54 protein-coding genes and 6 pseudogenes (1 of these 60 cut by a window edge) are annotated in these 56,708 nt (G+C 59.8%); 43 read left to right on the top strand and 17 right to left on the bottom strand.

Features of this window, described 5'->3' with window-relative positions; translation table 11 throughout:
• The first annotated feature begins 353 nt into the window (after positions 1-353).
• From LDP01_RS01425 to LDP01_RS01475, 10 genes are all read left to right on the top strand, one after another.
• A complete protein-coding gene (locus tag LDP01_RS01425) occupies positions 354-578 on the top strand; it encodes a hypothetical protein (protein WP_224089764.1) in 225 nt (74 codons plus the stop codon).
• Positions 575-1,039: a hypothetical protein gene (locus LDP01_RS01430; RefSeq protein ID WP_224089766.1), complete on the top strand. Its 465-nt coding sequence runs from the start codon at positions 575-577 to the stop codon at positions 1,037-1,039. The genes LDP01_RS01425 and LDP01_RS01430 overlap by 4 nt, the downstream gene beginning before the upstream one ends.
• The gene (locus LDP01_RS01435) at positions 1,036-1,320 is read left to right on the top strand and encodes a hypothetical protein (protein ID WP_224089767.1); all 285 of its coding nucleotides are present in this window, start codon (positions 1,036-1,038) and stop codon (positions 1,318-1,320) included. The genes LDP01_RS01430 and LDP01_RS01435 overlap by 4 nt, the downstream gene beginning before the upstream one ends.
• On the top strand, positions 1,317-1,565 hold the full coding sequence (locus LDP01_RS01440; protein ID WP_224089768.1) for a hypothetical protein: 249 nt from the start codon (positions 1,317-1,319) through the stop codon (positions 1,563-1,565). The genes LDP01_RS01435 and LDP01_RS01440 overlap by 4 nt, the downstream gene beginning before the upstream one ends.
• A 79-nt stretch (positions 1,566-1,644) precedes the next feature.
• Complete coding sequence (locus LDP01_RS01445; protein WP_224089769.1) at positions 1,645-1,932, top strand: hypothetical protein; 288 nt, start codon at positions 1,645-1,647, stop codon at positions 1,930-1,932.
• Positions 1,929-2,072, top strand: a complete 144-nt coding sequence (locus LDP01_RS01450) for a hypothetical protein (RefSeq protein ID WP_224089770.1) — start codon at positions 1,929-1,931, stop codon at positions 2,070-2,072. The genes LDP01_RS01445 and LDP01_RS01450 overlap by 4 nt, the downstream gene beginning before the upstream one ends.
• Entirely contained in the window at positions 2,069-2,347 is a 279-nt protein-coding gene (locus LDP01_RS01455) for a hypothetical protein (RefSeq protein ID WP_224089771.1), read from the top strand. Before LDP01_RS01450 ends, LDP01_RS01455 begins: the two co-directional genes overlap by 4 nt.
• Positions 2,348-2,459: 112 nt before the next feature.
• Positions 2,460-2,681, top strand: coding sequence for a hypothetical protein (locus LDP01_RS01460; RefSeq protein WP_224089772.1), 222 nt, complete (start codon positions 2,460-2,462; stop codon positions 2,679-2,681).
• Between the two features lie 55 nt (positions 2,682-2,736).
• Positions 2,737-3,282, top strand: coding sequence for a DUF6221 family protein (locus LDP01_RS23255; protein WP_263433727.1), 546 nt, complete (start codon positions 2,737-2,739; stop codon positions 3,280-3,282).
• A gap of 306 nt (positions 3,283-3,588) precedes the next feature.
• Positions 3,589-4,719, top strand: coding sequence for a tyrosine-type recombinase/integrase (locus LDP01_RS01475; RefSeq protein ID WP_224089774.1), 1,131 nt, complete (start codon positions 3,589-3,591; stop codon positions 4,717-4,719).
• 15 nt (positions 4,720-4,734) lie between these two features.
• Here the strand turns inward: LDP01_RS01475 and LDP01_RS01480 are convergent, their stop codons facing one another.
• A complete protein-coding gene (locus LDP01_RS01480; RefSeq protein WP_224089776.1) occupies positions 4,735-4,875 on the bottom strand; it encodes a hypothetical protein in 141 nt (46 codons plus the stop codon).
• Between the two features lie 445 nt (positions 4,876-5,320).
• Between LDP01_RS01480 and istA (LDP01_RS23575) the strand changes: the two are divergent.
• The 8 genes and pseudogenes from istA (LDP01_RS23575) to LDP01_RS01530 all read left to right on the top strand — a co-directional run bounded on the left by istA (LDP01_RS23575) (position 5,321) and on the right by LDP01_RS01530 (position 15,339).
• Positions 5,321-6,851 (top strand): annotated as a pseudogene (gene istA / locus LDP01_RS23575) (IS21 family transposase).
• Complete coding sequence (istB, locus tag LDP01_RS01500; RefSeq protein WP_224089782.1) at positions 6,848-7,636, top strand: IS21-like element helper ATPase IstB; 789 nt, start codon at positions 6,848-6,850, stop codon at positions 7,634-7,636. Before istA (LDP01_RS23575) ends, istB (LDP01_RS01500) begins: the two are co-directional and overlap by 4 nt.
• Before the next feature lie 759 nt (positions 7,637-8,395).
• Complete coding sequence (locus LDP01_RS23850) at positions 8,396-8,572, top strand: AAA family ATPase (protein WP_224089783.1); 177 nt, start codon at positions 8,396-8,398, stop codon at positions 8,570-8,572.
• 403 nt (positions 8,573-8,975) lie between these two features.
• Positions 8,976-11,375 (top strand): AAA family ATPase, encoded by a 2,400-nt coding sequence (locus LDP01_RS01510; RefSeq protein ID WP_224089784.1) that lies wholly within the window; start codon positions 8,976-8,978, stop codon positions 11,373-11,375.
• A gap of 817 nt (positions 11,376-12,192) precedes the next feature.
• Positions 12,193-12,684, top strand: coding sequence for a hypothetical protein (locus LDP01_RS01515; RefSeq protein WP_224089785.1), 492 nt, complete (start codon positions 12,193-12,195; stop codon positions 12,682-12,684).
• The gene (locus LDP01_RS01520) at positions 12,681-13,532 is read left to right on the top strand and encodes a hypothetical protein (protein WP_224089786.1); all 852 of its coding nucleotides are present in this window, start codon (positions 12,681-12,683) and stop codon (positions 13,530-13,532) included. Before LDP01_RS01515 ends, LDP01_RS01520 begins: the two co-directional genes overlap by 4 nt.
• 159 nt (positions 13,533-13,691) lie before the next feature.
• Positions 13,692-14,147 (top strand): hypothetical protein, encoded by a 456-nt coding sequence (locus LDP01_RS01525; protein WP_224089787.1) that lies wholly within the window; start codon positions 13,692-13,694, stop codon positions 14,145-14,147.
• A gap of 28 nt (positions 14,148-14,175) precedes the next feature.
• Complete coding sequence (locus LDP01_RS01530) at positions 14,176-15,339, top strand: alpha/beta hydrolase family protein (RefSeq protein ID WP_527249048.1); 1,164 nt, start codon at positions 14,176-14,178, stop codon at positions 15,337-15,339.
• Here the strand turns inward: LDP01_RS01530 and LDP01_RS23855 are convergent.
• Entirely contained in the window at positions 15,311-15,592 is a 282-nt protein-coding gene (locus tag LDP01_RS23855) for a winged helix-turn-helix domain-containing protein (protein WP_224089791.1), read from the bottom strand. The genes LDP01_RS01530 and LDP01_RS23855 overlap by 29 nt on opposite strands.
• 361 nt (positions 15,593-15,953) lie before the next feature.
• Between LDP01_RS23855 and LDP01_RS01540 the strand changes: the two genes are divergently transcribed.
• Positions 15,954-16,280: a hypothetical protein gene (locus LDP01_RS01540; RefSeq protein ID WP_224089793.1), complete on the top strand. Its 327-nt coding sequence runs from the start codon at positions 15,954-15,956 to the stop codon at positions 16,278-16,280.
• Here the strand turns inward: LDP01_RS01540 and LDP01_RS01545 are convergent.
• On the bottom strand, positions 16,234-16,557 hold the full coding sequence (locus tag LDP01_RS01545; protein WP_128397298.1) for an ArsR/SmtB family transcription factor: 324 nt from the start codon (positions 16,555-16,557) through the stop codon (positions 16,234-16,236). The two genes, LDP01_RS01540 and LDP01_RS01545, sit on opposite strands and share 47 nt — an antisense overlap.
• Positions 16,558-16,737: 180 nt before the next feature.
• Here LDP01_RS01545 and LDP01_RS01550 point away from each other — a divergent pair, with 180 nt between their 5' ends.
• The 15 genes from LDP01_RS01550 (at position 16,738) to LDP01_RS01620 (ending at position 31,418) form a co-directional block, all read left to right on the top strand.
• Complete coding sequence (locus tag LDP01_RS01550) at positions 16,738-17,634, top strand: RNA polymerase sigma factor (RefSeq protein ID WP_224089795.1); 897 nt, start codon at positions 16,738-16,740, stop codon at positions 17,632-17,634.
• Between the two features lie 767 nt (positions 17,635-18,401).
• Positions 18,402-19,508 (top strand): C40 family peptidase, encoded by a 1,107-nt coding sequence (locus LDP01_RS01555; protein WP_224089797.1) that lies wholly within the window; start codon positions 18,402-18,404, stop codon positions 19,506-19,508.
• A 509-nt stretch (positions 19,509-20,017) separates the two neighbouring features.
• Positions 20,018-20,632 (top strand): LOTUS domain-containing protein, encoded by a 615-nt coding sequence (locus tag LDP01_RS01560; RefSeq protein ID WP_224089798.1) that lies wholly within the window; start codon positions 20,018-20,020, stop codon positions 20,630-20,632.
• Between the two features lie 318 nt (positions 20,633-20,950).
• Positions 20,951-21,283, top strand: coding sequence for a hypothetical protein (locus LDP01_RS01565; RefSeq protein ID WP_224089799.1), 333 nt, complete (start codon positions 20,951-20,953; stop codon positions 21,281-21,283).
• Positions 21,284-21,296: 13 nt separating this feature from the next.
• The gene (locus tag LDP01_RS01570) at positions 21,297-22,091 is read left to right on the top strand and encodes a hypothetical protein (RefSeq protein WP_224089800.1); all 795 of its coding nucleotides are present in this window, start codon (positions 21,297-21,299) and stop codon (positions 22,089-22,091) included.
• 231 nt (positions 22,092-22,322) lie between these two features.
• The gene (locus LDP01_RS01575) at positions 22,323-22,610 is read left to right on the top strand and encodes a hypothetical protein (RefSeq protein ID WP_157372120.1); all 288 of its coding nucleotides are present in this window, start codon (positions 22,323-22,325) and stop codon (positions 22,608-22,610) included.
• A gap of 6 nt (positions 22,611-22,616) precedes the next feature.
• Positions 22,617-24,026, top strand: a complete 1,410-nt coding sequence (locus LDP01_RS01580; protein WP_224089801.1) for a type IV secretion system protein — start codon at positions 22,617-22,619, stop codon at positions 24,024-24,026.
• The gene (locus LDP01_RS01585; protein ID WP_224089802.1) at positions 24,019-25,497 is read left to right on the top strand and encodes an SCO6880 family protein; all 1,479 of its coding nucleotides are present in this window, start codon (positions 24,019-24,021) and stop codon (positions 25,495-25,497) included. The genes LDP01_RS01580 and LDP01_RS01585 overlap by 8 nt, the downstream gene beginning before the upstream one ends.
• A complete protein-coding gene (locus LDP01_RS01590) occupies positions 25,494-25,790 on the top strand; it encodes a hypothetical protein (protein WP_224089803.1) in 297 nt (98 codons plus the stop codon). The genes LDP01_RS01585 and LDP01_RS01590 overlap by 4 nt, the downstream gene beginning before the upstream one ends.
• A 130-nt stretch (positions 25,791-25,920) precedes the next feature.
• Positions 25,921-26,955, top strand: a complete 1,035-nt coding sequence (locus LDP01_RS01595; protein ID WP_224089804.1) for a putative type IV secretion/conjugal transfer ATPase — start codon at positions 25,921-25,923, stop codon at positions 26,953-26,955.
• Positions 26,952-28,745 (top strand): type IV secretory system conjugative DNA transfer family protein, encoded by a 1,794-nt coding sequence (locus LDP01_RS01600; protein WP_224089805.1) that lies wholly within the window; start codon positions 26,952-26,954, stop codon positions 28,743-28,745. The genes LDP01_RS01595 and LDP01_RS01600 overlap by 4 nt, the downstream gene beginning before the upstream one ends.
• On the top strand, positions 28,742-29,242 hold the full coding sequence (locus LDP01_RS01605; RefSeq protein WP_224089807.1) for a hypothetical protein: 501 nt from the start codon (positions 28,742-28,744) through the stop codon (positions 29,240-29,242). The genes LDP01_RS01600 and LDP01_RS01605 overlap by 4 nt, the downstream gene beginning before the upstream one ends.
• An 85-nt stretch (positions 29,243-29,327) precedes the next feature.
• On the top strand, positions 29,328-30,473 hold the full coding sequence (locus tag LDP01_RS01610) for an ArdC-like ssDNA-binding domain-containing protein (protein WP_224089809.1): 1,146 nt from the start codon (positions 29,328-29,330) through the stop codon (positions 30,471-30,473).
• 53 nt (positions 30,474-30,526) lie between these two features.
• Complete coding sequence (locus tag LDP01_RS01615; protein WP_224089811.1) at positions 30,527-31,033, top strand: single-stranded DNA-binding protein; 507 nt, start codon at positions 30,527-30,529, stop codon at positions 31,031-31,033.
• Between the two features lie 103 nt (positions 31,034-31,136).
• Positions 31,137-31,418, top strand: coding sequence for a hypothetical protein (locus tag LDP01_RS01620; RefSeq protein ID WP_223948729.1), 282 nt, complete (start codon positions 31,137-31,139; stop codon positions 31,416-31,418).
• Positions 31,419-31,487: 69 nt separating this feature from the next.
• On the opposite strand, the gene LDP01_RS01625 is transcribed toward LDP01_RS01620, so the two are convergent.
• The 4 genes from LDP01_RS01625 to LDP01_RS01640 all read right to left on the bottom strand — a co-directional run bounded on the left by LDP01_RS01625 (position 31,488) and on the right by LDP01_RS01640 (position 35,910).
• The gene (locus LDP01_RS01625; RefSeq protein WP_224089813.1) at positions 31,488-31,994 is read right to left on the bottom strand and encodes a hypothetical protein; all 507 of its coding nucleotides are present in this window, start codon (positions 31,992-31,994) and stop codon (positions 31,488-31,490) included.
• A 19-nt stretch (positions 31,995-32,013) separates the two neighbouring features.
• Positions 32,014-32,532 (bottom strand): hypothetical protein, encoded by a 519-nt coding sequence (locus LDP01_RS01630; protein WP_224089815.1) that lies wholly within the window; start codon positions 32,530-32,532, stop codon positions 32,014-32,016.
• A 325-nt stretch (positions 32,533-32,857) separates the two neighbouring features.
• Positions 32,858-35,575, bottom strand: coding sequence for a MobF family relaxase (mobF, locus tag LDP01_RS01635; protein ID WP_224089816.1), 2,718 nt, complete (start codon positions 35,573-35,575; stop codon positions 32,858-32,860).
• A complete protein-coding gene (locus tag LDP01_RS01640) occupies positions 35,572-35,910 on the bottom strand; it encodes a hypothetical protein (protein WP_224089817.1) in 339 nt (112 codons plus the stop codon). The genes mobF and LDP01_RS01640 overlap by 4 nt, the downstream gene beginning before the upstream one ends.
• A 676-nt stretch (positions 35,911-36,586) precedes the next feature.
• Between LDP01_RS01640 and LDP01_RS23860 the strand changes: the two are divergent.
• Positions 36,587-36,871: pseudogene (locus tag LDP01_RS23860) on the top strand (hypothetical protein); the annotation flags it as partial.
• A 317-nt stretch (positions 36,872-37,188) separates the two neighbouring features.
• Here the strand turns inward: LDP01_RS23860 and LDP01_RS01650 are convergent.
• The 3 genes from LDP01_RS01650 to LDP01_RS01660 are packed head-to-tail and all read right to left on the bottom strand — an operon-like array spanning position 37,189 to position 38,538.
• Complete coding sequence (locus LDP01_RS01650) at positions 37,189-37,515, bottom strand: DMT family transporter (protein ID WP_224089818.1); 327 nt, start codon at positions 37,513-37,515, stop codon at positions 37,189-37,191.
• Positions 37,478-37,864: a DMT family transporter gene (locus LDP01_RS01655; protein ID WP_224089819.1), complete on the bottom strand. Its 387-nt coding sequence runs from the start codon at positions 37,862-37,864 to the stop codon at positions 37,478-37,480. The genes LDP01_RS01650 and LDP01_RS01655 overlap by 38 nt, the downstream gene beginning before the upstream one ends.
• Entirely contained in the window at positions 37,861-38,538 is a 678-nt protein-coding gene (locus LDP01_RS01660; RefSeq protein WP_346658887.1) for a TetR family transcriptional regulator, read from the bottom strand. Before LDP01_RS01660 ends, LDP01_RS01655 begins: the two co-directional genes overlap by 4 nt.
• On the opposite strand from LDP01_RS01660, the gene LDP01_RS01665 reads away from it, so the two are divergent.
• The 7 genes and pseudogenes from LDP01_RS01665 (at position 38,444) to LDP01_RS01690 (ending at position 47,183) form a co-directional block, all read left to right on the top strand.
• Positions 38,444-40,186, top strand: coding sequence for an ABC transporter substrate-binding protein (locus LDP01_RS01665; RefSeq protein WP_224089821.1), 1,743 nt, complete (start codon positions 38,444-38,446; stop codon positions 40,184-40,186). The two genes, LDP01_RS01660 and LDP01_RS01665, sit on opposite strands and share 95 nt — an antisense overlap.
• A gap of 118 nt (positions 40,187-40,304) precedes the next feature.
• The gene (locus LDP01_RS01670) at positions 40,305-41,246 is read left to right on the top strand and encodes an ABC transporter permease (protein WP_224089822.1); all 942 of its coding nucleotides are present in this window, start codon (positions 40,305-40,307) and stop codon (positions 41,244-41,246) included.
• Between the two features lie 2 nt (positions 41,247-41,248).
• Positions 41,249-41,434, top strand: a pseudogene (locus tag LDP01_RS23865) (hypothetical protein); the annotation flags it as partial.
• 115 nt (positions 41,435-41,549) lie between these two features.
• Positions 41,550-43,193 carry a dipeptide/oligopeptide/nickel ABC transporter permease/ATP-binding protein gene (locus tag LDP01_RS01675; protein ID WP_224089824.1) on the top strand — a complete coding sequence of 548 codons (1,644 nt, stop codon included), beginning with the start codon at positions 41,550-41,552 and terminating at the stop codon, positions 43,191-43,193.
• Positions 43,190-44,461 carry an ATP-binding cassette domain-containing protein gene (locus LDP01_RS01680; RefSeq protein WP_224089825.1) on the top strand — a complete coding sequence of 424 codons (1,272 nt, stop codon included), beginning with the start codon at positions 43,190-43,192 and terminating at the stop codon, positions 44,459-44,461. The genes LDP01_RS01675 and LDP01_RS01680 overlap by 4 nt, the downstream gene beginning before the upstream one ends.
• 35 nt (positions 44,462-44,496) lie before the next feature.
• Positions 44,497-45,450 (top strand): alpha/beta hydrolase, encoded by a 954-nt coding sequence (locus LDP01_RS01685; RefSeq protein WP_224089826.1) that lies wholly within the window; start codon positions 44,497-44,499, stop codon positions 45,448-45,450.
• Between the two features lie 35 nt (positions 45,451-45,485).
• On the top strand, positions 45,486-47,183 hold the full coding sequence (locus LDP01_RS01690; protein WP_224089827.1) for a CocE/NonD family hydrolase: 1,698 nt from the start codon (positions 45,486-45,488) through the stop codon (positions 47,181-47,183).
• Between the two features lie 656 nt (positions 47,184-47,839).
• Here the strand turns inward: LDP01_RS01690 and LDP01_RS01695 are convergent.
• Positions 47,840-48,117, bottom strand: a pseudogene (locus LDP01_RS01695) (GntR family transcriptional regulator); the annotation flags it as partial.
• Between the two features lie 456 nt (positions 48,118-48,573).
• Positions 48,574-49,473 (bottom strand): aldo/keto reductase, encoded by a 900-nt coding sequence (locus LDP01_RS01700; protein WP_346658915.1) that lies wholly within the window; start codon positions 49,471-49,473, stop codon positions 48,574-48,576.
• On the opposite strand from LDP01_RS01700, the pseudogene LDP01_RS01705 reads away from it, so the two are divergent.
• Positions 49,402-50,618, top strand: a pseudogene (locus LDP01_RS01705) (IS3 family transposase). The gene LDP01_RS01700 and the pseudogene LDP01_RS01705 sit on opposite strands and share 72 nt — an antisense overlap.
• A 24-nt stretch (positions 50,619-50,642) precedes the next feature.
• On the opposite strand, the gene LDP01_RS01710 reads toward LDP01_RS01705, so the two are convergent.
• The 5 genes and pseudogenes from LDP01_RS01710 to LDP01_RS01725 form a co-directional block, all read right to left on the bottom strand.
• Positions 50,643-51,992, bottom strand: coding sequence for an MFS transporter (locus LDP01_RS01710; RefSeq protein WP_346658916.1), 1,350 nt, complete (start codon positions 51,990-51,992; stop codon positions 50,643-50,645).
• Positions 51,993-52,980: 988 nt separating this feature from the next.
• Positions 52,981-53,772, bottom strand: a complete 792-nt coding sequence (gene istB, locus LDP01_RS01715) for an IS21-like element helper ATPase IstB (protein WP_224089828.1) — start codon at positions 53,770-53,772, stop codon at positions 52,981-52,983.
• Positions 53,769-54,986 (bottom strand): annotated as a pseudogene (gene istA, locus LDP01_RS01720) (IS21 family transposase). The gene istB (LDP01_RS01715) and the pseudogene istA (LDP01_RS01720) overlap by 4 nt, the downstream one beginning before the upstream one ends.
• 460 nt (positions 54,987-55,446) lie before the next feature.
• Positions 55,447-56,037: a CocE/NonD family hydrolase gene (locus LDP01_RS23260; RefSeq protein WP_263433759.1), complete on the bottom strand. Its 591-nt coding sequence runs from the start codon at positions 56,035-56,037 to the stop codon at positions 55,447-55,449.
• Positions 55,979-56,708 carry the 3' portion of a CocE/NonD family hydrolase gene (locus LDP01_RS01725; RefSeq protein ID WP_263433731.1) on the bottom strand. Its footprint extends 446 nt past the window's final position, so 730 of the gene's 1,176 nt are visible here — the last part of the coding sequence; its start codon lies beyond the right edge, outside the window — the gene reads right to left on this strand; it ends in the stop codon at positions 55,979-55,981. Before LDP01_RS01725 ends, LDP01_RS23260 begins: the two co-directional genes overlap by 59 nt.

Below are 56,708 nucleotides of genomic sequence, written 5' to 3' on the forward strand. Positions count from 1 at the left end.
GGGGTGACTAAGCAGGTACTCATGGACCGTGCCGCGACCCTGACTGATGAGCAGGCCAGGATCGCTGGCTGTTTGTCGTGTCGGTTGTGTCCTGTGATTCAGGCCCGCTACTCAGGTCACCCGTCAGGTATGCGCATGTCCGCTATGATCGCCGCCTAAGTATCTAACCCCCGAAAACCCGCTAACCTACTTGAAAACGCCCCCTATCTACTTACAAATCAAGTAGATAGGGGGTATTCTAGGTTAATGAGCACACAAACCTTCACCATCCGCGCCACCCATGATGACGAGCTGTGCAACGAAACTGCTCTCTGTCACGACTGCATCAGCACCGCAGCAGAAGACGGTGAAGCATGAGCGCCAAACGCGCCCTAGCGACCCTCGCAGCCGCTAGTCTTCTCACCCTCAGCCTCGCAGCCACCCAACCGGCGCAACCCGCCGAAGCCGCCATGTACACGTCCTGCTACACCGCCATGAACGGGTCACGCTGGTGTTACCGGTACGCGTGCACGGCACGTGAAGAAATGTCCGGCTGCTACGAGGGCTGGGTACGCATGAACGGTGTGTGGTACGCATGAGCACCGAACGTGACGAACTGGCGGATATGGTTGGCGGCCCCAGTCGAGAGAACGGGCTGGAAGTTGCTGATGCGATCCTTGCTGCTGGGTACCGGAAGATCTTCGACGGTGACTGCGGACTCAGCAACGCGGCCCCGGACGAGCGGGACGCAGCCGAGGCGTGGATGCGTTGGGCGAACATCCTGACCATCGGCCCTGACGAAGAACGAAATGGCATCGCTGCCATGAAGCAGATGCTCACAGAGTTTGGTTACCGGAAACCGCGCACGATCACCACCGTGGAAGAACTCGACGCGCTGCCACGCGGGTCAGTGATCCTTGACCGGAGTGGCCTGTCACTCCACAAGAACGAGTTCACTGGCTGGCGGGCATCCAACGGCGCCAAAGACATCAGCCCCGAAATGCTCGCACAAGAAGCCTTCCCCGCGACCGTCCTGCACGAATCAGAGGTGGCAGTATGAGCAACCGACTAGAAGCAGCTGTAAAAGCATGGGACCACCACTGGGGCGACCGCTACGGCAACGAAGCCCTCGAAGAAATGGGCGAAGAAGTACAAGTAGCCCTCAACGCCGCCGACAAGGTGATGTTCTCGGACGAGGCGAGGGCGTTGGCTAGGGTCCGCCTTGAGTCCGTGTTCCACATTGACGAGAAGGTTGGCGAGTACGATGCAAACGCTGTCTGGGGAACGCCTGACGAAATAATCGCCGAAGTCATCTCAGTGCTTCGAGGACACGCATCATGACCGCCACGATCCCGTCCTTGTTGCAGCCCATGAAAGACCGACTCGCCAAGTTACGCACGTCCCCCACGGATCAGGCCAAGCTCATCGCAGCCATAGAAGCCGTGGTTGCTCTGCATAAACCTGGCGGCGGCTACTTCGCCTCGGACGTGGCATGTCACTACTGCTCCAACAGCATCGGCTACGTGCTTTACCCCTGCTCCACGGTTGCCGCCCTCGTCCAGGCGTTGGGTGGTGACACGGCATGATCCGTTGCCCGAAATGCTTGAAGCCGTTCCAAACACTGAAGGGCGTCAAAGCTCATACGAAGAAATGCGGGGCCTCCAAATGAGCGCACGTAAGAAGGTTGCGCGTGAGGCAGTGTTTGACGCCATGATCGAACATGGCCCGGACGGGCACACGGACGGTCACGACAAGATCACCGACGCCGCACTCGCCGCCGCCGATTCGGTGATGTTTAGTGAGGCCGCGATAGAACGAGCGGCGAAACTGCTTTGCGCGGCCAATAACCTCGGTCTCGATTACTGGGAGAGCTACCACAAGGACAGCCTGATCAAGGAGAAGTTCCGCACCCAAGCCCGTGCTGTTGTTGCGGCGTTGCGGGAGGGGGCATGACCACCCACCCAGAACACCACAACCTCACCCATTTGTTTGAACTCATCGACGGCCTTGACGAAGGCACCCAGTGGGCGCTCGTCCGGGAACTCAAACTCACCGCACACACCATCGCAGAAGACCAGGAGCAAGCAATATGAGCATCGTCACCTTCGCCCAGTATGACCGGGCCCAAAGGGTGCGACTGGCAAAGAAGTACGGCGTTTCGAGCGCCGAGGTTAATCGCCTATATGGGGCGGATCATTTTCGCGGGGATTGGGAATCCCACGTAGTAGCCCTCTATGAATCTGGAGCCAGCTTCACGACGCAGCAATGGAACAAGCTGCCGAATTACCTTCAACGCCGAGTACTTCGCACGAGTCGCGCACTGAAGATGCCGGGGAACGCAATGGATCCTTGGAAGATCGCGTCATGACTACCCCATCCCCCAACCCGCTCCCGGACGCCCCTGTTTTGGCCCGGAAGCTCGCCAACCTCGCCCACACCAACCCCCAACTGTTCACCCAACTCACCGGAGAAAAGAAACCATGAGCGCAGACCTACAGGCAGAGAACGAGCAACTCAGGGCCTCGAATGACAACCTCGCAAGGCAACTCGCAGGCATGAGCGCGACAAAGGTTGCGGTGCAGGCATCGCCGGGAGTCTGGGAATGTGGGTGCTGCGACTACCCAATCACTTGGGACGGCGGGTTTGAACAATGGGTTCACTGGTGGAACGGTTCGACCATGTGCAAGAAGGAGGAAGCATGAGCGTGTCTGACGAAGCGGTAGAAGCTGCGGCGCGGGGCGCAGATAGGATCAGCGCATGACCATCACCGAGTTTCTGGAAGCCAGGATCGCTGAGGACGAGGAACATGCTGGTAGCGGTTGGTCGACGCTTGGTAGCACTCGCTGGGAAACGGACAACTACGGGCGGAACATGATGACGCCCGCCGCGATCCTTGCTGAGTGCGCGGCGAAACGGGCAATCATCGGGCTAGCGCAGCAGGCCACCGCGGAGGTCAAAGAGTATGACGATCAAGAGTGGCAAGGCACCGTTCAACTGGATGAGCCATACGCCCGGGGAAGCGATCATTATGGCCCTCGCCGCTGTGTACTCCGACCACCCCGACTACCAGCAAGAATGGGCGCTATGACTAAGACGCCGCAGGAAATCATCATTGCCGCGCTCGTTGCGAAACTAGGCGGCGAAGTGCAAATCAGCATGCGTGAGCACGAGGAAGCGGAAACCCTTGATCTGCGCCAGCTGACTGACCCCGGATTCAACACCGCACTCGCGTTCAAAGTAGTTGCCCCGCCTGTGCTCCTAGAAGGTGAACTCGCGGACCAGTCAGCGCTTACTGATTCGTAGCGTTGCCAGCACCAATATGTAATGAGGGCCCTCGCTTCGGTGGGGGCCTTTTGCGTAACAATCGGGCTTATAGGGGGTGTTGACGGGTGTTGACCGCGTAACCAAAAAATGGCGATGATGCGACGCTGTGCACACCGTTGACACATCACAGCCCTTGAGTTCTAGCCAAAAACCCCTAGAATAAGCGGATCGGCGGTGGGTTCGAGTCCCACCTCGGGCACGATGTTGTCGCAGGTCAGGGGCCTATATGGCCCCTGACTGTTGACAAAAGCCCCAAATCCGTTGACAAAGATCTAGCATTTTTATGTGGCTAGTATCCGGAAACGCGTCAAAAAGGACGGCTCTTCGTCCTTCATGGTGGTCTGGCGCGACCCCAAGCTCGGCAAGCAGCAGGGCATAACTGTCGACTCCGAGCACGAGGCCGAAACTCTGAAACGGTTGCTCGATGCGAACGGCCAGTCCTTCGAAATCGCACAGAAGGCCGTCCTGGATAACAGGGCCAAGATTCCGACTGTCGCTGATGTCATCCAGGAGCACATCGACCTTCTTATTCGGCCCTCAAGCGGGACTGTGAAGACCTACCAGACCATGCTAGATCTCCATGTGAAGCTGGTCATCGGTCATGTTCCTGTCGACAAGCTGGACTACCGGATGATCGCTTACTGGGTGAAGTCGATGTTGGCCAAGGGCCGCTCGCCGAAGACCATCAAGAACGTGCATGGCTTGATCTCGGCAGCGATGAGCACTGCCGAGATGCTGGGTTACATCACGCGCAATCCGTGCCGGGGTGTGCAGCTGCCCAGCGTGGAGAAGGCCGAGGACGAAATGATGTTTCTCACGCACGCGGAGTTCGGGTTGATCATGGAGGGAATGGGGGAGCGGTACCGGGACTTCACGAACTTCCTGGTGATGACAGGAACCCGTTTTGGGGAAACAACGGCATTAACGGTGGCTGACATCGATTTGTTGGGGAAGCCGGCTACTGCGCGCATCAACAAGGCGTGGAAACGCGACGGGCAGAATCAGTTCTACATCGGGCCGACGAAGACTGGCGCGGGTAAGCGGACGATCGGGCTGAATCCTGCGCTCGTGGATTTGCTGATTCCGTTGGTGGCCGGGCGGCCGAGCAAGGCCCTTCTCTTCTGCACCCCAAAGGGGGAACGCATCGTGCATAAGCTCTACTGGCACCACTACTGGGTGCCGGCGGTTAAGGCCGCACAGCTTCATGGGTTACGGAAGGAACCTCGGATCCACGATCTGCGGCATACACATGCGTCGTGGTTGATCCAGGACGGCGTGCCCATTTTTACGATCTCGCGGCGGCTCGGTCACGCCTCCATCAAGACTACTGAGCAGGTCTACGGTCATCTCATGCCGGAAGCGCTTCAGGTCGGGGCGGATGCTACGGAACGTCAGGTCGCGGCGTTCATGCGGTGATGCTGTTATGTTCTCCTAGGAGACGAGGCGGTTGCGTGCCCGTGTGCCAATGAGGCGCGCGCTGGGATTGGTACTGTTGGCTGTTGGCGACGGATGGGTGGCCGGCAAAATCTCGCTGAGCCTGGCTATCTCCTCGATATGTTCCGATGTGAACACGATCTTTCCCTTCCCCCAGCACGCGTGCGGAAATCGACCGGTGGCAGCGCCATCCCGCAGCCACCCTTCACTGCAGCGCATGAGCGCCGCAGCTTCCGAAGGTTCAAAGAATTCCAAGTTCATCTCAGGCCGCTCCAGGTCGCGTGGTTTTTATTTCATGAGTAATCTCATGCCTAAAAACATGACTAGTCTTTACTGACTCCGGCAGGCGAGCGATGCAAGCTCCGCAGGACTTCCTGCTGTGGTGGGTTGTTAGCGGCCATGAAAAACTGCCCGTAGGCGGCCACGAAAGTGCCCACTGATGGCCAGTAGAACTGCCCATCGGTGGCCATGAGATCTGCCCACTTCCTTACTTGTCCTGCCGCGTCTTAAGCGGCGGGGGCCTCTTCCCGGGATTTGATGACGGTGTCTAGTCGCATCAAATTTCGCCAGGAAGAGGCCCTGTATGAAGTCTGACGGAGAAATCATGGAAATACTCGCTGCTTACGATCTGACCGGGTCGTTGCGCGCAACCGCGGAGCTGACGGGCTGCTCGCACCACACTGTTGCCAGGCATGTCGCAGCCCGGGACGCGGGCCGTCCTATCGCCGAACCCGCCGCCAGGGATCGTGTCACGGACGCGTTTCTGCCCAAGATCGAGGAATGGGTCGAGGCCTCCAAGGGCCGGATCCGTGCTGACAAGGCCCACGAGAAGCTCCTCGCTCTGGGCTATGCGGGTTCGGAGCGGTCCACCCGTCGCGCGGTCGCGCAGGTCAAGGCCGCGTGGCGGTTGGGCCATGTTCGTGTGCATCGGCCGTGGATCACAGAGCCGGGGATGTGGTTGTAGTACGACTTCGGCGACGGTCCCCGCATCGACGGGGTGGAGACCATCTTGTTCGTTGCCTGGCTGGCGTTCTCCAGGTTCCGGATCGTGATCCCGTTGCGGGACCGGACTGCGCCGAGCGTGTTTGCCGCCTTGGACCGGTGCTTTCGCATCGCCGGTGGGGCACCGACGTATGTACTCACGGACAACGAGAAAACGGTCACGACCACCCACGTCGCCGGGGTACCGGTGCGGAACCAGCAGACCTTGGACTTCGCCCGCCATTACGGGGTCACGGTACTGACGTGCCAGCCCGCAGACCCCGCAACGAAAGGCGGCGTCGAAGCGTCCGTGAAGCTGGCCAAAGCCGACTTGGTCCCCACTGCTACGAATCTCCGGGCCGAGTACGCGTCCTTCGGTGAACTCGAAGCAGCATGCGCGGCGTTCATGGACGAGGTCAACAACCGTGAGCACCGGGCGACCCGCCGTAAACCGGCCGCGGTCCTGGCCGAGGAGGCCCCGCGTTTGCACCGGATCCCCGATACCGCGCACACGGTCGCGTTCGGGCTCTCCCGCACCGTCGCGGAGAACACCCCGATGGTGACGTTCGAGAACGCCCAGTACTCCGTCCCGGCGCGCCTGCTCGGGGCGAAGGTGTTCGTCCGCGCCCACGGCACCGGCCCCCGGGGAGCAGGTCATCATCGTCCACCACGGCCCCGCCGGTCCCGTCGAGGTCGCACGCCATCACCGGGCACGGCCCGGCAGCCCCGCCATCAACGATGAGCACTTTCCCGGGACCAGGACCCGGGTCCCGGGTGATTACGCGGTGAAGGCCCGCACCGCGGACGAAGCAGAGTTCCTCGCTATCGGCGAGGGTGCCAGGACCTGGCTGGTGGAGGCCGCAGCGGCCGGCACTGCCCGGATGAACGTGAAAATGGCCGAAGCGGTGACCCTGGCCAAAATCGCCGGCACCGCTGAAGTCGATAAAGCCCTCGGCAACGCAGCCTTCCACGGCCGGTTCGCCCACGGGGATCTGGCCTCGATCCTGAACGCCGGAAAGCCCCGCACCACCACCCACTCGGCGGACGAAACCCGATCCCTGACCCAGGGCACCAGCGCCTGGGCAGGTCTGGGCGTCACCGCCTCCACCACGCAGGAGGAGCAGAACCGATGAGCCCGGTCAGCACCACGAACACCACTGCACCGGCACTGCCGGCCGAGCTCGAAGCGCTGATGCGGCAGCTGAAGATGCCCCACGCCCGGGCGTTGGCACCTGAGCTGATCGCGACCGCCCGCGCCCAGCGCTGGGAACCGGCAGAGATCATCAAAGCACTCTTCGCCGAGGAGGCCGCGGGCCGGGCCCGGTCCATGCTCGCCACCCGACGCACGGCAGCAGGCTTCCCGACCGGGAAAACCTTCGACGCGTGGGACCCGGCCGTCTCCTCCATCCCGGGCCCGACCCAGCAGGCCCTGCGCACCCTGGAATGGATCACTCGACGCGAGAACCTGGTCGTCTGCGGGCCCTCCGGCACCGGGAAAACGTTCTTCCTCGAAGCTCTCGGCCAGCAAGCCGTCGAAGCAGGGATGCGCGTGGCCTGGTTCAGGCTAGAGGACCTCGGAGCCCTCATCCGCGCCCACCGCACTGATGACAGTGTCACCCGCGCCGTGGCCAGAATCCTGCGCGCCGAACTCGTGGTGATCGATGACATCGGGCTCTTGCCGGTGGCTACCGACGCCGCCGAGGGACTCTACAGGGTCGTGGATGCAGCCTATGAGAAGCGCTCGGTCGCGATCTCCTCGAACCTGCACCCGGCCGGCTTTGACGAACTCATGCCCAAAACCCTCGCCACAGCCACAGTGGACCGGCTCCTGCACCACGCCCACGTCTGCCAAACCAGCGGCGATTCCATCCGCCTCACCCAAGCCCTCGCCGGGAAAGGAGTCACCCAACTGAACTAACAAAACTCGCGATGGCCAACCCCGCCGAACCAATCAGTGGGCAGATCTATGGCCATCACCGAGCAGTTTTACTGGCCACCAGCGGGCACATCAGCTGGCCGTCCGTGGGCAGAAACTAATGGCCATTGACAGTGGGTGTCATCTCAGCGCTCTTGCTCCGCCTATTCATTCAGTCGGCAGCCAGTTGACGGGCGCCTCCGTCTTCTCCGGCCTCCTGGTCTCTCTGCTGGTGAACATCTTCAATCTCAGCGTCAAGGTTCGGCGTGATGAGAAGGTGTGACCGGAGGAGAAGCTGGCTCGACCTGTGGATGAGCTACTAACTAGTGCGGCCTGGACAGTTCTCGTAGGGCTAGCGCTCGTCGTGTTGCTAGCCGTAGCGTCAGCGACTCAAGAACCGTCCACATCGCTCAGCAACGTATGGGTGGGTGTGCTGGCTGGCTTTTCCACACATCTGGCTCTCAACATACTTATGGTGCGCAGCCGGATCTGGACGGCAAGCGAGGATATCAAGGACTTGCCACCAAAGCACTAGTCTCGGCTTCATGTATGGGTGATCGAATGGTGCACGATCGAGTGCATGTCTCTATCGGCGGCTATGAAAATGACGCCTTCGCGATCTAATCTTCTCTACAGGCGATCGCCGCAGGCGGCCTCGCCAGCCACACGACGGCCGTCGATGCACGGCTAGCCACTAACCCAGGTGAAATCGACGACGAATCGAAAGCACACGGTCTGCGCAACTTGTTCTTGCGGTCGAAGGTGGCCCTCGTCTATGGCGGGGCCGGGATGGGAAAAACCCGGGTGATCACACACCTCGCCGACTTTTTGATGGCAGTGACAAGCTATTTCTTGCTCAGACCAACACGGCGGTCGAGAAGCTCCTGGTTCGAATCGACGCATCGAACTCGCACTTCAGCACCATCGACCTTCATCTAGGTAGCGGACCGATCGCTTCGCGGCACTACGCTTTGCTGGTGATCGATGAGTGCACCTGTTGAGGTATTCGAGTCCTGTCAGATGTTTTGGCTGCGGTACGTTTCTTGTTGATATCTCGACAACATGGCGACCTCTATTTGATGTACTGCAGGGTTGGCTGTGGCATGGAGGGCGCAGAGATACAGGGCGGGTCCGACCTCCGCCATATTGTCAGTGCCCCGGGCTACGATTGCTGTTGATCCATATCAGCGTCTGATTGCTTATGTGGCTTGAGCAGCGTACTTCTGCTTTGTAGATAAATGCTGCAATGTCATAATGTGAATATTGGTTATAGGGGGAATTTTCCGTACATGTTTTACGTCAAACTCGGAACTGCTTGTGAGCTCATGTCGGGGCGCATCTAGTGATTAGAAAATTTGAATACATTAAATCGTCGGGCATTTTTGATGATTTTCGATGGTCCTCTTCGACTCGTGACTTCGCAAAAATCAATGTGCTCTTCGGGAGCAATGGAAGTGGAAAAACTTCATTGTCCTCTGCCTTCGAGATAGCGCGGCACGACAGTTCGCGACAGCAACTCCTCTCCCTCAGCTTGAGCGAAAACGACTCTGTCCGTTCGACTGAGGGAAAGCCGGATCCCATCTTCGAACGTATCTACGTGTTCAACGAAGAGTACGTAAAGAAGGCACACAGGTTTTCTGATGGCAATCCCACGATGGCCGCCGTGCTAACAGTTGGCGAGCGGTCGGTCGAAGCGGAAGCCGAGCTGGAAGTGCTGCGTGCCGAGCTCCCAGACCTCATCCTTAAGCAATCTGCCAGTGAAAAAGCTCTCACCGCGGCCGATGCTGCTCTGCAGAAGATCTATGGGCGCGCATCCAAAGCGGTCGTGGATGATCTGACGACACTGGGCGGGAAATACCAATCGCGAAGCAAGTATTCCAAAGCTGTAGTGGAGAGGTGCCTCAGTGCTCCGTCTGCCAACTGGGCCACACTTTCAGACGCGAAGCTTCAGTCAGACAAGCAGCTTGTTTTAGCGGACCACGCTGACGCGATCCCGTCCAGGCTCTTCTCGGTTGATATACGAGAAGGTCTTGCAAGTGAAGCAGCGAGTCTTATAGCCCTAACACCCGCAACTGTTGTCCTTGATTCTCTCGCGGCCCATCCGACAGCATCGCGGTGGGTCCAGGAAGGGCGCGACCATCATCAGGATCTTGACCAATGCCTTTTCTGTGGATCTACCCTCTCTGACGATCGCAAGGCAGCGATCGACGCCCATTTTTCGGGAGCTGTGGCTGAAGCGGAGACGAAACTTCGAGACCTAATCCGTGAACTTCGAACCCTGGAGAATGCCACCATCCAGGCACGAACGCAGATGCCTTCGAAGTCTGCTTTCTATAAGGACCTTCGCGACAGCTTTGCAGCAATCGCACTTAGGTATGAACAAGAGCTAGCCAGCGCATCGAAGTGGGCGCAAGGTCTCATCGAACGGCTGAACCAGAAGCTCAATAACGTCCTTGCGGTAGGGGATGACTCAGAAGTCGAGACCCGCGCTTCCATTACAGGGAGCCCTCTAGAAGAATTGATAAAGCAACATAATGAACGCGTCGAAAAGCACGACGAGTTGGTCACTCAGGCTGCAGCGCGAATCGAACAGCACCACCTGAAGACTGTGTCGCAGGAAGCCGATAACAGCAAAGCGACAGTAACTGAGGCCTCCAAAGCGATTCAAGTCGCAAAGACAGCCCTGCGTGAAGCGCGCGATCGTGTTGCTGCTCTCGAAAACGTGGAAGGCGACCCGATGCCCTCGGTGGACGTACTAAACAGTGAGGTAACGAGGCTACTTGGGCGCGCCGATCTCAAGTTCGAGGAACATGAAGGCCGATATCAGGTAAGTCGCCACGGTATGCCGGCGGTTGGATTGAGCGAAGGGGAACGCACCGCAATAACGCTGATTCACTTCATGGAAGTCGTTGCCAGGCACGACCCCGCCGACGGAAAGCCGATTGTCATTATTGATGATCCCGTCTCCAGTCTCGACAGCAACATCTTTATGGGAGTCTCTACGTACATTTGGACCGAGTGCATCTCTAAGGTTCATGTCGACCAGTTGTTCCTGCTAACTCACAACTTTGAGCTCTTCAGGCAATGGGATGTCCAGATTGAGGCGCTTCATAAGGGCGGCGCTATGAAGAGGGCATACCCTGCCGAACTGTATGAGATCTCCTCGAAGCACGTGGAATTTCGTGGGCGAACAAGTCGACGCCCTCAGATTACCTCGTGGCCTCCATCCGAAATCATGCGGAAAAAGGTTCGTTCCACTTATCACCATGCGTTCTTGTCTGTCGTTGCGGCGAAGGATCAGATTGAAGCGGACGACAACCTCGAGCACCGGTTGGATGCTCAGTTGTTGTTCCCTAATGTGATTCGCCGCATACTGGAAACATTTATGGGCTTCAAACGTCCCGATGGCGTAGGTGACTTCACCAAATTGATGCGAGACACAACGGAATTGCTGGATGCCTCAGGCTATGCCGGCGACGCCGACGCCCTTCGGCAGCAGCTGACCCGCTATGCCCACGCTTACTCCCACAGCGAGTCTCCCGACACAACAGCGACGATTAACCCGGATGAAATAGCACCCGCGATTTCTGCAGTCTTCACTTTCATGCATCAGTTAGACCCAGGCCACTTCAATGGTCTTTGTTCCGTGATAGACCGAGCACCAGAAGATCTGCTGAACACACAGGATTCGGCTGGCACACGTCCGAAATCAGAAGCACCGATGCAGACCCAACTCCCGTAGCTGGTGCGGCGTTCCTCATTCCTCAACTTACCGCCCTACAAACCGGGCGGAAAGTTGAGGAATCAATGCCAAGAGTTACACGACGCGAGCAATAGGAGCGGTGTCTGTTTTTACAGATGCTGTGGAGGAGTGAGCTTAGCGGTTCAGCCTTTGGGGAGCTCGGTGCTACTGATCAATGGAGGGTTCACGCCTTCTACCGTCCTTCGGAAGACCTGAGCCGCGCGGACTTTTTGGAATGTCTGCACAGACTCAGGACCCGGAGTTGGTACATGTGGTCGGAAAGTTGTTTCGCCTCTGGTTGATCTCCAGCGTCAGAATTTCTTCTCTTGGAACAGTTTGCTTTTTAAGCGACCGGTACTGCTCCCAACTGTCTTGCTAGTCGTCTTGGTTTCAGGGTTAGTTGTGGGCTTGTCGAGCGGTGCTTTGTTGGAGGAGAGCGATTTTCCATTGTTCGTGCGCATATTTGACTGGATCTGCCTCCGCCTTTGCTCACCTGCTGGTGGGATCGGTGGCGGCTGGCATTCTCTTCTTTGTCGAGATGATGCCGCCTCACTCTCAGCTAAAGGACGACGCTGTATGAGTCAGCACTAATTTGCAACGCCCGCTCGGCTTCAGGAGCTCGGCCCCCCTTTGGTGGGGGAGAGTAGGCACGTCGAGACGCACCTACCCTCTCCGATGCGCTAAATGCACAGACCTTGGTACCTCTGGACATGTCCAGAGCGCGGGCGTTCAATTGAATCGAGGGTTCGTTACGGGCTTATGCAGGGGGCTGCTTGAGTCACCACGAACCGAGGGTCAACGTCACTGGGGAATGCCCATGCAAGTGAACCCAATTTATTCAGGGCAGTCGCCGGCAGAACGAGCAGCGAGTGCCTTTGACTCCTTGGCGCTGCCGACTCACCTGAGCTTGGAGCGCCTCGTCGGTGTGGTCGAAGGTGTCCGGCAACGTCCCATCGAAATTGAGGCGGCGGGATTTCTGAACGGTGGGTCCGTGTGCGGATTGTGGCTTTCGACGGACGAAGTCGAAGTCATCCTGCACGCAGTCAGCCCGTCTGGGCTGCACCGGCAGCAGTTCGTGCTACACGAACTGGGGCATATGGTCTTACGGCACGATGAACTCGTCGTTCCGGTGGACTATGTCGGCGTTCTGTTCCCGAACCTTCCGGCAGGTTTAGTCCGTCGTGTTCTGGCACGAACCAGCTTTGATGATGAGCTCGAGGCGGCTGCGGAATCACTCGCGGACCTCTTCGCCGCAGCGATCAGGAACAGCGCAAGAGAGCCGAGGTCCTTCGAGAGGGTATTCGGATGATCCAGGTTGTCGCCGCGGTTGTGATGTGGCTTCTCGTCATTTCCCTTTTGCCAGGAACACGACGGCGGGACCACAGTGTTCTGACTGCGGCCATCACGATTGCTGTGGCAATGACCCTCAACATCGACCCGGTCTACACGGGCCTTGACACGGCATTTGCCGGACGGAATTACATCGACCTCCTGGCCAATATCTCAATGGTCGTTGGCATCTACTTTCTCTCGAAGGCGATTATCCGAGCAGCGACCCCAGAGGACGTTGGAGAGAGACGAGACACTGTGGGCGCCGTAGCTCTGGGCGTCGTGATTCTTGGACTAGCCGCTAGCTTCAGCTTTATCAGCACGCGAGGAACCTCGACGCGTTTCATGCTGGATTTCGGCGATCAGTTCCCAGCTGCATTTTACTCAGCGATCCAGTTCGTCTACATCGGTTACGTGGTCAGTGTCACCGGAGCTACATGCTTCCGATTCCGCCCCGGCATGTCTAGGCCCTACTACCGCGTGGCATTCACACTCATTGGAATTGGCTGCGCGCTTGCCGTGCTCCTTGTAACGCTTGTACTTGTCATGGATGCTCTGCACTTGCAGGGCCAGATCGATGCTATGCACGCGATATCGCCTGCGTACGACTTTACGGTTATTGCTGCCATAGCGTTCCTTTGCGCGGGTCTGGCCATCCCACCTGTTGCGCGTCGCATCCTTCACCGCAAAGAGGGCCGCGACCGAGAACGAGTTGGTTCATGGGCTCAGCGGCGTCTGGGAAAAGACAGCCGGAACCCGGAAAGACGTTCGACTGCAACAAGATATCGAATCGCTAGTTCAAAAGGATCCAGCCCGCAGACTTCATAGAATGCTCGTGGAGGTGCAGGACGCTCTCCTCGTGGATCCAGGATTAGCGAGCTCCTTGGATATCCGCGAGCTTAGAGTCTTGAGTGCTGCAGAGAATTATCTAGCTGGACCGATTGACCGTGGAACAAAGGCGCGGAAGGGAAGAGGGGAGCGGGCGCTATGACGGATGATGGTGCCAACGTCTCCGAAACTCCGCAGTCCAAGTTGGCCCGGAAGCTCAACCTGCTCCTCGACCTCTATGAAGCAGGTGGCGCAGAGACTTTGACCTACCCAAAGATCAGCAGGCACATGAGTCAGCGGGGGACCCCGCTGTCGCGATCTCGTTGGGCGTACATGCGCAGCGGAGATAGTTCGCTGGCTACTGATGCTGCGCTGCTAAGAAATCTGGCTGAGTTCTTCGGTGTGGACCGCGACTACCTCCTCGACGATGCAGGGGAGATTCCGCGGCTAGTGGATGCGCAGTTGGAGCTTCTTCGGGCCTTGCGGGAGTCGCGTGTGCGCACTTTTGCCGCCCGACAGCTGCAGGGGATCTCTCCAGAAACACTGGAGAAGCTCCGCCAGGTGATTGACGACCGGAGGAAGCAGAAGGGGGAGAACGGTGTCGTTGGCTCGTAGGCGGATGGCTGTCGTTGCAGGACTGACAATGGCAGCGGTCTCGTTGGCCGGTCTTTGGGGAGCGGCTTATTTTGCGCGCCGAGTAGTCGTTCCCAAATTCAGCCGACGCGAGAACCTTTCCATTCGGTCGGTGTATCTCGGCAGCGATGGGCAATTTTTCATTGAACTGCCGGCAACCACACACACCCAGGCAGACGGACGATACAGCTTATGGTTTGCGCAGGGGGCCGGCCATGCGTGCTTGGGTCAGGTGGTTGAAACCAGCCCGGAAAGAGGCTCGGTCACCCGAGTGGTGGAGCGCGTGGACTCCGGAAGCCTTGCGCAGGCGGCGGCAGGTATTTGGAGTGGGTACGTCTACTCCGGACCCGAACAACTAGGCCTGCCTTTCCGAGATGTTGAAATTGCCCTCGACGACGGCGTGGCTCCGGCCTGGAGGTTCGACTCGCCCCCTTCTGACAGGGCTGGGACGTGGGCGATCCATATCCACGGAATGGGGGGCAGGAGAGCTGGTTGTCTTCGAGGCATACCAGTCGCCAGACGTCTGGGACTGACCTCGCTGGTGGTCTCGTTCCGAAACGACGGCGACGCACCGCCGTCGTCCGATAACCGGTACCGACTCGGCGAAACCGAGTGGCGCGACGTCGAAGCGGCTATCAATCATGCCGTTGCCGAAGGCGCTGAGCACATTGTGATCTTCGGGTGGTCATTGGGCGCGGCCTTAGCCCTACAAGCGGCAGCCCTTTCAGCGCACGCTCCTCGAATAGTGGGGATGGTTCTCGACGCCCCCGTCTTTGACTGGCATACAACGTTGCGCGCGAACGCCAAGGCCGCCAGGTTGCCACGTCCGCTCGTGCAGTTGGGGTTCGCCATCCTTCAGTCGAAAGCGCTTCGGTGGGTGACCGGCCTCGCCGAACCGATACACCTAGATGCCCTGGATTGGCTAGCGCGGGCGGGGGAGCTGAAGAAGCCGATCCTGATCCTCCATGGCAGGAAGGATGACACCACCCCGTTTGAAGCATCGAAAAGGGCTGCGACGGGGCGGCCCGACCTCGTTAGCTTGGTGGAGTTTCAGTCCGTGGGCCACTCCCTCGAGTGGAATTTCGACCCCGACAAGTGGGAGCACTCCGTTGAGGACTGGTTCCACGGCCTCGCGTTGGCTGACGCTAGTCCTGAACAAGCGGTGGCGTCGTAAGAGGCATTTGTACTGAGTATTGGTCGGCCAACTCGATGAGCTGGCTCTCAATAAGCGCGGGCCGGGCGGAGAAGCGCTCACCGTCCAAATCGTGAACGAGGCCGGCTACCTCGAGGAGCACGAGATGACGTCGAATGGTGGCTTTCGAAGTCTGTAGCTCTGAGGCCAAGACCGTATAAGTGGCCGGCCCGCTCCTTATCAAGAAGCGAAGTATCTGCGTGCGTGTTCGGTTCATCAGGATGGATGTCGACATGCAAACCACGGCCAGGGTTGAGAAGGATAACGGCTGTAGACGGGTCTACAGCAAAAGGATACGCCTGCAATCATCCGCACAACAGATTCAAACTGCAATTGATTGTGTCGGTACGGCGCTCGCGGAATACTGATGGCGAAGGAGCCATAGTAATGGGGCGACAGGTGATCGAAAGGTGGACCATGCCGGCGAAAGACGCTAGCCGCAATGGCGAGCCACCGCAGGCAACGCTCGCGCGGCGATTGAACCTCCTGTTGGACGTGGTTGTTGCCGAAAGGGGATCGCCGGTCACTTTCAGGGAAGTTGAGGCCGGACTCCAGGGCCCCGGGGTGTCAAGATCTCCCGGGCCAGGTGGTTTTACATGAAGGATGGAACTGGACGTCTGGTCAGCGATCCTCAGCTGCTCACCGCTATCTGCGATATGTTCGACGTCGAGCCTTCTTATCTGCTGAACGGCGTGGAAGGCGACATTCCAGAGCGCATAGATTCACAGTTGGAGTTTGTGAAGTCGTTGAGGGCGGCACGGGTGAAGTCATTTGCCGTCAGGACGTTGGGGGACGTCTCGCCGGAAACGTTGCGCGCTATCTCCGAGTATCTGAACAGGGACATCGATCTCCATCCACATGGCGAGAGGGCAGCAGCTACTCCTCCAGGACATAGCGAAGGTGAGCATCCAGCAGCTCCTTGATGCGAGCGGGATTCGCTGAGTACCGCGGGGACCGGCCGTGGCGGCGCCCGGCTGGAACGTCGACGACGATCGCACCTACCTGCTCCAGGGCGACCAGATGCTTTGCGACACTTGGCTCGCCGGCGCTGACGGAATCCACGATGTCGCCGCGCGTCGCCGGGCCGAAAGTCGTGAGAAACCTCAGTATTTCGTTCCTTGCCCTGTTTCCGAAGGTGGCCACGGCTGCCTCGACGTCTGGTGACCAAGCGTCGTCGTGAGGTTGCGTAATCCGCGGCATGGCTCAATTCTTGCCGAACAACATGAAAAAAGTAAGAACCACACTCTTGACGATACTTAAAGTATCTTTGACAATAAATTTTAGATGCTTTAGTTTGTGGCTGAGTCGGCTCGGCCGCGACAACGTCGCCACTCTGCGGCGAACGTTCGAGAATAGTAGCTATTCGCAGCGGTGAGGGCGATGAGCCTAAACGACAAGATTGAGCAGGCCGAACAACTGCAGTCACGTCCCGGAACGGTGGACGTCTCGCTTACTGGTCCACCCGAGCCGATGTTGTCCGTGTCCGTTGACCAGATGCTGGGAGCTGTTGAAGGGGTGCGGCGCTACGTCGTTTCTCACCTGGCTCATATCGGACGTGCATGCGATGTTGACGATGTCTTGCAGGACATCCGTGTGGCTGTCTGGAATGGCGTATCACGGGGGAGCTACCGCGCGTTGCCTGGTGTCCCCTTTGATGCGTGGGTCCAGGGCGTGACGTCGAACATCTGCGCCGCCCACGCCCGCCGCGAGCTCAACCACAAGACGCTGCCTTTGTTGCTCGACCCCACGGGTGACGAGGTTTCGGGTTCATGGGGACGCCTCTCAGCGATCCTCATAGCGCAGGACAATCCCGAAAACCAAGAGATCATCGACCACGAGTGGGCGGTCATGGTCCTGCAGCTGACTCGAGAAGCCGTGTCCGCGCCGACATGGCGGATGGCCGTTGAGAGTCTCACCGCGGCGCCTCGCCAATATGCGCTCCCGACGCCCCACGACCGCCGTCGTTGGAACGCTGTGACTGCCGTCCGCCAGACCGCGAAGACGGTCAGCCAGGCACTTGATGTCACCCCGGGCAGCATCGGCGATATCGGCCAGCTCTGTCAACGCGCGGTTGAGTGCCTTCCAAGTGTCCTCCTGCGTGAGGTCGCCAACGCGATAGTTGTTCCCGACATTCACGGATCGGAACGGCAAACAGCGATTGCTCGGCTGGCGCGGGAGCTGGGCGTCACCGATCGCTACGTTGCTGTGCAGATCGGCATCGCGCGTCGCCTCTACCAGACTGCTTGGCGCGTAGTGCGCAGGGCGGCTTCCTTCTAATCGGCGGATGCCTTTGCTCCGCACCTGATAACCAATGCCTCTGAGGTGGCAATCATGAGCTTTCGCAAGGCAAACGGGTTTCGGAAACGTTTAGGCCGGTGGTTCTTCGGGCTGACAATCCTTCTTATGGTTGGTTCTTTGGCTCTGCTCATCGCACTGCCGTCCCAGGGGCCATTCACTGGGGCGCCGGCGGTTCCTCCCGTGGCTTCCTTTCCTACGCCGAGCGCATCTACTGCCGCGCCACGGCCCTCAGGTAAACCTTCCGGAACGACGAAGCCGTCGGCTGTCTCGCCTCTGCCCCGGCCGACGGACTTTCGCGCCGTAGCCTCCGCCGCTGCCGAGGGTATCTACACGTGGGATACGAGGACTTCGTCCTACTCAGAGGTCTACGGCCGACTGCGCGACCTTTGGGTTTTGCTTCCGGATGGTTCCAACCCGTGGAGCGTTCTGGTGCAAGAGTTCGAGGCTACAGGCGTAAACGCTGGATCGTTCGTGACTTTGGCTGGCCAAGGGGCCTTTCGTGAGGCGAAGTCGGAGTCATTGACTTGTGACGAGCAGCTGGTCAAGGTGCGCGAGCGGCCCGCTCCGTGGCTAGGGCTACATGTCTGCACCGTGCGACTTTCTGTCCAGGACCACACTTCGGCAAGTACCAACTCGTACTCGACACCCGTCAGTGTGATGGTGAACTGTCCTCCGGCTACGACAGCACCTGCTGATCGTTGCGTGATGGTCGCGTTCTACGCGTCATCCGACCGAATCGTTTTCTGATGCCTAATCCCGGGCTTGCTGCCGTTCTGGTGCGACGACGTACCCTTTATCGGTTAGTCGGAGCCTTCGTAGCGGTGGTCGCGCTCGCATTTGCTGTGGTTGCCAGCGCGGTGGCGGTTGTTCTGGTGGGAGATCGTCCGACGGCGGCAGTCGCTTGTGTCTCTGGCGCTGATGCTGATGTGGGTAACGCCCTCGAAGTACTCAGTCGGCCACCTGGCGTTGAATTCGCCGGGCTTTCGGCGGCCCAGGTGAATGTCGCCAAGGGGTACGTCTCGGTCGGGAAAGGACTCCGTTTGCCTCGAGAGGCACTGGTCATCGCCATCATGATGTCACTGCAAGAGTCCAGTCTTCGAATGCTTGCAAATATTAACGTCCCCGATTCCTTCAACTACCCGCACGATGGAGTCGGCAGTGATCACGACTCCGTTGGCTCGGCTCAGCAACGGCCTGCCGCTGGGTGGGGGAGTGTTCAGGAGCTGATGGACATCACTTACAACGCTCGAGCGTTTTACGGAGGGACGTCGGGGCCGAATCACGGAAGCCCGCGCGGATTGTTGGATGTACCGGGGTGGGCCTCTTTGAGTAAGGGGCAGGCGGCGCAAGCGGTGCAAGTTTCGGCTTTTCCGGAGTTATACGACCGATGGGAACCGCAAGCGTCTGCAATTGTGGATGCCCTTAGCGGGACCGCGCCCGCTCCTTCCTGCAAGGTCGCTCCCGCCGTGATCTCTGACAGCGTCTCGGCTGACGGTCTGAGCCAGATCCGCCAGGACATTCTTCGCTTCACCAAGATGGGCGTCGGGGGTTCTTATGTCTGGGGCGGGACTGCATTCAAAGAATGGGACTGTTCCGGATTCGTTCAGTGGGTCTATCGACAGGTCGGAATTGACCTTCCGCGTGTGGAGCAATGGCGGGTCGGGCAGATGACAGACAATCCGCAGATCGGCGACCTGGTTGTGCAGAATCCCCAGGGACCGAACAATTGGGGGCATGTCGGGATTTATGCGGGCGATGGGCTGATGTACAGCGCACTAAATCCATCGGTTGGGACCCTGATGCATCCTATCGACTGGAACCACGGTACTGCCTACTTTGACCTACTAGCCTAAGAATGTCCTATGGTGAAGGGATCGGTGCACGCCGAGATAGGTCAGTATCGCCTCAGAGCGCAGCGTCGCCGCCCAAGATGGCCTTGGTAGAGCGGCTTTGTTCGAAAGCTTCCGTAAAGGGCCCAAGCCGCGGACGGAGTGTCTGCGAGGCCCCGCACCTGTGCGTCGTTATGGTCCTAGTTGCTTGAGAAGGCGGTCGCGCGGTACAGTTGGGCTACGCCAACTAACACAGGTCAGTTGAGCAAAAATAAATAAGGACTTCGTCAGCCTTCGGGCTTGGCAAACCACAGCCGGATCGTGACTGGTGGAAGCGAATCCAACATCTCATCTTTCGGCGAGTCTACTTCTGACGTATTCGGAGCGTGGACTCGGCAACCTACGGGGACCTTTTGGAAGTCATTGACTGACATAAGGTGTGGTCACTGGATATATTTCGCGGACGAATCACAAAAACTTTGGAATAGCCTCCGCTTGCGGAGGCTATATTCATGTGAAAGGAGTCATGTGATATGTCACAAACAAGTCCCGCGAGTGCGAATCCAGAGTTGGAGGCCACTTACGACCTTCTGGCAGAGATCGTTCTCGAAGCTGACGCGAGAGGGGTAAACCCCACGGCAGCTCAAGCGAAGACGCGCCTCCGTGATAGGTTTCAAGGCTTTGATGAAAAGTCCTATGGCTTCAGCAAGTTTCTTGACTACCTCACCGAAGGCGCCACTACGGGGAAGTTTCAGCTGTTCCGAGACGAGCAGGGCCACCCTCGTCTACTGGCTAAGACGAAGACCCTTACTGCCGATGATGTCAGCGAATTGCACGCCATTTTTGGACCTCAAAACCGGCTCCGTTCTGATCTTTGGGCGGCGTTCGTAACTTGGGGTGATAGGGATCACAGGTTTTGGGACCGAACAGATGGGCGGGCAATCTTCGTCCCACTCAATGAAGAGGGGGCTCCACTGTGGTTTACCGAACCACTTCGTTTCGCGGAGATCTCTCCTGTGACGATGAAACAACAGATGGATTGGATGAGAGCATTCGCCGCTGAGCAGTCAGAAGAGGGCCCCAGCTGCAGCTTTTGGGGACTCTTGGTGACGATGCCAGCCCTGGTTCATTCAAGAAGGCACTGCTAAAGCATGGACTGCATCGAGCATGGACCGTACGACTAAAACAGCACATCATGTCCCACGCGCAGGTCTGGGCGAGGGAGGAGCGCGTCCCGCTAAATAGGATTGTTGAGCGAGCACCTCATTCAAGCGAGCACCCGGTGCCAGTGTCCATGGCTGCTGAACGCCGAGATACTAAACGCACACCAAAAAATGTTGCTGGGCAGCCAAGCGAGCTCGACCTTCTACGGGGTCGACTTCATGAGGTCATCGACCAGATGGGTTTGACTGAACTCAGTGCCCTCCAGATCCCCGCCGCTTACCTCCTCAACAAGTAGTAAAAGCATGGCTCGATCGACCCCGAAGTTGGCACGCAGTGCACTTGATCTGATGGATGTCCGCGAGATTCGTAAGTATCCGTCCGATTTTGCGGAGAATTGGATGTCGGACAAGGAGAGCCAGGCGCCCGTGCGCGCACTCTTGGAAGCCAAGTCTGACTCATCCTTCTTGGCTACTCTTGTTGAATCGGCGTCGGCGTTGCTTGCTGATATAGGCGTGTCTGGTGAAGGTCTCGCCAGAACGGTGTCTTTCGAAGTATTAGCGAACCCCAGCGTTGCATTTCAGCGAAAAGTGGGGAAGGACACTCTCATTCGCCAAGCTGTTGTCTTCGGCCCGTGACGAGAGCTCGGCAATGCCATTCGAGATATTCGCTGTACTCGACCTTACAGTCTCGCCCAAAGTGCAATCGGAGGCCGGGGGAATGCTACCCCCGAGAGTGACTCACGTTTCGCTCGAACTGACGCTTGAGGACTTAGAAGAGGGCTCTCAATGGTTTGAACTACTGCTAACACTAGCTGAGTGGTCCGCGGAATTTCCTGCGCCGGCCTCGCCAGCTCGTTCAAGAACGCACCAGATCGTTTTCCTGGGCGATTTGCGAAACCTGGGAGTTGTAGATGCGGAGGTCAAATGGCGTGAGAAACTGGCCTCACTGGCGGCTTCGTTCGGGTTTAACGCACATGTGGTCGGATCTGGTGATGCGTTTAGCGGCGCCGTATCTGAGAAGACTGCCTTCGTTTTTCAGTTCGATCCATATGGCGGGAGGCGCGCAGACCCGCCTTCGAGCCTGAGGCGCGAACCAATTGAGCTTCATATCCGCGGAGCAAAATTCGACGACGTGCTGCGGTCAATTACACTGACGCTGATAGAAGACTTCGATAACCAAAATGTTGACGAGGCGCCCTGTAGGGACTTGGTACCTGGCGATCGAATATTCCATCGAAAAATAGGAAATTCCCGTGCGTTTGATAGATTTGATGAGGGTTCAACTAAGCCTTGTAAGCACGGTGCGGATTCTTTTACCCGTTTCAACGGGCCCAAGTCATTAAAGGGCTTCCGGCGGCGATATGGGAATTTTGAGGATGAATGGATGCACCACTGCGGAAAGTATCCAAACTGCGGAATGTACGCAGTTTTCTGTCCTTCGTAGGCCTATAGTTCTTGGAGGGCAGACGCTCCGCCGTATTGGCTATTGGTTCGAAGAATCATAATCAACGAGACTTCCCCGGACCTCTTCGCCATGCGTTAATTGGGTCGACTACTGCCTGATCGCCCCGCCGCGTCACGCTTACGATGGTCATGTCGTTCGCTCCCTCACCATCCATGAAGTCGTGAGCCCAATCAGCTCATCCCATTGGAAGACGACTGGATGGAGCACCAGATGTTTCTGGCAGCGGTGGATCCTGGGATCACACCAAACGCGAATTTCCCTTTTCTTGAGTCGTTGAAGCAGATCGGCGGGGGCATCCTCGTCGGCGCCTTCATCGTCATCGCCATCGTGGCGATCATCGGAGCCGCGATGCTCTTGGCCGGCAAGCTGAGCCAGTCCTCGCGGCTCGCATCTGGCGGAGGCGTGATCCTGCTGTGGACTGGTCCGGTCGCGGCCATCCTCGGCGGAATCAACGGCTACATCCTCTGGTCGCAGACGGCATTCCCACTTGGCTTCTGAGCTGCCATGCCAGTCGACTGCGACCTCAACGGCTGGTGGCCGCCAGGATGCGGACTCGTTTCCCAAGCGAACGACGGCATTCAAGGCTCCATCACATCCATCTTCGCCAACGTCCTTCAGAACATAGCGTCGTGGATGTGGGGCTTCATCACGGGCGCCTTCACGGTCTCCGACGTCGACGACTCCCAGTGGACCGCGATCGGCGGACTGACCAACTGGTGGGTCATCGTCATGATGACACCACTCGTCGTGGTGATGATCATTCAGCTCTTGTCTGGACTGCTTAGCCAACAACCTCGGCGACTCCTGCATGCCCTGGTCGGGGGAGCGGCAGCCGTGCCGCTGGTGGCGGCGGCCGTGTACGTCGTTCGTCAGCTTACCCGGGCCAGCGACCAAGCTTCCGCCGCGCTCCTGGAGTCGATCGGTACAGACCCCTACGTAGTCTTCATGCGCCTGTTCGGCTTTGAACGAGCTCCTCAGGGCTCAGACCGAGAATGGAATGTCGTCTCCCTCGCGCCGGGTAACCAGGGCGGTGCCGTTGGCGGCGCCATTGTCACTGTCATGGCTGTCATCGTGGTGTGGATCCTGGCGTTCATCCTCATGTGTTCGATGATTTTCCGGACCTTCGCGCTCGCCGTCCTCGCCGCAGTGGCGCCCGTCGCCCTCATGATGCTTCCTTGGGAGAAATCAAAGGTGTGGGCCGGACGTTGGTGCGAGATCGTCGTTGCCCTTCTCCTGGCGAAACCGCTGGCGGCGACTGTCCTGGCAACGGCCATCAAGCTGTTTGCCGATTCGGAGTCGTTCGCAGGATTGGCTGCCGGCACTGTCGGTATGGTTCTTGCCTGCGGAGCTCCGTTAATGGCGCTTCGACTTGTCAGCTTCGCGGGTGGAGAGCTCGCGGCCGCGGCTCAGACCGCTGGCGGAGGACACGTCCTGTCCCGCAGCAATAACTTTGCCTCGCGGCAAGTTAGCCGACAACTCGGCGGGCGACTGACGATTGCATCCATGATGGCCCGTTCAGCAATTGCACGGCCCGTTCCGTCGAGCCGCCGTGATATCCCCACCAGGGCCCTGCCGTCTTCGGTGCCGCTGCCGCGGAGTCTTTCAAGCACGACGCCGGTACACCGCTCGGGCGGCGACGTCGCCCTTCTGGAGGGGTCGCCGTCGGGCAGTTCCGACTCCAGCACCTCAGTCGTAAGGGGACAGGTGGTCACTGACTCAAGCGGCTCCACAACCTCGGCACCCACGAATCGCACTTCCGGCGGCACGGGCAAAGCACCATTCGCCCGTCAACGCCCAACCCCTCGGGCGCCCGAAGTGAGGACTCCAAACACAGCCTTGCCGGCGACTGAACTGCCGCCAATCAAGCACAAGGACACCTACAGGCCACTACCACCGGACAAGTCCAATGAGTGATGAATCGCGGGCACTGGAACCCGTCAAGTTTCCCAGGTACGAACGGCGTGGAATCTTCATGGGGTTGAAGTGGTATCAGCTACTGCTAGTAGCCACCGGCGTTCTTGTGGCGATAATTGCCTCAGCGGCCGGCGGTCCCGGCGGCCTCATAGTGACGGCCCCGATGTGGATTTCATTGGTGCTGGTTGGAGTGCTGCAGTACTCGCGGATTCCGTATCCGATTTGGGGCAGCCTCATCGTCCTGTTCTTCGTGCGGAGTGTTCTAGGGCAGACTCGCTACCTGGCTCGCCCGGAGCGCCCTGTCAAAGCAGGAATGCTTGCGCTGCCTGGGGGACTGGGTAACCTCAAAGTCCAGCCGCTTTCCCGTGGGGAATGCGTGATCCTCGACGCCCCGGGTAAAGAAGCCATCGTGGTGCTCCGATGTAGCACCCGATCCTTTGCTCTCCTCGACGACGATGACAAAGCCTGGGCTGCTCAAGCCTGGTCCCGAGTGCAAGCGGGGCTCGCCCAACGATCGGACATCGCACGGATCGCTGTCCAGGACTACACGGTCCCGTACCCATCGTCAGCGCTGCAGGACTTCTACGATCGGACCGTCGCGGCTGCCGACGGCGAGCGCAGCTCGTGGGGGCAGGTTGCCTACCAAGATCTGATCTCGGCGGCAGGGTCGGCGATGAGTCACGATGTGCTGCTGTCGCTGGTGGTCGACACGTCAAAGTCGCGGCGAAGGATCAAGGAATCGGGCGGAGGGAAGAACGGGCTCGAACGCTTGTTGCGGCTTGAGGTTGGTGCGATCACGACCTCATTGGCGACCCACGGTGTCAGGGTTGATGAATGGTTGTCTGAGTCCAAGCTGCTTGGAGTCCTGCGGGGTGCATTCGATCCCGAGGCGCTCGCGCGTGGATCCTCGAAGTCGGAGCGTCAATCGAGAGATGAGATGCAGCCACTTCGCCAAAGTTCTGGCCCGATGGCCGTCGAGGAGCACTGGACCTACCTCCGAAGCGACTCTGGATTCCACCAAACGTTCTGGGTCGCCGAGTGGCCTCGCCAGAAGGTGTATCCGGGCTTCCTGCATCCACTCGTCTATGTTGGCGACTTTAGACACACGGTGACCCAGGTGATCAGGACCGTGCCGACCATCGAAGCCCTGCGAGACATTCGTTCCGCTCAAGAAGCCCACGAAACACGACGGCGGATTAACGCACGTTTCGATCGGCCGACTACCCGCGAGCAGCGTGCCGAGGAAGAAGAGGTTTCCCAGCGGGAAGAGGAGATCGTCGCGGGACACGGCGATGTCAGGCCCACGGCCTTCGTCACCATCACTGCCGAGTCGTTGGAAGACCTGGCGCGACACCGGCATGAACTCGAATCAGCGGCCGCTGGCGCTTTCGTGGAGCTGCGGTTGCTTGCAGGCCAGCAATGGGCTGCGTTCATTGCAGGAGGGCTACCTTTGGGGCGAGGTTTGCGATGAGCTTCAAGACGCAAGAGGTGACCTATACGCCGTCGGGCACTCGATCGGAGCGGAGGGTCGCCAAACGGGCGGCGTCAGCGGAGGCGGTTCCAACGAGGAGACGGCTGTTCCGCAGCGATGACGACAAGATGGCGGAACAGCCGGACCGCGAGCGCCTGCGCGGTGACTGGGGCAGCAGGGAGAGCAGTTCCCTGTGGGGGCCGCATCGACTTCGTCCGGCTCCGCACCGCGCGTCGACCATGACGTTCGCGGCTGCCTACCCGTTCATCACGGAGTCCGGCCCTGGGCCATGAAGGAACCTACATCGGAACGGATGTCTTTGGCTCCGGCGCTTTCTCGTATGACCCGTGGATCCTTTACGACAAAGGGATCATCAGCGGACCGTCGATCGTCGTGATTGGCACGGTGGGGACTGGGAAGTCTATGTGCGGAAAGTCGCTGGTTGCACGGTCCATAACACTGGGCAGAAAGGCGGCTGTTGCCTCGGACCCCAAAGGTGAGTGGGTTTCCGTTGCCAATGCAGTGGGCGGCAAGGTCATTTCTGTCGGTCCTGGTCGATCGGCTCGGGTTAACCCGTTGGATGCTGGACCCCGGCCAAGTTCGCTGACAGACAACCAGTGGAAGGCCGTTGTGCGGCAGCGGCGACGGCAGCTGCTCGTGGCGCTCGTGTCTCTCATGCGGCAGGGCACTCCGCTGCATCCGGTTGAACACACGGCCTTGGACATGGCGCTGATGGAAACGACCGCCGAGAACTCGACGCCGACGCTCCCCATGGTGCTGGATCACCTGCTGCGGCCATCGCCGGAGACTCTGGCTCTGGTCGGCAGGGACGGGGGCGTAGCCGTTAGTCACTCGCTGCGAAGGACAGTTTCGGGTGACTTGGAAGGTATGTTCGATGCTCCCTCGACGGTCGCGTTCGACGCAGATGCCCCGATGATGGTCATGGACACGTCTGCTTTGATCGGCGCCTCTGAGCAGGCGCTGTCATTGGCTGCCGCGTGCAGCGCCACCTGGCTTGAGGCCGCGGTGACAAACCCCGACGGCGGCAAACGGCTCGTGGTGTACGACGAAGGTTGGCGGATGCTCGCCGATCCATACATGTTGGCGAAGATGAGCGAGCAGTGGAGGCTCGCCCGCACCTACGGGATCGCCAACCTGCTGATCATGCACAAGGTCGCAGACCTCAATGAGATCGGTGACGGCACGAGCGGCCATAGGCAGAAGGCCCTTGGGCTCCTGACCGAGGCAGACACTCGCATCATCTACCGCCAGAAACACGACGCCATGCGCCTGACCAAGGAGGCTCTCGGCCTAACGGAAGCCGAGTGCGACCACGTCGAGAACCTGCCTAAGGGAGTGGGGCTCTGGAAGGTAGGGAACCGCTCGTTCATTGTCGCAAATCGGGTGACGACCGATGAGCTTGAGGTCTTCGGTACAGATGATCGGATGCACCTGTGAGAACACGATCAGCGAGTACCAGCCCGATGGTCTCGGTCGGTCTGTGGGCGATTGCTGGCTACGTGGTCTTTTGCTTTCTCGTCCAGGCCGGTGCCTCTCTGGTGACGCCTCGGCAATGTGGCGGCAGGCCGCCGTCGTTCTTCAATCCCGTGGCCGGCGTCGGGCTGTTGCTTGGCCGCGTTGACTGGATATCGCGAGAGTGTTCGCCTGACCTGGCTGCAGTCTGGTGGATCGTAGGTGGCGTATTCGCCTCGGTCGCGGCGCTCGCCGTCGGGGGAGTACTCGGCTGGAGGATGTGGAAACAATCCGGTGCGTGGCTCCGGCAGGACATCCTGAGCAGGGACGGCGTGGCTGGAAGGGCGGAGATCGTTCGCGACTTTGGTTCCCGAGCCGTTCGACGTCGTGGCCTGTACACGCGTCCCGGGCTTAGTCGACCGAGTATCCAAGACGTCTCGTGGACGCTCGGGCGCTCGCGGGGAGTGACCATCCATGTCTCGACGGAAGAGTCGATGGTGATTCAAGGTGCACCACGCTCGGGCAAGGGCCTGTATGTGGTCATCAATGCGATCCTTGACGCGCCAGGGGCGGTGGTGACGACGTCCACCCGTGCCGACAACCTGGTAGTGACCATGCGGGCCCGGATGAGTGATGGGCGGCCTGTGACTGTGTTTGATCCGCAAGGCATGTCGGGGCTGCCGTCCACGCTTCGATGGTCGCCAGTCCGTGGATGCAGCGATCCAGACATCGCTACCCGTCGAGCCCTGGTTATTACTGCAGATACTGAGATGAAGGGGGAGAACGCAGCGTGGCAAAAGCGTTCGCTGATCGTTCTGCAGTGTCTCCTCCACGCGGCGGCTCTGTCGGGCGAGGGCATTGCTGCTTTCCGCCGTTGGTCCTCCAGCCCGGTCCTGGCTCGCGAGGCATTGGACATCCTCGGCAGAACGGGAGCTGCCCTCGGTTGGCAGTCGGACTTGATGGGGATTCTGGAGGACGATCCGCGCAATACCTCTAACTCGTGGATCGGGGTCTCTGCAGCAGTCGCGCCGTTGTCCTCGCCACGAGTTTTAGCGGCGCTGAACCCGCAGGACGAAGCACAGGAGTTCGACCCGAAAGCCTTTATCAGACAGCGAGGGACGCTGTACCTGATTGGGACGCGATCCGGTGCCGCGGCGGCAGGGCCGTACCTTTCCGCGCTCATTGACGACATAGACAACGCAGCCCGTGAGATGGCCTTTGTCTCTGCCGGCGGGCGGCTGGATCCACCCTTGTCACTGATCCTTGATGAGATTGCCAACCTCTCTCCTTGGCCCGGTCTGCCGGTGGTGCTTTCTGATGGCGGAGGGATTGGCATCTCGACTCTTGTGGTCCTTCAGTCCTTATCCCAAGCACGCAGTGGATGGTCGATCGAGGAAGCAGCGACAATCTGGGACTCCGCCATCATCAAGGTCATCTTCGGCGGAGGGTCTGACGAGCGTGACCTGCGCTCGCTGGCGGGTCTGCTGGGGGAGCGCAGCCTCATCATGAACACCCGGTCCTGGTCCGCTCAAGGGCGCCAGGATGGCGAGCAGATCCGGGATACTCCGGTGATCCGGCTAGACGAAATCCGTCGTCTCCCCGTTGGCACTGCCCTCATGCTCGGACGACGAACCCGACCTATACTCCTTGACCTGCGGGACTGGCACAAGCGCAAGGACGCGGCTGAACTGGGGCGTTCGAAGGAAGAGACAGAGCGGGAGTTGGCTGCCGGTCACCTGAATCGGCAGGAATCGAACAGCGAGGCTGAATCATGAGCACGCAGGCCGACGACTCTGACTTCGAAGTCGGCCGCGTCTCTGACCTGGACGATGAACTGACGGCTGAATTGTTTCGCTCGTCGTTCCAGCCCTCGCCCCGCACGGTGGGAGTCACTCGCCGGTGGCGGGATATGTCATCTGAACAGGCTGAGGTTGTTTGGCAGAGCCTCTTTGACTGGGTTCGATGGTTCGTCGCCACCTATCAGCTGACCACCTCCGTGGTGCCCCATTGCTGGTGGCGGCATTCGGAAGTGGTGGCCGAGCTCTACGCGCTACAGCGGGCGGAGATGGCTTCTTTTACTTCCGATGACTCGGGCTTCGGTCCCTTGGCCTTCCACGAAAGGCTCCCACACGCCGTCGAGCGTCTCCGAACCCACACGAGAACCGCAGGGTGCGTTGGTCTGCAAAGCCACAAGGAGCCGGTCATCAGGGTTGTACCAACGGAACCGGCTTTCGATGACTGGAAGTTGAGCGCTCATCAGTTTGGGGCCTGATCAGGTCATGGCGTCCTGGTTCGGGCCGGACATGGATAGGTGATCCCTTCTCAGGGCTGACTCAGAAGTACGAAGGATGGCTGTCGTGGCCGCTGCACCTGAATCGAACGCTCACCTGCCTGGCGGGACGGACGACGTCGGCCTTCCGCCGAGCGTTCGAATGTCACCTGAAGAGCGCATCGCGAGCCTCACCGAAGGGCTCCATACTGCCCTTGAGCAAGCGATTGAGTCGCCGGCTCGATGGCAGGTGTTGCTTGACGCCTCAGCCACTTTGTGGCGTTATTCAGGGGGCAACGTCGCCCTGTTGATGGCACAGATGGCGCAGCGTGGTGCCGAGGAGCCGACGCTGGTGGCCGGCTACAAAGAGTGGGCGCGTCATGGCCGGACCGTGTTGCGGGGCGAGCATGCGCTCTGGGTGATCGCACCGCGGACCGCTTCCATGCAGGAGCTGAAAATGGCAGATGGTCAGCGGAAGCTGCTGCCGGTAGCCCAGGCCGCGCCGGTCGATGCGATCAGCCTTGGTAAGAAGAACGTCGTCACCGGCTGGCGGGGACAGGCAGTCTTTGACGTTACCCAAACGGAAGGAACGCCGATCCTGGTGCCGCGCGGGGGCATTCACTCCGGGGAAAACCTGGACGATCTGTGGCGGTCCCTGTGTGATGTCGCGAAGGAACGCAGCTTCCGGGTGGAGGTCTCAGGTGTCCAATACGGCTACACGAGTGGCTACACAGACTTCGATGCTCGACGAATCCAAGTTGGCCTTTGGATGAGCAGCGAGGAGCGGGTGGCCGTCCTTGCTCACGAACTTGGTCACGTCCTATTGCACGGTCCGGACGACAGTGTTGGCCGGCTCTATGGAAGCAGCGCGAACCATCGCGGCATGGCTGAAGTAGAAGCCGAATCGGTCGCTTACACTGTTCTCCGGGCTCACGGCATCGATCGCGGGCCACAATCCGCTACCTATTTGGCTGGATGGGCTGACGCGGTCATCAGAACCGAGAAGGAACTGCGGGAGTGGCGTGCTCCGACGTCGCGCGTGGACTTCGCCAAGTCCGTGCTGGGGCGGGTAACGGCGGCTACCAAAGGCATTCTCGCTGTTTCGGATCCTCCTGGATTTGGTGGGAAATTCTCTTCCGTCAGTGCTTCGCCCGCTGTCACGGCCGCCTCCACTTACGCTGGCGTTCCCGTTCCGGGTGCCTCGATGCCTGGCCCTGAGTTGGCAGGTCCCTGATCCGTTCAGATGTCCGATGGGAGAGGCCCGTCGGCGAAGAAAGGTAACCGACCATGAACACGAAGATTCCCATCACCATCGCGGGGAACCTTGTCGCGGACCCGGAGCTTACAATCGGGGAGTCCGGGACGCCGCATGCGAAGATTCGGGTCGCTGTGAATCAACGGATTCAAAACCCGGATGGTACGTGGAGGGACGGGGAGCCCGTCTTTCACAATGTCTCGGCTTTTCGGATGCTGGCAGAAAACGCGGCCACGTCTCTCAAGAAGGGGGATCCTGTGACAGTCTCGGGTGAACTGGAGTTCCGGTCGTACGACAAAGACGGCGAGCGCAGGGAGGCTCGACGCATCATTGCTGACACGATTGGTCCTGATCTTCGGTTTGGGACTGCTACCTACCAGCGTTCTGTACGTCCAGTGACTGAGCCAGAAGCCACGGTGGAGGCGACCGGCCCGGAGGCTACGACCGCGACGGGCTGGCCCGAATACAACGTGACGACCAAGAGTCCGGTGGTGTCGTCCCCTTTCGGCGGGACGCCGGGGAGTGAGATGTCGGCCTGATTCGGTCCTGCAACTCGCCGCCCACGTCGCATGTCGGTGACGTGGGCAGCTCGCTGTCTGGGGTCGAGTCCACGCATTCGAATATATGTTCTAATCTTGATCTATGAGACCGAAGCAAGACTCCATCGCTTTCGCACGCATGATGGCCCAGATCGAGGCCGACGACAATCACCCCAAACCGGACGACGGCAAGATCATTGAGCTCGACCTCGGTAAGCAGCCGTTGGTCCGCGTGGGCGAAATCTATGGTCGGGCCATCAAGTACACGAGGTCGTTTGGGTTGGTGGAGTGGGTGGATGACCGGCGGGTCTACCACGTGGAGTGGTTCCCGGCAGGGCAGATCAAAAGGGTGGACCAGGAATCGTGGCGGGGGCGGCCGCTCTGAAGCACGTACTGACTTTGTGCTGGAGCTAACGGATACGCGTCCTCAACGGTTACGGGTAGCTCCTACCGATCAGAGCTGTGGCGCCCACGAGAGGACGTGGTCGGCTGCAATCGAGTAGGTTGCTGGCCACGGGGTGCCGGGGCGCACCTGTTCAGGGTCCGGCCGGATTAGCAGAACGGAGCCAGGCCAGATCGGCTCGGGGAGTGCTTCGATCCAAGCGGGCTGGATGTAGTCGAAGCGGTTCCAGCGGATGGTGATCCAGGCTCCGGTCGGCTGAGGGGAGTCGACACTGAGTACGGTCACTTCGGCGGTGGTCACCGCGGTGTTCTTCAAGGATTCCAGTACCTGCCATTGCGCCTGGCTTGCAGTCTTCCACACGCGGCTGTCATGGACCCGCCTGTACCAGACGAAGGACAGGATGAGACCTGAGGCTGCGACTACTATTAGGACCCAGCTGCCAGTGGGAAACGAAAATGTCATTGCAGCCAGCGTGATAGCAAGTGCCACCGTCGCCGCGCTCATGACGATCAGAGTGGGTGTCGCAACTTTCGGTTTGAGTACTGGGTTCACTTGCATCTGTTGCTCCATGTCCAGTTTAAAGCTGCCAACCGGCGCTGGTAAGGCTTTGCTGCGTTTGCATTCCGTTGAAGTTCACGAGCGCTGTCGGCGCAAGTAGTGGCTTGGATGCCTTTTGAACTACCCCTTGGAGGTGTTCCCATTGCGATCGTTGTTCCCACTCCCAGTCGGCGGGAGATGCACCGAGAGGTAGAGGAGAGTCGTGAATACCCCAGCGTTCTCTGTAGACGGCCACTTCTCGAATCAAGGCTGCGTTCTCGAAGGCATCTGTTTGAGCCCCGAGTTCATTCACAAGGGCTGTCTTCCATTCCGGTTCCTCAAGTAGTGCAGCCCTGGCGACGTGGTCCGTGCGGTTCCCAATCCGCCGTCGTACTTGATTCAGAGTCTCTCTCAAGTCGTCGCGTTCGACGACGAGCTGTTCTGACAGGGGATCGATGGGTGCGTGGGGCATAGCGGAGCCGTAGCGGCGAAGACGTGAGTGGACCACTGCGGTAAGGTCCTCGGCCGTGGCGTCTGCCGCCAAGGATTCGGAGAGCACACGATGCGCCCCTGGGCGATTGATGTTTGTCGCCTGCCGCCATGCAGCTACTGCCGCTCCCCATGCGGGTGAGGCTCGCAGTGTGTCAGCCAGGCTGGGTGAAAGGGCTTCGATAGCCTTTGCCAGATCGGCGCTCGCGGCTATTTGGGCAAGGTAGTCGTACTCGCGGTTCAGCCGTTCAAGGCTGTCCGCATGGGAGCGTTCACGGTCGCGAACCTCGTGGGCCGTCCGCTCAGCGCCCTCCGCGGCCAGGACTTCACCAAGTATCGCCCGCCAGTTGGATCGAGTGCTTGGGTCAAGGATCTCGTCTTCGTCGGGGTCGTTCTCACTGACATAGGCCCGAGTTGGAGAATCGTCCTCGGGTCATGCTGACGTACAGGAGTTCACGGGTGAGCCGGCCAGGTGTGACTACGACGTGGGCGGAGTCCACCGTGATGCCCTGAGATCGGTGGGCCGTTGTGGCGTATCCGAGCTCAACGGATGACTCCAGGTATGAGGCACCGAGTTCCACCGTCGCACCGGTATCCGTCCGCTGAGCATGCAGGGATCGGTGACGTAGGTTGACACCGAGTACTTCCAGGAGTGTCCCGTTCCGGATGAATGCGCCCTGGTCGTCCACAAGGGATCGATCATTCCGACGGGCAATGACGATGTCGCCGCGACCCGCATGCTGCCCACCCCTGAGCACGAGTGTCTGTTCTACGTCGGCGGCGCCCAGGATCACCCTGTCGGCTTGGGCCCGCTGGTTGAGCATGCTGACCGTCTCGTTGTCGGGGGCGATCAGGACCGAAGCGTGCCCGGAAAGGACGTCGGAGTGCCAAGCAGCATAGGCGCGGTCCATCATGTCCAGATACATGCCGTGATTGATCCGCCCATGATGCTCGTATTCCTTGAGCGCGGAAATGTGACCTTCACGAAGACCCACAGAGGCAGACGCCTCCCATGCGTGCTGGAAGCGCCAGACCGAAGTCAAACGGGCGGCTTTCCCTTGTCGGTCGAGCCAGCCAAGGACCCCGCCGGCGTCGATGGAATCAAGCTGAGCCGGATCACCGACCAGCAACACCTTCGCCTGAGCCTGTTTGGCTTGTGCCACGATGGCCGCGAGCTGCTGCGTGGAGACCATTGACGCCTCGTCGACCACCACAAGCTGGTTCGCCCTAAAGGTCCATTGAGCTTGCTCCGCCGCCAATCGGGCGATCCGTTTCTCGAGAAGAGACTTCGCAGCGTTCGTAGTCCCGTATGAGGTTAGCTGAGACTCTGCATCAAAGAAGGACGAACTCCTTTGCGCTGCTCCGCTACCCATGGACTCGTAAAGCCATTTGGAGACATTCTCAGCAACCATGGCCAACTCCGATCCAAGAACCTCGGCGCTCGCAGCTGCCGGAGCCAATCCGACAACGCTGCCTGAACCGAACTGCGCTTCCCAAGCCGCCTTGATTGCGCCAAGAGCTGTGGTTTTGCCCGTGCCGGCAGGGCCGACGATTGCCTCCAGTCGATGGGAGCCCAGCAGGATTTCGGCGGCCGCGGCCCTTTGGTCTTCGTGGAGCTCTGACGTGCCGTCCTTTCTGTACAAGGCGAGTGACGCCATAGCGACATTCGCGCTGACAGTCGGGCCGCCGTCGTCGTTCCTCGCCGCAAGAATCTGGTCCTCGAAGGCAAGCGTGGCCTCATCCGTGTAGAGGCGCGATCCGTGAAAGTCGAAGACGCTTCGGTTCGCGAAATGGAGATCCTCGGCAGCCTCGGCTGGGAGACTGTATCGGTACTCGTTGAGCGGCACGGACTGGTGCTCTGCTTCGGTTGCCACGCCGTCGATCACGGCGTTACGGTCCGCCGGCGAGGCGCAACGGATCTCGGCGCAAACTCGCTCGGCCTCGGCGATCAGGTTCCAGCGATTCCAGGTGGAGCGCTTAGCGGCGACGCGTTGCCTGGTGACATGCCCGACGGCGGCAATCCAGTCAGGTGCAAAATCGCCTACGCCGAAGGGTCGGTTGTGCGATCGGCGGATTGTCGAGGCGACGACTCGCTCAGGGTCGAAGCCTTTGGTCCGTGAACGATCGCGCCAGGTGGCAGAAAGCTCCCATAGGGGAGTGGGGGTGGCTTCTTTGGGGTTTCTTGTGGAGAGGGTCGCTTGTTGCCGCAGCTTGACTGTGGTGGTTGCCGATGGTCGGGTGCCGTGTTCGGTGATCCAAGCTTTGACCAGACGGTCGGTCTCGACGTCGATGAGTCTCGATCGGTTGGAGAATTCGCGGATGAGGGCGTCGTCGATGCCGGTCAGCTGTTGGCTCGGGTTGTGGGTGTTCTGGGCAGGAGCGCGGATGTCCGTGTCGGTTCCAAGGTTCTGTTTCAGGGCGTCGAAGAGCAGGCCGTTGTAGTGTTCGCTGGCGGCGACGACTGCCTTGTAGAGGCTTCGCGAGTCGAGTGTGGTCCAAGCGCTGTCTGTGATGCGCTGGACGCGGTTGGCGATGACGACGTGAGTGTGGAGTTGCGGGTCGCCAGCGCGTGATTCCCAATGGTCGAAGGCGGCGGTGATGACGCCTCGCGTGCCGAGGTGGGCGATGCCGTTTCGTCCTGCGCGTGTGTTGATGACGAGGTCTTCGAGCCAACGGATCGTTGCTTCGACTGCCTCGTGGTGGGTTTGGAGGATCTGTTCTTGTAGTTGGCGTGGGCTGAGGGCCCAGAGTGCCGAGACGGACTTGGGGACGCTGAAGGTTAGGTCGAAGCCGGCGACAGCGCGGTTGGTGGATTGTCCGCCGTTCTTTTGGGCTATGGTGGCTTCGCCGTAGGTGCGGCCGAGGGTCGCTGCTGTGTCGGGGTGCTGGGCGTCCTGGAAGATTGACCTTGCGTCGGATTCCGTGACCATCTGTCCTTGTGCCCGGTTGATGCCGTCGAGTCCGCGACCGATCCAGCGGCCCTGCGGTGTGCCGGTGGCCATGTAGTAGCTGATCGTGTCCGCGGGAGTGGGACGGGCGTCGTCGAGCATTGTCGACTTGAAGAGGTACTTCAGCCCCGACCTCACGGACAGCCGGGCGATGGACATGGTCATGCACGAAGCGCCCCGGTTCTGCTCTTGCTGGGCAGCCAGCCTCGACGGCGGAGGATGCCGACCGTTGTTGGGTCGAGGGCGACGCCCTTGAGCTTCGACACGTGGACCAGAGCCGCTGCTACGTGTGCGAGGTCCTGGACGTTCGTGCGCTGGGCGCGTTTGAGTCGGAGGACTTCGTTGTGTAGGAGACCGTTGCGTGTGTCGAGTTCGTCGTAGATGGCGTGGAGGCGTTCGAGTTCAGTCGATTGGGATCGTAGTTCGGTGGTGAGACGGTCGGTGTCGTCTTGGCAGGCGTCCCTGCTCGTGCTCTCGGATGCTGCCGAATTTTTCTTCACGAGCGTTCATGGTGAAGTCATCGACCGTGTGCATGACGTTTCGACTCAAATTCGGAACACTGGGCCTTAGATGCCAGAGGTGTGAGGGGAAGTAAGAGGGGCCCGGCTGCCCGTGCGGCTGAGGTACAAGTTCAGCATCGAGTGAGTGGGTCGGCGCGGGAACCAGTGCGCGCGGCGGCGACGCAGGTCAGCTCTGAGCGGTGCAGGACATGCTTTGGGGAACGCACTAGTTGCGCCAGATTAGCTCAGATCACAAAGTGTCGTCAGCCGGACCACATTTGTTGTCTCCGGGCGCATACATAATGCTGAGGCGGCAAGGGCCCTTCCGAGAAGCCACGACACTCTGAACCGAATGAACTCACGCACTATGAGGCTGGTGTGTTATCCGATGGCCTAAGGCGCGTCGTCTGGATTGGTGGGGCCGGTGGTTAAGACTGGTCTTGTGCAGGGACGCGAGGCCGCGCAGCGCGGGGATTTCGATGTGGAGGCGCTGGCTTGGGAGTTATTGGCTCCGGGCATTGTCTTCGCTTGCCTTGGCCAAGGCATCGGGGGCGGTTGTTCCCGGAATCGATGATGAAGGACTAGTTCCCGTCGAGCCGGGACCGGCCCTCGGTTCCGGTTCCGTGATCGGCTCGGTGCTTGTGCTGCAGGCTTTGCAGGGTCTGGGGACCGGGAAACCGCCGAGGCGCTGGCCGACGATCTGCGGTGGATGGCTACGTGCGGTTACGGACTGACCGATACCGCGTTCCATCCGTCCAGGTTGACATGCTGGCGCCGTCGCCTATCCGTCTTGCAGAACCCGCACCGGGTCATGGAGGCCATCGCTGGGGTCATCGCGGAGACCGGGGTCCTGTCGGGCAAGCGTCGGCCGTGTGGATTCAACGGTGTCGGTGACAGGTGTCGCGAGGCAAGACGGGGTGTCAGGGGTGTCACTCCAAGCCCGTCAGCAGAAAAGGTTTAAAGCCCACATCGTGATCGAGCCCGAAGCCAGGCTGAGATGACTATCCCGGCGACAACGATGGGTGCTGCAATGTCGTGAACGCATTCCTGCCACTGTTGTTCGTTCACTGTGCAACCGCGCACTTTGGTGTAGGCGGTCAACCCCCGAGATAGTATCCGGGTGACTTCATCGTCCGACCTCACGCGAGTAGTTTGATACGAGGCTTATATGAGGCGGAGCCGAAAAACTTCGTGAGCCTCCCGTTTGTTTCGTTGAGGTTTGGTCGGTACTTGCCGCAGCCAGGAGAACGTGGAACTGACCCACTGAAAAGGTCATGACTACCCGTGGGTGGCACCAATTTCAACCAGAAGTACACCTGCGGCGATGAACAGCATTCCTAATAACATCGTCTTCGTCAGAGGTTCGCTAAAGAGGATACGGGCAATAATTGCCGTAAGTACAACCCCGCAGGCAACCCAAATCCCGTATGCGATGCCCAACGCAAGGCCCTCCTTCAGGGCAAGGCTGAGAAACGCGAAGGCGCTAGCATACCCAGCGATAATCGGAAGAATCCAGACTTTCTTCTTCAGCCCCTCGGAGGCACGAAGCGACATGGTCGCTGCAACTTCAGTGATGATGGCCAGACTCAAAAGAACCCAAGGCATGTTCTTCCTCCTTCTTTTGAGACCTGGCAGAATGCTGCGACCCGATTTCTACAGTCACGACTCCAATTAAGAGCAGTGCAACGCCGAGGCCCATCAGCCAGGTGAGTGCTTCGTCAAAAATAATTGCGGAGAGCACCGCCGTGGCGGTCACTCCGCCGGCGCCCCACACCCCGTAAGCAACGCTTATGGACATGCCGAGTCGCAGGCACACAGTTAGGAGGGCAAAAGCAATAAGATATCCGACAACGACGATGGCGTACCAATTGGGATTTTCGATGGCCGCCTTCAGGGCAAGGGTTGCGCTCACCTCCGTTGTGATCGCTCCGCCTAGACAAATCCACGGTTTCATGGTTGGGCGTCCTCGACGGTCAGATTCAGCAAGTTGGAAACAATTAGGGTCTGAGCACGTTCGTCTGGTGCCAGGACCCCGCTGGCTCTAGCGGCCCATAGTCCATCTGAAGCCAATCGAGCTGTCAGGAGTTTAGCCTTGGTCGCATCTGATATTTCGTTCGGCAGCGATAGCCAGGGGCCGAGGTGCTTGGTCCAAGCGGACTGCAGTTCGGGACGATACGCAGACTGAAACCAGAGCGCCCATTCTGCCCGCATGTTGTGCCCTTCGGCGGTAACCAGAACGTAGGCGCGGTAGCGGGCATTGGCAGAGGCTGCCTCCGCGCTTGTGCCGAGTAGATCCGTCATGCGCCGCTTAACCTGGAGAGCGGCATGCTCAATCAAGGCAACCATAAGAGCCTCCCGGTTCGGGAAGTGGTACATCAAACCGGGCTTAGTTACCCCGGCTTCGATGGCCACTCCTTCAAGGGTGATGGCGGCGCCAGTCGCGCCACCTGCCACGCGCAATCCCGCTTCCAGAATTGCGGTTCTTTGACTCTCTCGCATGAAAGATACTTTACCATCCGGAAGGTAAAGTTTATTGACACCCGCCCATGTGACCAAGATAATAGTTGGCGAGCCAGTTTCTTCGGAACGCCGTACCACTGAGTGGCATGACACCGTTAATCGGCTCATCGACGATGAGGTCGGCCCTAAGGTTTTGACGCCGTTCCTCGAATGCCTAGGGATTGAAGGAGTGCAGATGATGGTGGGTTTGTGGAGGGTGTGGCCGGGGCGCCGGGGCCGGTCTTGGCGTTGGGCGGCGGCGGCTGTGGTTGGGGTGGTTGGTGTTGGGGTGCTTGCTGGTTGTGATGGCGGGGCTGCGAAGTCGTCGTCGGCGTCGGACACTTTGACTGTGGCTATTAATGGTGAGTATCCGACGAGTTTTGAGCTTAATGCGCAGTGTAGTAGCCCGATTTTCCAGTTGACCTACGAGCCGCTTATCCGGGTTTCTTCGTCGGGTGGTTACGAGCCGGGGATCGCTGAATCGTGGGAGTACTCGGAGAGCAACACGGTGTTCACGATGAAGATCCACTCTGGCATCAAGTTTGCGGATGGCACTGATGTGACGGCTAAGTCTGTGGTTGACACATTGAATTATTACAAGTCTGTGCCTGGGGTCAATGATGGCTATATCAAGCCGTGGAAGGTTGAGGCGAAGGGCAGCGATTCGGTGCAGATCACTTCCGAGCAACCGTTTCTGGGAGTTGAGCAGGTCCTTTCCGATAACGGGAACTGTAATAACGGCATGATCATCAGTGAGGCTGGTTTGAAGGACCCGGCCAAGCTGAAGACCCAGATGTTTGGCGCTGGGCCGTATGAGTACGTTGCCGACGAGAGTGAACCGGGCGATCACTATGCCTTCAAACCGCGCCAGAACTACTACGATAAGTCCCGTCAGAACTACAAGAAGATCGTTCTGCGTGTTATCGCGGATCCGAATACGGCTTTGAGTGCCCTCGCGACGGGCCAGGTTCAGGTCGACATGACCGGTGGCACTTCCCTTGTGGCGCAGGCGAGGTCGCAGGGCTTCGACGCAACGGTTCAACGGAATTCTGCCGCTGCGGTAATGCTGTGGGACCGGGGTGGGGAGACAACGAAGCCGCTGGGTGACGTGCGTGTTCGTCAGGCGATGGCTTTGGCTCTGGACCGGGATCTCATCGCGAAGGCCGTTGGGCCGGAGGCGAAGCCCGCGGACCAGTTCACGCTTGAGGGTTTCCCTGGCTATGACGCCAATTTGTCGTCCAAGTACACCTATGATGTGGACAAAGCCAAGGCTCTGATGTCTGAAGCGGGATACGCGGATGGTTTCTCGATGACGATGATCACCAACTCCGATGACACGGCTGTGAACACGGCTGTGGGTGCTGCTGTGGACCAACTCGCTAAAATCGGGGTCAAGATTGACCTGAAGTCCATTGCTGGTCTTGGTTTTTGGACGGATATGGCCACCAAACAGTACTCGGCGGGGGCGGTCTCCTACGGGCTGTATGGTATTCAGCCGCTTGAAGCCTACCGCCTTTACAAGTTGCCGTACTCGGCGGTGTGGAATCCGTTTACGTCTGTTGATCCGGACATTGAGAGTGCGTACGAGTCGCTGATGGCGTCATCTGAATCAGATTTTGAAAAGAACGCAAAGCAGTTCAACGAGACGATCTCTTCCAAGGTCTGGTACCTGCCCATCGTGAACACTCCGCACTTTGTGTACTCGAAGGGAGTCGATATCGGTACTCCTGAACCGATGGGCAATTTCGCGGTGTCGGCTTGGAAACCCAAGGGCTGATTTGATGTCCCGGCCCTCACAAGGGGCCGGGACTAACCGCCTTGGAGACGGGCGCAGGCATTGCGATCGCTTATCAGCGTGTGTTGCTTGCGTTGCTCTTAAACGTGAAGGAGAGATCATGCTGGGAGTTGTAACTCGCCGGTTGTTAATGGGGATTCCTCTGATGGGGATCATCTCGCTTGTTGTTTTCGTGCTGAGTTCCCTCACACCTGGCACTGTGGGGCAGGCAATACTCGGTCCGACAGCTTCCCCGGAAGCGGTCGCGAAACTCAATGAGCAAATGGGCGCGGACCGTCCTGTTTTGGAGAAGTACGGGGCCTGGCTGATGAACGCAATGGGAGGGGACCTGGGTACGTCCATTACCTCCGGTCGTCCGGTGACTGAGACCATCCTGGCGCGAATCCCTGTGACCATGTCACTGGCCACGGGTGCCCTGATCATTGTCATAGTGCTAGGCATCAGCCTGGGAGCACTGGCAGCTGTCCGGGGAGGTGTCATCGGCCGGGTTGCCGAGGTCCTTGCCGTTTTGGGTCGAAGCCTCCCGAGTTTCTGGCTTGCCCTGATCGCCGCTCTCATCTTCGGTGTGACGCTGGCCTGGCTACCCGTTTCCGGCTATATTCCTTTCGCTGACTCTCCATCTGAGTGGGCCCGGTCACTGGTGCTTCCGGTCGCCGTTCTCGGTATCGCCGAAGCTGCCCTGGTTGCCATCGTGACCAGAGCTGAAATGCTCACCGCGATGCGCAGCGACTATGTGCGCAGCCTCCGTTCCAATGGCTATTCGGGCACGCGGATTCTGCTCAAACACATCGCCAAGAATGCCGGCGGGCCTGTCCTGACCATGGTGAGCCTGGTCTTCGTGAGTCTGCTTGGCGGCACGATTCTGATGGAGCAGATCTTTGGAATGTCTGGTCTGGGTGCGCAGCTGGTGACGGCCACAGCAAAGCACGATCTGCCGGTCATCCAGGGGCTGGCTGTTTTTTACACAGCCATGGTAGTCGTTGTTTTTCTTCTCACGGACATCGTTAACGGTCTCCTGAACCCTAAGGTGAGGTCGCTATGAGCATGGTCGCCCCTACATCCGAAGCGGACGCCCGCGCGGCGGCGCGCGGCTCAGGCTTCGCTTCGCGGCTGCTGCGGCAGCCACTGCTGGTTGCCAGCGGCCTTACCCTGCTGGTCGTCATTATCGCCTGTATTTTGGCCCCTATCGTCTCACCGTATGGTCCGCTCGATCAGGACTTGCTGAATATCTACGCCAAGCCTTCTGCAGCTCACCTGCTGGGAACGGATCAACTGGGCCGCGACATCCTGGCCCGGTTGCTGTTCGGCGGGCAGACGACTCTGTTGGGGATCGCGCAGGGCCGTTGTGGTGTGCACGGTTATCGGTCTTGTTCTGGGCATCGGGGCGGGTACGCTCGGCGGATGGGTGGAGCAGGTTGCGATGCGCCTGTGCGACTTGCTCCTCGCCGTGCCGGGTCTGGTCATGCTCCTGGTGGTCCTTAGCATCTTCGGCAACAATGAGACCGCCGCCATGGCGACGCTCGGTGTCATCATGTCGCCCACTTTGGCGCGAGTTGTCTATTCAGCAACGATCGCTGTCCGAGAGGAAGCCTACGTAGCTGGTGCACGAATTGCCGGACTGACCAGCCTTCAAATTATGAAGAGGCATATCCTCTCCGGCGTGGCCGGCCCTGCGTTGACGCAGATCAGCATTGTGGCGGTGGTCGCTTGCCTTGCCGGTGCCGGGATCGGATATCTCGGCCTGGGGGTCCCACCTCCGGCTCCGACGTGGGGAAACATGGTGGCCGACGCGCAAAAGGCGATGCCCATGGCCCCGTGGATGCTCGTGCCCACAGGCGGGATCATCGCTGTGGTCGCGCTGAGCTTGACACTGGTCGGAAACGGTATTCGTGACGCCTACATGGGCAGGTCCAGCGGTTCTACCAAGGCCTATAGTTGGCGGAGCCTGCCTGCCCGGGTCTCCCGGATCGGGGCAACGGTCGGTGCTGAGGAAGAAGTTCCGAAGCGGGACTTTGTCCTGAGCGTGAACCGCATGTCGGTCAGCCTCCCGCGCGGCAAAGGCGAACTTCCTATTGTGGACACCGTGAGCTTCGATATCCGCCCCGGGGAAGCACTTGGTATCGTCGGCGAATCCGGTTGCGGTAAGTCGATGACGATCTCTGGGATACTGCGTGTGCTTCCTCCTGGCGCCCACGTCCAGTCCGCGTCCATCAAGTTCAAAGACGTTGAGCTGTCGTCGCTGAGCGAGCGCGAATTGAATTCGTACAGAGGAACCGGAATCGCATTCATCTCACAGGAACCGATCTCCAGCTTGAATCCTGCGTTCACGGTCGGGCACCAGCTTGAGGAAGCGATTCGGTTGCACCAGAGGGTCGGGAAGAGCCGTGCGCGGCAGATCGCCCGTGAGCTCATGCAACGAGTCCGGCTAACCGAGCCGGACCTGATTGCCAGGAAATACCCGCATGAGCTTTCCGGTGGCATGGCGCAACGGATCGCTATCGCGCGTGCCCTTGCGGGCCAACCAGAACTGTTGATCGCCGACGAGCCCACGACGGCCCTGGACGTTTCAGTCCAGTCTGAGATCCTTGACCTGCTCAACGAGCTGCGCGAGCAAAGCGGGATGGCGCTGATACTTGTCACTCACGACTGGGGGGTCGTCGCAGAAGCGTGCGACCGGGCCCTTGTCATGTACGCCGGACAAGTCGTCGAGGAAGCAGATGTTCGCTCCCTCATCTCCAGCCCGGAGCATCCCTATACCCGGGCCCTGCTGCAGTCCTCATCTGTGGGTACGGCCCCACGCCAATTGCTTCCGGTCATCGCCGGGACGGTGCCGCTGCCGGCATTCTGGCCTACCGGTTGCAGATTCGCTGGCAGGTGCGGCCTCGTCGAGGAAGCCTGCCTCGCGGCACCCATCCTGATGATACCTCTCAAGGACGGCGGCAGCGCGCGCTGCATCCGCACAACGGCAGCCGGATTGGTGACGAAATGAGTGCGCTGCTTGAAGTACGTGACCTGAGTGTTCTTTACCGTGGCCGGGGCCGGCGGAAGGACAAACTCGCACTGGACGATGTCAGCGTCAGCCTCAGCGCAGGGCAAACCCTCGGGCTTGTCGGAGAGTCCGGGTCAGGCAAGTCAACCCTGGGCAATTGTGTGCTGGGGCTTGTGCAGCCTGCGAAGGGGACCATCGCCTTCCACGGACGTGACATCACCGGCGCCTCCGGGCGCGAACGGCTGGCCTTGAGCACGCAGATCCAAGCGGTATTCCAAGACCCGTACAGCTCCTTTAACCCCCACCGGACCATTGAGCAGACAGTGGGCGAGACGCTGGCGACTCTGTCATTGCCGCCCTCGGAACAGCGTGCGCGGGTAGTGGCCATGCTGGAACGCGTTGGTCTGGACCGGTCGGCATTGGCCAAGTTCCCTGCTCAGTTCTCCGGCGGCCAGCGCCAGCGGATCTCGATCGCCCGTGCACTGCTCCCAGAGCCCAGGCTTGTCGTCTGTGACGAATCAGTGTCTGCACTGGATCTGTCCGTACAAGCCCAGGTTCTCAATCTGCTCCTCGAGCTTCAGCGAGAGCGCGGGGTCGCGTACCTCTTCATCACTCACGACCTGGCGGTCGTGCGGCACATGAGTACCCGGATCGCGGTCCTGGAACACGGCCACCTGGTCGAAGAAGGCGAAGCCAGTGCAGTCACCGAACAACCCACCCAGCCCTACACCCGCAAACTCATCACGGCCTCCCTCAGCTCCGACGCAGATCTCCAACAGGTACGTCGTGCTACCCGAAAAGCAATGGCTCGTCTCTCCACGGACACCGCGAGCCGGCACGCCAGCGTTGGAGACGAGCTTCTTTTGGCACTGGAGCAACAGGCGGTCACCGAGGTCGTGGCTCAGCCCACTCCAAGGGCAACGGCCCTCGCGCACGCGCTGCTCAACGCTCCGGAAAACACTGCGGACCTCGATAGGCTCATTGAGCTGCGGGCTGCCATCCTCGAACTGGCCCCCCGCACATCCGCCGATACTACCCCCACCGCCGTACTGACACTCGTCGAAGAAGCCCGAGCGAAACTATGCCGTGCCCTCAGCGCAGACGGACAAGCGGAGGAATTCCTCGGACGGTACCGCGACCTGGCAACCGCGATTGAGGCCGGCAACCGGGAACGAGCACGAACGCTCGTCGGATCCCTCGATGGTCCGCGGGACAGTGCGGCGGAACAAAACGGAGACCACGCTGCAGTCCAACGCAGCCAGGTATGAAGTCCCGACCAGACGAAAGGAGAAGGTGATTCAGAATGAACCGTTCGCAAACAGCCACGACGGAGCTCGAACTTGTAAATCTTGACCATTGGGGGATGTCACCTGAGGTAAACCTCTCGGACGATAACCAGACCCCGAGCAAGGACCTCGCCACTTTCGAGTTATCAGAGAACGAAACGGCCTCCGAGTACCACCTGACGTCCGCCTCGCTTCCGCAAGAAGGTGTGCCCGCCGGAAAGTACTACTACTTCCGATGGACCAGTCACACCGTCTACCCCGGCGTCACCAGCAGTGTCTACCTCTACCTGCCCCATGGCGCCGAGGAGGCCGAATCAGTCAACCTCATGGTCTGCCTCGACGGTCTCTACTACGTCGGCGAACAGTGTCGCGCCACCACGGTACTGGACAACCTCGTCCACAAGGGCCAGATCCCGATGACCATTGGCCTGTTCCATAATCCAGGGGAAACCGGCCCCGGCTACCCCATCTATGGGGGAAGCACCAACCGCGCCATCGAGTACGACACGGTCAGCGAGGACTTCGCCCGCTACCTGGTCGAGGAACTGTTTCCTGTCATCCGGACCAAAGTCAGGCTCACCGAGGACCCAAGGGGCCGCGTTATTTGCGGCCATAGCTCCGGCGGTGCAGGAGCCTTCATCGCGGCATTCCACCGCCCGGATCAGTTCGGGAACGTGATCTCGCACTGCGGAAGCTTCATTAACATCCTGGGAGCAAACAACCTTCCCAGCATGATCCGGCGAGCCCCGCGGAAACCGATCCGAGTCTGGCACCAGTCCGGAAAACGCGACGTCGACATCATCTACGGCAACATCCCGATCGCCAACCACGACCTCGACGCTGCTCTGAAATACCGCCGCTACGACTCCATGTTCGAGTTCGGCACAGACGGACACACCCTCAGGCACGGCGGCGCAGTGCTTCCCGAGACACTCCAATGGATCTTCCGCGACCAGATTGAAGACAAATGACCCTGGACACGGAAATGCATGAAATGAATAGTTCCATGAACACGGAGGCTGAGGCACCAACGTCCGTGCAGGTGCAGTTCGATGTCCCCGCGCGGATGCGCGACGGCGTCGTGCTGCGGGCCGACGTCTACCAGCCAGCTGGGCACGGCCCCTGGCCCACCTTGCTCGTGCGCACCCCCTACAACAAGGCCGGCGCAGCGGACAACCTGTGGAACGGTTTCTCCCCGACAGAAGTAGCCCGGGACGGGTTCATGATGATCATCCAGGACGTCCGCGGCCGCTACGCCTCAGATGGTGAGTGGGAGCCCTCGCAGCACGAGGGTGTTGACGGCGCTGACACTGTTGCCTGGGCCGCCCAGCTCGCCGGCTCCAACGGCCGGGTTGGCATGCTCGGTGGCAGCTACTGCGGCAATACCCAGTGGCAGGCCGCGCTTGAGCAACCTTCTGCGTTGAAGGCGATCACGCCCCTGATGACATGGACCGAGCCCCGTGAAGCCCTCGTTGCCCGCGGTGGTGCAACCCAGATGACTGTCATCGCGTCGTGGTCGCTGTCTGCCGGGTTCAACTGGCTGGCCCGGCAAGGTCTGACTGATGAGGAGTTGACCGCACGGGTCGCTGCCCTGATCGAAGACTTCGACAATCTCGAGAAGGACGGGTATTGGGCACTGCCTGTCGCCGAGCTGCCGGTGCTGCGCCGGCACGGCACGCCGATGTTCGTTGAGCCCGGGGAAGCCAATGACGTGAAAGCGACGCAACATCTGCGCGTCGCCGGGCGTCACGCGCGGGTTGAGATCCCGAGCCTGCACACCGGCGGCTGGTTCGACAGCTGCCTGCAGGGAACCATCGACAACTACACAACAATGCGTGACCTTGGCCAGGAATCACGACTGATCATCGGCCCATGGACACACACGGACTTCGGCAACCGAATCGGCGCCCAGGATTACGGAATCATGTCCATGCGGGACGCCGGGGCCCACCCAAACGGGAGCTGGAGCGATGAGGTTCTGGCATTTCTCCGACCCCACCTGACCGACAACCAGCCGGCAAGCACCTCAGCGCCAGTACGGATATTCGTGATGGGACGCAACGAATGGCGCAACGAGGAAACCTGGCCACTGCAACGCTCCCAAACCCAACGCTGGCACCTGCATGCCGACGGCGGCCTCAGCACCAAAACACCACTCACCGAATCAGAGCCTAGTCAGATCGACTACGACCCTGCCGACCCCGTCCCAACCTGCGGCGGCCCCCTCGGCCTCGGCCCAGGACGGGGTCCCATCGACCAAGCCCCGGTCGAGGCCCGATCTGACGTCCTCGTCTTCACCTCGGAAGTCCTGGAAAAAGACCTCGAAGTGACAGGACGGATCCGCGTCCGGCTCCACGTCCAAAGCTCCGCGCCCTCAACGGACTGGATCGCCCGCCTGTGCGACGTGGACCCCGACGGGCGGTCGCTGAACCTCGCCGACGGCATCCTTCGCATAGACACCAACGCAGACCGCGCCCAGGAAATAGAGATCGACTTATGGTCAACAAGCAACGTCTTCCTGGCCGGACACAGACTCAGAGTGCAAGTCACCAACAGCTGCTTCCCCCGATGGGACCGAAACCTCAACACCGGCCACCAAACAAAGACGGACTTCATCACCGCGCACCAACGGCTTTTCCACGACGCCAACCAACCATCACACATCGAACTGCCCATCATCCCGGACGGGGCCGCAGATTCCTAAAGGTCACCAACGTCCCCACCAGCACCGCACGGGCTGCCCGGCGCCGGAAGCTGGCGACGGAATCTTCAGTTGTTGGCAAAATGGGAGGGATCGAGTGGCCTGTGCCCGCATGTATTGCTCGTTGATGGCAATGCGCGTGCGGGAGCGGCCTGCCGAGCTCGGTCGTAGGTGTATGGGAGCAGCGATGGCAAGAGGTGTCGATGACATTGCATAGGCCATCGTTGTCGCTCGGGTAGGAGTGGCTGGGATAGGCATCTCAATCCCGGTTCAACGAGTGTCGCTGAGTTGCAAGAAGAGTTCGGGTCATATTGGTGAAGGCTGTCATCGCCTATGGCTTGGGAGGAGCGCTGTCAGCCTTGGGCTCGGCCCAAGTTCCGCACAAAAATGCAGATACGATGCCGAATGTCAAGGGAGTTCGACTGGAAAAATGGGCATAAGGTGGCCGTTACCAACTCGTCAAGCGGGGCGCCCTCGTACCTCTGTCGAACCATCAGTTTGATGTCGATATAGAGAGGGCTCCCGGATCCATGCTGGTCGAGTTGTTCGTCGTGCCTGAATTCAACGCGGCGCTCAATCCAAAGCACGTTGTGAACGGGAAGCCAAGCCGGTGTCGTGGTTCCCGGTTTGGATCAAAGATGTCGGGAAGTGGAGGGTCACGCTGCCAACGCCGATGCCCGGCATTCCAGAGTCTCGCGGAGCTCGAATAGTTCGTCGATGCTGTCCAGCGAGAGGTCGGTGACGACGACGCCGCGGCCACCTGCCGTCGTCGTCGATCCTTCGCCCGTAAGCCGCGCGAGCGCCTCCCGAACCGGCGTGCGGGACACTCCCCAAGGCGTTCGGATTGCTCTACTTCAGCAAGGACCGTCCCAGCATGCAGGCGCCATTCAATAATGTCTACCCGAAGGGTGGTGTAAGCCCGATCACTGGCGCGCATGCCATCAGCGTATACATTTTAAAGAAATTGTCTTCGGTGAGAAAAATGACGTCTATGCATACACGCAAAATGGATGGTGGCCTGCGGGTCCATACAGACCGCGCCGTACTTCACCAACAAGGTCGCTCATCTACGGGATGGTGTCCCGGTTCAAAGTCACTCCAGCTGGTGGCCCGGTCGCGGAAGCTTGGGAGCCAATATGCATGGATGGAAGGTGACGCCGCCTCCGGCACAGGGCAATAAGTCACGACGCTCCTCCGTAAAGACACGTCGTGTTTCCGCAACGCCACAGAAGGTAGCCGAGACCGGCTCGCCTCGACGTCAGTTGGCGCGGCGGCGAGCGGCGCGATTGTGGTCGGCCTGTGGTCAAATACCTAAGAACAGCCAACTGACACAGCAGAGAGTCAATGCTTTATCCCTATTCAGTTGTACACGAGATCCCGTAGTGGGGACTAATCAAATGGCTTGATCACGGGAATCCGAAGTGTGGAATCCAGCAAACTCCAATCTTCGACGTGCTTCTGCGTATACGTCCACAGCCAGACTGCCCCGAGCTGCAGCCTTGGCATTCTCCCGGACGTGCTCGGGAGACGCCGTTCCTACGATCACTGTGGAGACTTCGGCGCGGGTCATGACGAAGCGAAGAAGGAATCCCTCCAAGCTGTCACCGTCCAGCAGATCGTTCAAGAATAGATCCGGGGACGCCCGCTGGCTGTCTACTGTCCGTTTGGCCAACGCGGCGCGTGCCGTTCCTCCTCGTACTATGACGCCGGCGCCGGTGGCGTTGATAAGTGGAAGAGTATTTTCGAGAGAACGGTCCAGTGCGGAATACGAGATTTGGAAAGTCTCGAATACGCCGAGGTCGATGTGGTCAGAGAGGTTTGGAAGAGTGGAAGATATGCCAATCGCTCGAACCTTGCCCTCCTCTCGGGCACGTTCCAGTGTCCCCAAGACGTCATCACGTTGAAGAATCCCAACAGAAGGCCCAATGTGTACCTGTGCCAGGTCCAGGTAGTCAGTGCGTAGACGCGAGAGGCTTTGCTCGATACCTGCCCGGATATTCGCAGGCGAATAGTCATGGACAAGAGGACCGTCAGTCGGGCCTTCAGGCTTATGGTCCAGGGGACAGCCCACTTTGGATGCAAGCAGATACTCCGACCGACGATGACCTATATGGCGCCCGATGAGCGCCTCGCTCTCTCCATAGTCGATCGAGGTATCTATGAATCGGATGCTGCGGTCGTATGGTTTTCTGAGACAGGTTGATGGGAGATCGACTTCAGAATGACTGGTCCCAGAAGAAAATATGATGCTGCGTTTCGTGAGGAAGCTGTGCAGCTGGTGTTGTCCTCGGATCGTTCAGTGAAGCAAGTCGCTGACGAGCTCGGGGTGAACGAGAGCACGTTGGGGAACTGGCTCCATCGGCAGCGGGGCAAACACCAAGAGGGCTCGGTCGCCCCGGCCGCGGACCGGGGCCCGGTGTCATGGGAAGAACACCAGAAAACCGTGGCTGAGAACGAGCGGTTGAAAGCTGAGGTTGAGTTCCTGGGAAAAGTCAGCGCCTTCTTTGCCGCGAAGCAAAAGTAGAGGACTTCTACGAGTTCATCGAAGCGGAGAAGGCCAACCATTCCGTGGTGTGGCTGTGCCGGGCGTTGAAGGTTTCCCGGGCCTCGTTCTACCGGTGGCGGACCCCTGCCGGCCCGTCACCGCGGGCGGTACGGCACGAGCAGCTCGCTGCCGAGGTGACCAAGCTCTACGAAAAAGAAGAAGGCCGTGCCGGGCGGGACCAGCTGACCCTGCTCCTGAACGAGAAGGGCGTGAAAGTCTCAGCCCCGACCGTGGGAGCGATCATGCGCGAACACGGGCTGCGGGCCATCCGCACCCGGGCCTGGAAGGCCACCACGGTCCAGGACCCGCAGGCCAAGACCGCGCATATCGAGAACCACATGCTCGATGCAAAGGGCAAGCGGGACTTCACCTCAACAGTGCCCGGCACCCGCCTCGTTGGTGACATCACGTACCTGCGCACCGGTGAGGGGTGGCTGTACCTGGCCACCGTGATCGACCTGTTCTCAGGCATGGTCATCGGCTGGTCCATGGCAGCACATATGCGCGCGGGCCTGTGCACCGCGGCCCTGCAGATGGCCCGGAACCACGGCCATCTGACCGGGACCTCGGTGGTGTTCCATTCAGACCGGGGAACCCAATACACCTCTGATGAGTTCCAGAAGTGGTGCGGCGATAACGGGGTCACCCAGTCCATGGGCAAAGTCGGGGTGTGTTGGGACAACGCGGTCGCGGAGAACTTCTTCTCCCACCTCAAAACCGAGTTCTACCACCACCAACGCTATCCGTCGCGGCTGGCCGCCAGGACTGGGGTCATGGACTACATCGAGGCCTGGTACAACCGCCGCTGACCCAACCGCAGAGCCGGCGGCATCCCACCAGCCAAAGCCCACACCAACTACCAAACCCGCGCCCAGCAACCCCTGGCCGCCTAACCAAAAACAAACAACGAACCTGTCTCAAAAACTTGACGACCGCACTTGATGAGCAACAAGGGTGTGAGGCAGTTTCGCTGGATCGAGGAGGCTGTTGGTGTCCTGGGTATCAACGAGGAACTGAGCCTCTTCCTTTGTTTCTACGTTGGGCAGGGACCCGTTCAAAGGCTTCTTACTTGTTTCTTTGAGGAAGAAGACGGAAATCAGTCCCAGAAGGGCAGCGCCCATCAAGTAGTAAGCGGGCACCATCTTGTTCCCTGTGACTCCAATAATCGCAGCAACAACCAGTGGAGCTGTACCGCCAAAGGCGGCATTTCCCACATTGTATGCAAGCCCAAGAGCGCTGGAACGTGACGGCGTCGGGAACTGCTCAGGCAGCGAAGAAGCGTAGCTCGACGAAAACAGGGTTGCGCAGATCATGATGAAAAGTGTCCCGAGTTGTGCGCCCCAAAGCTGGCCGGACCCCATCATGACGAACGCTGGAATCGGAAGCAGAACGCCCAAGATGGCGCCACTGAAAAGGATCCGCTTCCTGCCTATTTTGTCCGAGAGCGAGGCAAAAAACTGCGTTGCAAAGGCCGCGAGTATGAACAAGGGAAATATCACAAGGGTGCCAAGGGAACCTTGGAATCCCAGTGACTGATTCAGATACGTGGGCGTGAACGATGTCATGGTGTAGGCAATGACGTTTCCGGCGGCCGCTACGCCCATGACGGGCAGAATAAAGCGCCCGTGGGATCTTATGACCTGCACAATACCCGGGTTCTTTGCCACCTCACCGTTTTTCCGAGATTCCTCAGCCCTCTCCTTCAAGACGGCGCTGAAGGTAGGCGACTCTTCGATTCGATATCGGAAGTACAGGGCTATGACGGCAAGAGGCCCTGCGATAAGAAATGGAATACGCCAGCCGAAGGACTGCATCGCGTCTTGACCAAGCGCCAGCTGTAGAACAGCTACCAAGCCAGCTCCAAAGGCGAATCCGAGGTAACTGGACCCCATAAATCCAACATAGAAACCCCGTCGTTTATCCGGGGCGTATTCGCTCAGGAAAGTCGCACCACCTGTGTATTCTCCACTGGCTGAGAATCCTTGCAGCAGTTTCAGGAACACGAGAAGCGCCGGAGCCCAGAGCCCAATGACGGCGTGACCCGGTAGCAGGCCGGTGGCAAACGTGGCAACTGACATCAGGAGCAGCGTGAACGTCAGGACCTTCCGTCGCCCAATCCTGTCTCCCAGCCATCCGAAGAATACGCCGCCCAGCGGTCGGGCAACGAACGTTACTGCGAAGGTGCCATAGAGGTACAGGGGCCCTGGACTGTCGGGTCGGCCTGGGGCAGGAAGACAGGGCCCATTACGGTAATGAGGTAAGCGAATACACCGAACTCATACCATTCGATGATATTCCCGACGACGGTTCCGGCAACTGCGCGCCTCAAAGCGGCCTTGTTGACTATGCGGATGTCGCTTATTTTCAAACGCCGCTTGCCCAGATGGGTGCCCGTGGCATTCCCAAATCTTTGGTCTCCAGAGGACATTGGTACCCTTCGTTCACAGATATTAGGTGAGGTCGCTGTAGATCGCAGCCCGGCGACGCGGTCTTGCGTCGCTAGATACCTAAGCAGCTTTCCTCAGGGTGAACCATAAGACGTTCGCCAACTGAACACTTGCATTCTTGTACAGCCCCCGATTGAACACTTGCATTCTTGTACAGCCCCCGATTCTTCGCACGGTGCCAAACGAAACCTCTCCGGTGTTTCGTACGCGGAGGATGGCTTCTGCGGTCGCTTCCAGAGAGGGTTCATGGTCGCCAGGTTCTTGCCTATCCTGACGGAGATCTCCTCTCAAGTTCGGCGTGGAGCTCGCCGGCTAACGTACGGTTTAGCTTGCGACAAAGGGCTTGTGCTCTGACACCTGGTACCAAGGCGTGCTCGGGCGAGTCTTCGGGCCTGCGCTTCAGAGTTCGTATATCGAATCGACCGGCAAGGGTTTACGTTACGGAAATGCGCATCGTCAACGGTGGAATCTTTGGCTCGTAGGTTTGAGTTAGCGCCGGAAAGGGCTGCAAAAGTTCGAGTTGAACCATGCTGGGGGAGGGCCTAACAGTGAAGTCTCGAAACTCGTCGTCCAATGAATCAGGTGCGTCGCGTTCAGTAGGATGGGAAACAGCCGATATTGCGCGAACGTTGATAGCACCGTATGACGAAGCCTGCGAACGCGCTGCATGTTTTTGTTTGGAATCCCCCTAGACGCTGCGGTGAGGCACGAAGACAAGCTGTCTAACCCCGCAGAATTCGAGCAGTTGTCGGCGCTGGTCGAATAGTGAGCCATTTCGTGGGTTGAAAACTGAGCCACGTTGACGTGGTTATTCTCCCGTATTTTCCGGTCTTGTCGAGGGCAGCGAGTCCGTTTGTGTGTGTTTGAGCCGGTAGCTGGAGCCTTTGAGCGTGATGACTTCGGCGTGGTGAACGATCCTGTCGATCATTGCTGAGGCCACGACCTGGTCTCCGAACACATCACCCCATCGGGCGAAGGGCAGGTTCGAGGTCAGGATCAGGGATGCGTGTTCGTAGCGTGAGGAAACGAGCTGGAAGAACAGGTTCGCGGCGTCTTGCTCGAACGGGATGTAGCCAACCTCGTCCACGATGATCAGCCCGTAGCGACGCAGCCGGACGAGCTCCTGCGGCAATCGCCCGTTCTGGTGCGCGGCTTGGAGCCGGGCGACCCAGTCGATAGCGGTAGCGAACAAGACCCGGTGGCCCAGTTGCGCGGCGCGCAGTCCGAGCCCGGTCGCGAGGTGGGTTTTCCCGGTGCCGGGCGGGCCGAGCAGGACGATGTTGGATGCCTCGGTCAGGAACGCCCCGGTCGCCAGGTGGGCGATCGTGTCCCGTTTGAGGCCGGGCTGGTGGTCGAAGCTGAAGTCCTCCAACGATTTACGGGCCGGGAACCCCGCGGCCCTGGTACGGGCTTCGGCTCCGGAGGCTTCGCGGGCGGCGACTTCCCGGGAAAGGACCGCGGCGAGGTATTCCTCATGGGTCCAGCCGGCCTCTCGTGCCTGCTCGGCGAGGCGGGTGGCCGCTTCCCTGATCCGAGGTGCTTTCATGGCCCGGGAGTAGTACTCGATTTGGCCGACGGTTTCCTTGGTCCCGGACATCATGCGACCTGCCCGTCATCAATGACGATCCCGAACGCGCGGTCATAGTCAGCCAAGTCCCGCAGCCCTGCAGTGCCGCGGAGGAGGCGGGGTTTTGGAAGGCTTTCCGCAGGGTCCGGGCAGCCTCGACGTGGTCCGGGTCGGTGATCGTCAAGCCCGTGCCCCAAGACCGGGCATGATCGCCGACGCTTCTGCCGTCTAGGCTGATGCGGACCGTGTCCAGGTCTGCGGTGATCTCGACGAACCTGCCGATGGCCTGCGGGTGGACGGAGTAGTCATTCGATCCCACCCGGACGTAGTAATCCCGTGGAAGCCTGATCCTCGCAGCGAACCCTGTCACGGGCGGAACCGGAGGCAGGGCCAACATCCCCGCCTTGTCCTGGCCAAGCAGTTCCGTGGGCCGGGGCCCCGGTCCTGCGGACCAGCCGGGCGTTGGCTCTGGGCAGCCACTGGCCGAGCTGGGTGTTGAAATCCTCCGGTGAAGCGAAAGACCGACCCGGCAGGAAGGAGGTTTCGAAAAACCCGTTGGCCCGTTCCACCACTCCCTTGGACTCCGGGTCGTAGGGCTTGACCTGCACAATCTTCGTCGCGAGGACCATGGCGAAAGCTGACACCCCGGCCGCGAAACTGTTCCGGCGACCGATGCCGGTTTCGTTATCCCAGACCAGCCGCCGCGGAACAGCGCCCAAACCACCAAGGAGCTCCCACATGCCAGCGAGCAGATCCCCGGTCATGCGCGACGGAATCATCCTCGCCATGATGAACCGCGAATGCGAGGACACCATCACCAACACCGGCAGGATCCGCGGCTTCCCGGACCCGACCGGGATCCGCACCTCCGGGAACCACAGATCGCACTGGGCCTGCTCGCCCGGTTCGTAACTGATCCGATCCGCGGGATCCGGCGGTGCGTACTCCGGCCGGATCCGGGCCACGTTTTCCCTGAACCAAGCCGGAGAACCGGTCCACCCCACCCGCTCCGCCATTACCGTGGCCGGCATCCGCGGATTCTCTTTCAGCAACGCCCGGATAGCCGGCTCGATTGCCTTGATCCCGGAATCCTGCGGCGCGCGCACATACACCGGCGGCCCCTCGGCACTGACAGCCTTCGCAACCGTGTTTCTTGAGATACCCAGCCGCGCTGCTATCGACCTCATCGACTCACCCTCGGCAAGATGCAACCGCCGAATAAGCGCCCAATCCTCCACAGTGATCACCCACCCAATCGTTTGGAACGAGTGGCTCAGTTTTCAACCGTCACAATGGCTCACTTTTCGACCGTCACCGACAGCAGTCGCGGGGAGCCGCGCCGGGGCCATCTGCACGCCGCAGCTTCATGCTCGACGTGGCCAGTGTGTCCGCGAGAGATCGATAAGACTCCTCGGCGGCCAACCTTAATAGCGACCGGGCGTTGCATCTACTCGCATATTCTTCGAATGCAAATGCATCTTTCCTCAGCAACCGTGTGGGAGGCCCCGCCTCCGAGCGCTGGGTTAGAACTCCGCTAATTTCGTGCCTGCGTTTTTCGCTCCCAGGTAGGAATCAGCGGAGGACCACTCCGCGAAAGGTGTCGGGTCCAGCGGTTTCTGGATGCTGCAGGGCTGCTCAAATACTCTTGCCCCGGAGCTAAGCCAGTCCTACTGCGTGGTATGGCCCGCGCAGTAGGACTAACAACATTTATGCGTCGAAAGGTTTATTCTCGTCAGGGACGACGGGCAGTTCGATGTAGGACGGGCGGTTGGCGTCGTGGAATAACTGTTGATGTGCGATGATGAGCTCTGTTCCGGCCTGATCACCTGTGTTGAGGTTTCGGTCCCAGCGTGGGAAACAGCTGTTGGTGATTTGTACTCTGATCCTGTGTCCGGCGAGGAACACGTTGCTTGTTGACCATAAATCGATCTCGATCTCCTGAGTCTCGTCTGCCCTGTTGTTTATGCGGAAGATTCCGTCGGTTAGGTTCAGAGACCGCCCGTCGGGGTCCACGTCGCACAGGCGGGCGATCCAATCGGTTGAGGGCGCCGAGCTCTGGACGTGCAGCCGTACACGGATCGGTCCTGTTACTTCCAGGTCCTCTTTGAGGACGTCGGAGGTGAAGACGAGCACGTCAGGGCGTGATTCGACGAGACTTTGGTCATGGGGGCCTCGTCCTGGTGTGGCGGCCATTGGGCCACCGTGGGTGGGGACGGGGTCGGCGGGGTTGTAGTCGATCTCACTCGGATCGGCGTGGACCGGTGGCGTCGTCGTGTTGAGGCCGCCATTGGCCTGCAGGTACCAGCGCCCAGTTTTTTGCGCGCTGCAGGGGCCAGGTTTCCTCGTCGCGCCATTGGTTGCGTCCCATGACGAAGATCCGTACCGGCGCCGAGGTGCTCACCGGTGTTTCATCATCGGTGAGGTGTCCGCGGAGAAATGCAAGCACTTCATCGCTCCAGCGCCCATTCGGGTGGGCTCCCGCGTCTCGACTGGACATGATTCCAAAGTCTTGGGCGCCGACCCGGGGCCCGAAGTCCACGTGCGTCCACGGTCCGATGATCAGTCGTGATTCCTGGCCGAGGTCACGCATTGTCGTGTAGCTGTCGATGTTTCCCTGCAAGCAGGTGTCGAACCAGCCGCCCGTGTGCAGGCTGGGGATCTGGACACGCGAGTGGCTTCCGGCGACACGCATGTGCTGCGTGGCTTCCACATCATTGGCTTCGCTCGGGTCTACGAAGACCGGCGTGCGGTGCCGGCGCAGCACGGCCAGCTCGGTGGCTGGCAATCCCCAGTAGCCGTCTTTCTCAAGACTGTCGAAGTCTTCGACCAGTGCCGCGACGCGGGCGGTCAGCTCCTCGCCGCTCAAGCCCTGACGCGACAACCAGTCGAACCCGGCAGCCAACGACCATGACGCGATGACCGATATCTGGGTGGCACCACCGCGGGCTACCAGGGCTTCGCGCGGCTCC

The sequence above is a fragment of the Arthrobacter sp. StoSoilB13 genome (genome assembly GCF_019977255.1).
Classification (GTDB): domain Bacteria; phylum Actinomycetota; class Actinomycetes; order Actinomycetales; family Micrococcaceae; genus Arthrobacter.

What these genes read in the sequence shown, in the direction of transcription:
- LDP01_RS01650 (WP_224089818.1), bottom strand. Translation starts at nt 37,515, where the DNA reads ATGCCTTGGGTTCTTTTGAGTCTGGCCATCATCACTGAAGTTGCAGCG.
- LDP01_RS01435 (WP_224089767.1), top strand. Translation starts at nt 1,036, where the DNA reads ATGAGCAACCGACTAGAAGCAGCTGTAAAAGCATGGGACCACCACTGG.
- LDP01_RS01690 (WP_224089827.1), top strand. Translation starts at nt 45,486, where the DNA reads ATGAACACGGAGGCTGAGGCACCAACGTCCGTGCAGGTGCAGTTCGAT.
- LDP01_RS01555 (WP_224089797.1), top strand. Translation starts at nt 18,402, where the DNA reads ATGCCTAATCCCGGGCTTGCTGCCGTTCTGGTGCGACGACGTACCCTT.
- LDP01_RS01440 (WP_224089768.1), top strand. Translation starts at nt 1,317, where the DNA reads ATGACCGCCACGATCCCGTCCTTGTTGCAGCCCATGAAAGACCGACTC.
- LDP01_RS01605 (WP_224089807.1), top strand. Translation starts at nt 28,742, where the DNA reads ATGAGCACGCAGGCCGACGACTCTGACTTCGAAGTCGGCCGCGTCTCT.
- LDP01_RS01450 (WP_224089770.1), top strand. Translation starts at nt 1,929, where the DNA reads ATGACCACCCACCCAGAACACCACAACCTCACCCATTTGTTTGAACTC.
- LDP01_RS01545 (WP_128397298.1), bottom strand. Translation starts at nt 16,557, where the DNA reads ATGCCGCGGATTACGCAACCTCACGACGACGCTTGGTCACCAGACGTC.
- LDP01_RS01515 (WP_224089785.1), top strand. Translation starts at nt 12,193, where the DNA reads ATGCAAGTGAACCCAATTTATTCAGGGCAGTCGCCGGCAGAACGAGCA.
- LDP01_RS01670 (WP_224089822.1), top strand. Translation starts at nt 40,305, where the DNA reads ATGCTGGGAGTTGTAACTCGCCGGTTGTTAATGGGGATTCCTCTGATG.
- LDP01_RS01580 (WP_224089801.1), top strand. Translation starts at nt 22,617, where the DNA reads ATGCCAGTCGACTGCGACCTCAACGGCTGGTGGCCGCCAGGATGCGGA.
- LDP01_RS01520 (WP_224089786.1), top strand. Translation starts at nt 12,681, where the DNA reads ATGATCCAGGTTGTCGCCGCGGTTGTGATGTGGCTTCTCGTCATTTCC.
- LDP01_RS23855 (WP_224089791.1), bottom strand. Translation starts at nt 15,592, where the DNA reads ATGTCGACATCCATCCTGATGAACCGAACACGCACGCAGATACTTCGC.
- LDP01_RS01430 (WP_224089766.1), top strand. Translation starts at nt 575, where the DNA reads ATGAGCACCGAACGTGACGAACTGGCGGATATGGTTGGCGGCCCCAGT.
- LDP01_RS01680 (WP_224089825.1), top strand. Translation starts at nt 43,190, where the DNA reads ATGAGTGCGCTGCTTGAAGTACGTGACCTGAGTGTTCTTTACCGTGGC.
- LDP01_RS01570 (WP_224089800.1), top strand. Translation starts at nt 21,297, where the DNA reads ATGCCATTCGAGATATTCGCTGTACTCGACCTTACAGTCTCGCCCAAA.
- LDP01_RS01560 (WP_224089798.1), top strand. Translation starts at nt 20,018, where the DNA reads ATGTCACAAACAAGTCCCGCGAGTGCGAATCCAGAGTTGGAGGCCACT.
- LDP01_RS01685 (WP_224089826.1), top strand. Translation starts at nt 44,497, where the DNA reads ATGAACCGTTCGCAAACAGCCACGACGGAGCTCGAACTTGTAAATCTT.
- istB (WP_224089782.1), top strand. Translation starts at nt 6,848, where the DNA reads ATGAGCCCGGTCAGCACCACGAACACCACTGCACCGGCACTGCCGGCC.
- LDP01_RS01615 (WP_224089811.1), top strand. Translation starts at nt 30,527, where the DNA reads ATGAACACGAAGATTCCCATCACCATCGCGGGGAACCTTGTCGCGGAC.
- LDP01_RS01525 (WP_224089787.1), top strand. Translation starts at nt 13,692, where the DNA reads ATGACGGATGATGGTGCCAACGTCTCCGAAACTCCGCAGTCCAAGTTG.
- LDP01_RS01445 (WP_224089769.1), top strand. Translation starts at nt 1,645, where the DNA reads ATGAGCGCACGTAAGAAGGTTGCGCGTGAGGCAGTGTTTGACGCCATG.
- LDP01_RS01625 (WP_224089813.1), bottom strand. Translation starts at nt 31,994, where the DNA reads ATGCAAGTGAACCCAGTACTCAAACCGAAAGTTGCGACACCCACTCTG.
- LDP01_RS23255 (WP_263433727.1), top strand. Translation starts at nt 2,737, where the DNA reads ATGACCATCACCGAGTTTCTGGAAGCCAGGATCGCTGAGGACGAGGAA.
- LDP01_RS01425 (WP_224089764.1), top strand. Translation starts at nt 354, where the DNA reads ATGAGCGCCAAACGCGCCCTAGCGACCCTCGCAGCCGCTAGTCTTCTC.
- LDP01_RS01620 (WP_223948729.1), top strand. Translation starts at nt 31,137, where the DNA reads ATGAGACCGAAGCAAGACTCCATCGCTTTCGCACGCATGATGGCCCAG.
- LDP01_RS01575 (WP_157372120.1), top strand. Translation starts at nt 22,323, where the DNA reads ATGTTTCTGGCAGCGGTGGATCCTGGGATCACACCAAACGCGAATTTC.
- LDP01_RS01660 (WP_346658887.1), bottom strand. Translation starts at nt 38,538, where the DNA reads ATGAGCCGATTAACGGTGTCATGCCACTCAGTGGTACGGCGTTCCGAA.
- LDP01_RS01455 (WP_224089771.1), top strand. Translation starts at nt 2,069, where the DNA reads ATGAGCATCGTCACCTTCGCCCAGTATGACCGGGCCCAAAGGGTGCGA.
- LDP01_RS01530 (WP_527249048.1), top strand. Translation starts at nt 14,176, where the DNA reads ATGGCAGCGGTCTCGTTGGCCGGTCTTTGGGGAGCGGCTTATTTTGCG.
- mobF (WP_224089816.1), bottom strand. Translation starts at nt 35,575, where the DNA reads ATGACCATGTCCATCGCCCGGCTGTCCGTGAGGTCGGGGCTGAAGTAC.
- LDP01_RS01655 (WP_224089819.1), bottom strand. Translation starts at nt 37,864, where the DNA reads ATGAAACCGTGGATTTGTCTAGGCGGAGCGATCACAACGGAGGTGAGC.
- LDP01_RS01565 (WP_224089799.1), top strand. Translation starts at nt 20,951, where the DNA reads ATGGCTCGATCGACCCCGAAGTTGGCACGCAGTGCACTTGATCTGATG.
- LDP01_RS01460 (WP_224089772.1), top strand. Translation starts at nt 2,460, where the DNA reads ATGAGCGCAGACCTACAGGCAGAGAACGAGCAACTCAGGGCCTCGAAT.
- istB (WP_224089828.1), bottom strand. Translation starts at nt 53,772, where the DNA reads ATGATGTCCGGGACCAAGGAAACCGTCGGCCAAATCGAGTACTACTCC.
- LDP01_RS01595 (WP_224089804.1), top strand. Translation starts at nt 25,921, where the DNA reads ATGTGCGGAAAGTCGCTGGTTGCACGGTCCATAACACTGGGCAGAAAG.
- LDP01_RS01590 (WP_224089803.1), top strand. Translation starts at nt 25,494, where the DNA reads ATGAGCTTCAAGACGCAAGAGGTGACCTATACGCCGTCGGGCACTCGA.
- LDP01_RS01585 (WP_224089802.1), top strand. Translation starts at nt 24,019, where the DNA reads ATGAGTGATGAATCGCGGGCACTGGAACCCGTCAAGTTTCCCAGGTAC.
- LDP01_RS01540 (WP_224089793.1), top strand. Translation starts at nt 15,954, where the DNA reads ATGAAGGATGGAACTGGACGTCTGGTCAGCGATCCTCAGCTGCTCACC.
- LDP01_RS01550 (WP_224089795.1), top strand. Translation starts at nt 16,738, where the DNA reads ATGAGCCTAAACGACAAGATTGAGCAGGCCGAACAACTGCAGTCACGT.